The organism is Streptomyces sp. NPDC026672, from assembly GCF_040638185.1.
Lineage (GTDB): Bacteria > Actinomycetota > Actinomycetes > Streptomycetales > Streptomycetaceae > Streptomyces.
This window is the reverse complement of sequence record NZ_JBEZXS010000047.1, coordinates 1-57,671: the sequence shown is the minus strand read 5'-3', so window position 1 is coordinate 57,671 and position 57,671 is coordinate 1. Positions and strand designations below refer to the sequence as shown.

The following is a 57,671-nucleotide window of genomic DNA, read 5'->3' as shown; positions in this document are numbered from 1 at the left end:
CGGCCACTCCCAGGGCGAGATCGCCGCCGCCGTCGTCGCCGGGGCCCTGAGCCTCGACGACGGCGCCCGGGTCGTCGCCCTGCGCAGCCGCGCCATCACCGGCATCGCCGGCACCGGCGGCATGATGTCCGTGCCGCTGAGCGCCGACGAGACCCGCGCCCGCATGACCCCGTGGGCCGACCGCCTCGCCGTCGCCGCCGTCAACGGACCCGCCTCCGTCGTCGTCTCCGGCGAGGCCGGCGCCCTCGACGAACTGTTCACCGCCCTCACCGAGGACGGCGTACGCGCCCGCAAGGTCGCCGTCGACTACGGCTCCCACTCGCCGCAGGTCGAACCCATCAGGGAGACCGTCCTCGACGCCCTCGCCGGCATCGAACCCCGCGAGGCCGACATCCCGTTCCGCTCCTCCCTCACCGGGCAGTGGCAGGACACCGACGGCCTCGACCCCGAGTACTGGTACACCAACCTGCGCGAGACCGTCCGCTTCGAGGAGGCCGTACGCGGCCTGATCGCCGAGGGACACCGCACCTTCATCGAGGTCAGCCCGCACCCCGTGCTCGCCGTCGGACTGCGCGAGACGCTGGAGGACGCCGGGGTCGACGGCGCCGTCCTCGGCTCGCTGCGCCGCGACAAGGGCGGCCTCGACCAGTTCCTCGCCTCGGTCGCCGAGGCCCACGTCCAGGGCGTCGCCCTCGACTGGACCGCCCTGTTCGCCGGCACCGGCGCCCGCCCGGTCGACCTGCCCACCTACCCCTTCCAGCAGCAGCGGTACTGGCCCAACGTCCGCCAGGCCGACCCCGCCGGGACCCGGTCGGACGACCCGGTCGAGTCCCGGTTCTGGGAGACCGTCGAACAGGGCGACCCGGACGCCCTCGCCGCCGCCCTCGACCTGGCCGCCGACGCCCCGCTCAGCGACTTCCTGCCCGCCCTCGCCGACTGGCGCCGCGCCGGCCGCACCCGCTCCACCACCGAGTCCTGGCGCTACGGCGTCACCTGGTCCCCGCTCGCCGGGGACACCACCGGCACCCTCTCCGGGACCTGGCTGCTGGTCGCGCCCGCCGACGAGGGCGAGCACACCGGCCTCACCGCCGCCGCCCACCGCGCGCTGACCGCGGCCGGCGCCCGCGACACCCGCCAGGTCACCGTCCCCGACGGCGCCGTCGACCGCACCGCCCTCGCCGCACTGCTGACCGCCGCCGCCGACGGCGCCCCCGTGGCCGGCGTGCTCTCCCTGCTCGCCCTCGACGAACGCCCGCACCCCGACCACCCCGCCCTCACCCAGGGCCTCGCCGGCACCCTCGCGCTCGTCCAGGCCCTCGGCGACACCGGCACCGAGGCCCGGCTGTGGTGCGCCACGCGCGGCGCCGTCGCCGTCGGCGCCTCCGAGACCGTCACCGCGCCCGCCCAGGCGACGGTGTGGGGCCTCGGCCGGGTCGCCGCCCTGGAGCACTCCGAGCGCTGGGGCGGCCTGGTGGACCTGCCCGCCGAACTCGACGGCCGCGCCGCCACCCGGCTCGGCGCCGTGCTCGCCGCACCGGACGGGGAGGACCAGATCGCGGTCCGGGCCTCCGGCACCTTCGGACGCCGGCTGACCCACGCGGCCGCCCCGCTCGCCACCACCCGCACCTGGGAGCCCCGCGGCACCGTCCTGGTCACCGGCGGCACCGGCGCCCTCGGCGGACACATCGCCCGCTGGCTCGTCGGCCGCGGCGCCACCCACCTGGTGCTGGCCGGCCGCCGCGGCGCCGACGCCCCCGGCGCCACCGAACTGCGCGACGAACTCACCGCGCTCGGCGCCGACGTCACCCTCGCCGCCTGCGACGTCGCCGACCGCGACGCCCTCGCCGCACTGCTCGCCGAGATCCCGGACGCACACCCGCTGGACGCCGTCTTCCACGCCGCCGGCTCCCTCGACGACGGTGTCCTCGACTCCCTGACCGCCGACCGCATGGACCCCGTCCTGCGCGGCAAGGCCGTCGCCGCGCTCCACCTGCACGAACTCACCCGGGACCTGGACCTGTCGGCCTTCGTCCTGTTCTCCTCCACCGCCGGTGTCCTCGGCGGCGCGGGCCTCGGCAACTACGCGCCCGGCAACGCCTTCCTCGACGCCCTCGCCCAGCACCGCCGGGCCGAGGGGCTGCCCGCCACCGCCGTCTCGTGGGGCCTGTGGGCCGACGGCGGCATGGTCGGCGACGCGGCCGGCGACCGCATGCGCCGCTACGGCGTCCACCCCATGGACACCGCGTCCGCCTGCCAGGCCCTGGGCCGCGCCCTCGACGGCGACGACACCGCCGTCACCGTCACCGACCTGCGCTGGGACACCTACGCGCTCGCCTTCACCGGACCGCGCCCCAGCCGCCTCCTGGACGAACTGCCCGCCGCCCGCAAGGCGCTGGACGCCGCCCGCGCCCAGCAGCCCGACACCCCCGCCGACGACTCCTCCCTGCGCGCCCACCTGGCGACGCTGCCCGACTACGAGCGCGCCGACGCCGTCCTCGACGTCGTCCGCTCCTACGTCGCGAAGGTCCTCGGCTATCCGTCCGCCGAGGCGGTCGAACCCGGCCGGCCCTTCACCGACCTGGGCATCGACTCGCTCAGCGCCGTCGAACTGCGCAACGGCATGAACCGCGTCACCGGGATGCGCCTGCCCGCCACCCTGGTCTTCGACCACCCGACCTGCGACGCGCTCGCCGCCCACCTGCTCGGCGAACTCGCCGGACAGGAACCGGCCACCGCCGCGCCCGCGCCCGTGCCGGCCGTCGCACCGCGCGACGACGAGCCGATCGCGATCGTCGCCATGGGCTGCCGCTTCCCCGGCGACGTCCAGACCCCCGAGGAACTGTGGCGCATGCTGCTCGACGGGGACGAGGGACTCGTGCCCTTCCCGGAGGACCGCGGCTGGGACCTCGACGCGCTCTACGACCCCGAGCCCGGCAAGCCCGGCCGGGTCTCCACCCGCACCGGCGGCTTCCTCAACGACGCCAGCGCCTTCGACCCGGCGTTCTTCAACATCTCGCCGCGCGAGGCCGTCGCCATGGACCCGCAGCAGCGCCTCCTCCTTGAGATGTCGTGGGAGACGTTCGAGCGGGCGGGCATCGACCCGAAGACCCTGCGCGGCAGCCGCACCGGCGTCTTCGCCGGCACCAACGGCCAGGACTACACCGGCATGCTGGCCGCCTCCGGCGAGGACTTCGAGGGCTACATGCTGACCGGCAACGCCGCCAGCGTCGTCTCCGGCCGCCTCTCCTACACCTTCGGCCTTGAGGGCCCGGCGGTCACCGTCGACACGGCCTGCTCCGCCTCCCTGGTCGCCCTGCACCTCGCCGTACGGTCCCTGCGCTCGGGCGAGTGCGACCTCGCCCTCGCCGGCGGTGTCACCGTGATGGCCTCGCCCGGACTGTTCGTCGACTTCAGCCGGCAGCGCGGTCTGTCGGGCGACGGCCGCTGCAAGGCGTTCGCCGACTCGGCCGACGGCACCGGGTTCTCCGAGGGCGGCGGCATGCTCCTCGTGGAGCGGCTGTCCGACGCCCGCCGCAACGGACACCCCGTGCTCGCCCTCGTCAAGGGCTCGGCCGTCAACCAGGACGGCGCCTCCAACGGCCTCAGCGCCCCCAACGGGCCCGCGCAGCAGCGGGTCATCCGCGCCGCCCTCGCCGACGCGAACCTCACCACCCGCGACGTGGACGTGGTCGAGGCGCACGGCACCGGCACCATGCTCGGCGACCCGATCGAGGCACAGGCCGTCATCGCGACCTACGGCCAGGACCGCCCCGGGGACCGGCCGCTGTGGCTGGGCTCGGTGAAGTCCAACATCGGCCACACCCAGGCGGGCGCGGGCGTCGCCGGGATCATCAAGATGGTCCTCGCGCTGCGGGGCGGCGTCCTGCCGCGCACCCTCCACGTCGACGAGCCCTCCACGCACGTCGACTGGGACGCCGGCGAGGTCAGGCTGCTGACCGAGGCCGTGGAGTGGCCCGGGACCGACGGACCGCGCCGGGCCGGCGTCTCCTCCTTCGGCATCAGCGGCACCAACGCCCACGTCATCCTGGAGGACGCCCCCGAGCCGGAGCCGGAGCCCGAGCAGGAGCAGGAGCCGGGGACGGGGACGCCGGACGACATCCGACCGGCCGTGCCCGCTGGCCCGTTGCCCTGGGTGGTGACCGCCCGCAGCCGCACCGCGCTCGCGGCCCAGGCCGCCCAGCTCCTCACCCACATCGAGGACACCCCCGGCATCGACCCCGCCGACCTCGGCCTCACCCTCGCCGCGCACCGCTCGGTCTTCGAACACCGCGCGGTCGTCCTCGGCGAGGACCACAACACCCTCGTACGGGGCCTGCGCGCCCTGGCCGACGACGAGCCCGCGACGCACACCGTCACCGGCTCCGCCCGCGGCGAGGGCAAGCTCGCCTTCCTCTTCTCCGGCCAGGGCGCCCAACGCCTCGGCATGGGACGCGAGTTGTACGACACCTACCCGGTGTTCGCCGACGCCTTCGACGCGGTCTGCGACCGGGTGGACGGTGACCTGCGGGAGGTCGTCCTCGGCACGGACGCCGACCTGCTGAACGAGACCGGCTGGACCCAGCCCGCCCTGTTCGCGATCGAGGTCGCCCTGTTCCGGCTGCTGGAGTCGTGGGGCGTACGCCCGGACTTCCTCGTCGGACACTCCGTCGGCGAACTGGCCGCCGCCCACGTGGCCGGGGTGCTCTCCCTGGACGACGCCTGCCGCCTCGTATCGGCACGCGGTCGCCTGATGCAGCAACTGCCCACCGGCGGCGCGATGTTCGCCCTCGAAGCCACCGAGGACGAGGTACTGCCGCTGCTGACCGACGAGGTGTCGGTCGCGGCCGTCAACGGGCCGCGGTCGGTGGTGATCTCGGGCGCCGAGCAGGTCGCCGAGGCCATCGCCCAGGAGATCGCCGCCCTCGGCCGGCGCACCACCCGCCTGCGCGTCTCCCACGCCTTCCACTCCCCGCTGATGGAACCGATGCTCGCCGAGTTCCGCGCGGTCGCGCAGGGCGTCACCTACGCCCGGCCCCGCATGGCGGTCGTCTCCAACGTCACCGGACAGGTCGCCGCCCCCGGCGAGCTGGAGACGCCCGACTACTGGGTCCGCCACGTCCGCGAGGCCGTCCGCTTCGCCGACGGAGTGCGCACCCTGGAGGAGCGCGGCGTCCGCCGCTTCCTGGAGGTCGGCCCCGACGGCACCCTCACCGCGCTCGCCCAGTCCTGCGTCACCGGCGGCGACGAACTCCTCTTCGCCTCCTGCCTGCGCAAGGACCGCCCCGAACGCGAGGCGCTGCTCACCGGACTCGCCCAGGCGTTCACCAAGGGCGTCGACATCGCCTGGAGCCGCGTCTTCGACGGCACCGGCGCGCACACGGTCGAACTCCCGACGTACGCCTTCCAGCGGCAGCGGTTCTGGCCCGGCCCGCCGGTCCTGCTCGGCGACGTCGGCTCGGCCGGCCTCGGCACGGCGGAGCACCCGCTGCTGGGCGCGGCCGTCACCCTCGCCGGAGCCGACACCCGCCTGTTCACCGGGCGCCTGTCGCTGCGCGGCCAGAGCTGGCTCGCCGACCACGCGCTCACCAGCACCGCCCTCTTCCCGGCCACCGGCTTCCTGGACCTGGCCCTGCACGCCGCCGAGCACGTCGGCTGCGACCGGGTGGAGGAACTGACCATCCTCACCCCGCTCCCGCTGCCCGAACGCGGCGCCGTGCACGTCCAACTGCACGTCGAGGAGCCCGACCAGGCCGGCGCCCGCGCGCTGACCGTGCACTCCCGCGCCGAGGACGCCGACCCCGAGCAGCCGTGGACGCTGCACGCCTCCGGTCTCCTCACGGCCGGCGGCACGGCCGGACCCGAGACGCCGTACGACTTCGCCGCCTGGCCGCCGCAGGACGCCGACGAGATCCCGCTCGACGGCTTCTACGAGCGGTTCGCCGAGCGCGGCCACCTCTACGGCCCGCTGTTCCAGGGCCTGAAGTCGGTGTGGGTGCGCGGCGAGGAGGTCTTCGCCGAGGTCGCCCTGCCCGAGGGCGCCGAGCCGGGCGCGGGCGCGTTCGACCTGCACCCGGCGCTGCTGGACGCGGCCCTGCACGCGGTGATGTTCGTGCCGATGAAGGACGCGGGGCGGTTGCCGTTCTCCTGGAGCGGCGTCCACCTCGCCGCGGCCGGCGCGGACGCGCTGCGGGTACGGATGGTGCAGGACGGCCCCGAGTCGGTGGCCCTGTCCCTCGCCGACCCGACGGGCCGTGCGGTCGCCACCGTCGGCTCGCTGACCTTCCGCGAACTCACCGGGGACGTCGCCGGCTCCACCATCGGCGCTGCCCGGCAGGAGGGCCTGTACGAACTCGACTGGACACCGGCCACCACGCCCGTCACCGCTCCCGCTCCCGACCGGACGCTGGTGGTGGTCGGCGGCGCCGAGGCCGACACACTGGCGGAGGAGCTGGAGTACTCCGGCGCCCGGGCCCGGGTCTTCGCCGACCTGACCGCGCTCGCCGCCTCGGACACGGACGTCCCGGAGACGGTCCTGCTGGCCCTGCCCGCCTCCGACGAGGGCGACCTGGCCGAGGCCGCACGGGCCACCGCCCACGGCACCCTCGCCCTGGTCAAGCAGTGGCTCGACGAACCCCTCTTCGCCCACGCCCGCCTCGCCGTCGTCACCCGGGACGCCATCCGGATCGGCGCCCGGCCGGCCGACCCGGCGCGGGCCACTTCCTGGGGCCTCGTCCGCTCCGCGCGGTCGGAGAATCCGGGCCGGTTCGTCCTGGCCGACCTGGACACCGACCCGGCGTCGGCCGCGGCGCTGCCGGGCGCGCTGACCGCGGACGCCCTTGAACTGGCCGTGCGGGAAGGCACGGTGACGACTCCGCGGATCGTTCCGCTGGACGCGGGCAAGGCCCTTGCAGAGCCCGCGGGCGACGTCCCGTGGCGGCTCGGGGTGGAGGAGCGCGGCACGCTGGAGAGCCTGCGGCTCGCCGAGTGCCCCGACGTCACCGCACCCCTCGCCCCCCGCGAGGTCCGCATCTCGATGCGCGCGGCCGGCGTCAACTTCCGCGACGTCCTCACCGCGCTGGGCATGTACCCCGGCGACGCCACCGCCATCGGCCTCGAAGGCGCCGGCGTGATCACGGAGGTCGGTCCCGAGGTCACCGGACTCACCCCCGGCGACCGCGTGATGGGCATGTTCGCCGGAGCGTTCGGCCCGGTCGCCGTCGCCGACGAACGTTTGGTCGTCCGCGTCCCGCGCGGCTGGACCTTCGCCCAGGCCGCGACCGTGCCCATCGTCTACCTCACCGCCTACTACGGCCTGGTCGACCTCGGCGGACTCGACGCCGGACAGTCGGTGCTGGTCCACGCCGCCGCCGGTGGTGTCGGAACGGCCGCCGTCCACCTCGCCCGCCATCTGGGCGCGGAGGTGTTCGGTACGGCGAGTTCCGGGAAGTGGGACGCGCTGCGCTCCCTCGGCCTGGACGACACGCACATCGCCTCGTCCCGTGACCTCGGCTTCGAGAAGCTGTTCCTGGAGGCCACGGGCGGCCGGGGTGTGGACGTCGTACTGGACTCCCTGGCCCGGGAGTTCGTGGACGCGTCCCTCAGGCTGCTGCCGCGTGGCGGGCGGTTCCTGGAGATGGGCAAGACCGACGTCCGTGACCCGCGGCAGGTCGCCGAGGACCACCCGGGCGTCGGCTACCAGGCGTTCGACCTGGTCGAGGCGGGCCCGGACCGCATCGGCGAGATCCTGCGCGAACTGCTGGCCCTCTTCGAGGCCGGGGCGCTGCCGCCGCTGCCCATGACCGCCTTCGACGTGCGGCGGGCCCCGGACGCGTTCCGGTTCCTCAGCCAGGCCCGGCACATCGGCAAGGTCGTCCTGACCCTCCCGGTCGGCCTCGACCCGGACGGCACCGTCCTGATCACGGGCGGTACCGGTGGTCTGGGCCGGATCACGGCCCGCCATCTGGTCGCCCGGCACGGCATACGGCACCTGGTGCTGGCCGGCCGTAAGGGTCCGGACGCCCCGGGCGCCGCCGAACTCAGCGCCGAGCTGGCCGAGTCGGGCGCGGAGGTGAGCGTCGTCGCCTGTGACGTCGCCGACCGCGACTCCCTCGCCGCCCTGCTCGCGGACATCCCCGACGCCCATCCGCTCACCGCCGTCGTCCACACCGCCGGTGTCCTCGACGACGGTGTCATCTCCTCGATGACACCGGAACGGGTGAACCGCTCCCTGCGGGCCAAGTCCGATGCCGTGGTCACCCTGCACGAACTGACCCGCGACCTCGACCTCGCCCGGTTCGTGGTCTTCTCCTCCGTCGCCGGCACCTTCGGCGGCGCGGGACAGGCCAACTACTCGGCCGCGAACGCCTTCCTGGACGGCTTCGCCCACCACCGGCGCGACCTCGGCCTGCCGGCCACCACCCTCGCCTGGGGCACCTGGCTCCCGAACGCGGGCATGACCGGCGAACTCACCGACGCCGACCGTGAGCGGCACGCCCGGACCGGAATGGTGCCGCTGGACGCCGAGTTGGGCATGCGGCTGCTCGACGCAGGACCGGCCACCGACCGGGCCGTGCTGCTGCCGATGGGCCTGGACCACGCGGCCCTGCGCGAACACGCCGACGTCCTGCCGCCGTTGCTGCGCGGCATGGTCAAGGCACCGGCCCGCCGCCGCGCCGAGACCGCCGCCGCGAACACCGCCACCACCCAGTCCCTCGCCGAGCGGCTGGCCCCGCTGTCCGCACCCGACCGCGAGCAGCTGGTGCTCGACGCGGTCGCCGAGCAGGCGGCGGCCGTCCTCGGACACTCCTCGGCCGCGGGCGTCGAACCCGACCAGTCCTTCAAGGAACTCGGCTTCGACTCCCTCACCGCGGTCGAACTGCGCAACCGCCTCAACGCCGTCACCGCACTGCGCCTGCCGGCGACCCTCGTCTTCGACTACCCGACCCTCGACGCCCTCGTCCGCCATCTGCTGGCCGGCCTCGACCTGCCCGACGCACCCGGCGGCGCGCAGGCGCTGCTCGGCGAACTCGACCGGCTGGACGCGGCGCTCGGCGCCACCGACGTGGACGACGAGCAGGACCGCGACCGGGTCACCGACCGGCTGCGCGAACTGCTCGCCCGCTGGTCCGGCGCGCAGGTCGCGGTCGACCAGCGGACGGAACCGGACACCGCCGCGGACGGCGAACTGGAGGCGGCCGAGACCGCCGACGAACTCTTCGACCTCATCGACAGGGAGCTGGGCACGCTGTCCGGCCCGGGTCAAGGAAGTGACACACGTGGCTGATGACGGCAAGTACGTCGAATACCTCAAGCGGGTGACGGCAGAGCTGCGGCAGACCCGCCGTCAGCTCCAGGAGGTGGAGGACAAGCAGCGCGAACCCATCGCCATCGTCGCGATGAGCTGCCGCTTCCCCGGCTCGGTCGCCACTCCCGAGGACCTGTGGCGGCTCGTGGACGAGGGCGGCGACGCCATCGGCCCGCTGCCCATCGACCGCGGCTGGGACATCGAGGACCGCTTCGACCCCGACCCCGACAAGCCGGGCACCTTCTCCACCCGCGAGGGCGGCTACCTCGGCGACGCCGCCGCGTTCGACGCCGGCTTCTTCGGCATGAGCCCCCGCGAGGCCCTGGCCACCGACCCGCAGCAGCGGCTTCTCCTGGAGGCGTCCTGGGAGCTGCTGGAGCGGGCCGGCATCCCGCCCGCGAGCCTGCGCGCCAGCGCCACCGGCGTGTTCGTCGGCGCCGCCGGCTCCGGCTACGGCCAGGGCCCCGTCGAGGTGCCCGAGGACGTGCACGGGCTGATGCTCGCCGGCAACGCCACCTCCGTCGCCTCCGGCCGCATCTCCTACGTCCTCGGCCTGGAGGGCCCCACCGTCACCGTCGACACCGCCTGCTCCTCCTCCCTGGTCGCCCTCCACTGGGCCGTGCAGGCGCTGCGCTCCGGCGAGTGCGACCTCGCGATGGCCGGCGGTGTCGCCGTCATGGCCACCCCGGGACTGCTCTTCGAGTTCAGCAGGCAGCGCGGCCTCGCCCCCGACGGCCGCTGCAAGGCGTTCTCCGACGACGCCGACGGCACCGGCTGGTCCGAGGGCGTCGGTCTGCTCCTCGTCGAGCGCCTCTCCGACGCCCGCCGCAACGGCCACCCCGTCCTCGCCGTCGTCCGCGGCTCCGCCGTCAACTCCGACGGCGCCTCCAACGGCCTCACCGCGCCCAACGGCCCCTCCCAGCAGCGGGTCATCGAACAGGCGCTGGCGAGCGCCGGGCTGAGCGCCGCCGACATCGACGCCGTCGACGCCCACGGCACCGGCACCTCCCTCGGCGACCCCATCGAGGCACAGGCGCTGCTCGCCACCTACGGCAAGGCCAAGGACGCCGACAACCCGCTGCTGCTCGGCTCCCTCAAGTCCAACCTCGGCCACACCCAGGCCGCCGCCGGCGTCGCCAGCGTCATCAAGATGGTCCTGGCCCTGCGCCACGGCCGGCTGCCGCGCACCCTGCACGTCACCGAGCCCTCCACCCACGTCGACTGGTCCGCCGGGAACGTCCGTCTCCTCACCGAGCCCGCCGACTGGCCCGACACCGGCCGCCCCCGCCGCGCCGCCGTCTCCTCCTTCGGCATCAGCGGCACCAACGCCCACACCATCCTGGAGTCGGCGCCCGAGGAGACCCCGGACGAGGAGCCGGCCGAGACCCCGGCGCGGCCCGCCGCGGACGAGCGGCCCGGCACCGGCGCCCCCGCCCTCCCCGTCGTCCCCTGGATCGTGTCCGCCCGCACCGCCGCCGCGCTGCGCGGACAGGCCGGCCGGCTGCTCGACCACCTCACCGAGCTGCCCGGCATCGCCGACACCGACATGGCCCACGCCCTGCTCGGCACCCGCCAGCTGTTCGAGCACCGGGCGGTCGTGCTCGCCGAGGACCGGGACGCCGCCCTGCGCGCCCTGGCCGGGCTCGCCGACGAGGACACCGAGACGCCCGCGCACGCCGTCACCGGACGCACGCTGCGCGGAGCCACCGCCTTCCTGTTCTCCGGACAGGGCGCGCAGCGCGTCGGCATGGGCCGCGAACTGTACGCGGCGTTCCCCGTGTTCGCCGCCGCCTTCGACGAGGTGTGCGCACACCTCGACACCGCCCTCGGCCGGTCCCTGAAGGACCTCGTGTTCGAGGCGGCCGAGGGCCCCGACGCGCTCGACCGCACCGAGCTCACCCAGCCCGCCCTGTTCGCCGTGGAAGTGGCCCTCTACCGGCTGCTGGAGTCCTGGGGCGTGAAGCCCAGGTTCCTCGTCGGCCACTCCCTGGGCGAGCTCACCGCCGCGTACGTCGCGGGCGTCTGGTCGCTCGCCGACGCCTGCCGGCTGGTCGCCGCCCGCGGCCGCATCATGGGCGCCCTGCCCGCGGGCGGTGCCATGATCGCCGTGGAGGCGGCCGAGGACGAGGTCGTACCGCTGCTCGCCGCGCACGGCGACGCCGTCTGCGTCGCCGCCGTCAACGGCCCCCGCTCGGTCGTGCTGTCCGGTGACGAGGACGCCGTCGAGGAGGTCGCCGGGCTGCTGCGCGCCCAGGACCGCCGCACCCACCGGCTGCGGGTCACCCACGCCTTCCACAGCGCCCGCATGGACGCCGCCCTCGACGAGTTCCGCACCGTCGCCGAGAGCGTCGCCTACCAGGAGCCGCGGCTGACGGTCGTCTCCAACCTGACCGGACGGCCCGCCACCGCCGCCGAACTCCGCTCGCCCGACTACTGGGTGCGCCACCTGCGGCAGCCGGTCCGCTTCGCCGACGGGATCGCCTGGCTCGCCGCCAACGGCGTCAGCCGCTTCCTGGAGGTCGGCCCCGACACCACCCTCACCGCGCTCGCGCGGACCGGCCTGCCCGAGGACACCACCGAGCGGGTCTGCCTCGCCGCCCTGCGCAAGGACCGCCCCGAGACCACCGCGCTCCTCGCCGCCGTCGCCGGACTCTTCGCGCACGGCGCCCCCGTGGACTGGACGCGGCTGCTCGCCGCCCCGAGCGGCGCCCGCGTCGACCTGCCCACGTACGCCTTCCAGCGGGAGAACTACTGGCTGCGGATGAGCGCGGCGGCGGCCGGGGACCTCACGGCCGCAGGGCTCGGCACCGCCGGACACCCGCTGCTGAGCGCCGTCGTACGGGTCGCCGACGACGGACGCGTGCTGCTGACCGGCCTGCTCTCCGCCCGCTCCCAGCCCTGGCTCGTCGACCACGCCATCTCCGGTACGGCCCTGCTGCCCGGCACCGGCTTCCTGGACCTGGCCCTGCACGCCGCCGAGCACGTCGGCTGCGACCGGGTGGAGGAGCTGACCATCCTCACCCCGCTCGCGCTGCCCGAGCGCGGCGCGGTCCAGGTGCAACTGCACGTGGAGGAGCCCGACGCGTCCGGCGTCCGTGCGCTGAGCGTGCACTCCCGCGCCGAGGACGCCGACCCCGAGCAGCCGTGGACGCTGCACGCCTCCGGCCTGCTGTCGGCCGGTGGCACGGCCGGACCCGAGACGCCGTACGACTTCTCCGTCTGGCCGCCCCGGGACGCCGAGGAAGCCTCCCTGGACGGGTTCTACGAGCGGTTCGCGGAGCGTGGTTACCAGTACGGGCCGCTGTTCCAGGGCCTGAAGTCGGTGTGGGTGCGCGGCGAGGAGGTCTTCGCCGAGGTCGCCCTGCCCGAGGGCGCCGAGCCGGGCGCGGGCGCGTTCGACCTGCACCCGGCGCTGCTGGACGCGGCCCTGCACGCGGTGATGTTCGTGCCGATGAAGGACGCGGGGCGGTTGCCGTTCTCCTGGAGCGGCGTCCACCTCGCCGCGGCCGGCGCGGACGCGCTGCGGGTGCGGATGGTGCAGGACGGCCCCGAGTCGGTGGCGCTGTCCCTTGCCGACCCGACGGGCCGTGCGGTCGCCACCGTCGGCTCGCTGACCTTCCGCGAACTGGCCGGAGGCGTCACGGGTTCCGCCGCCCGGCAGGAGAACCTGTACGAACTGGACTGGGCGCGCACGACCACCACCGGCACGGCCGCCCCGGCCGGAACGCTGGTGGTGGTCGGCGGTACCGAGGCCGACACGCTGGCGGAGGAGCTGGAGCGCTCCGGCGCCCCGGCCCGGGTCTTCGCCGACTGGACCGCGCTCGCCGCCGCCGAGGTCCCGGACACGGTCCTGCTCGCGCTCCCCGTCACCGACGGCGACGACCTGGCCGAGGCCGCACGGGCCACCGCGCACCGCACCCTCGCCCTGGTCCAGGAGTGGCTGGACGAGCCCGCCTTCGCGCACGCCCGGCTGGTCGTCGTGACCCGGGACGCGGTGCGGGTCGGGGCCCGGCCGGCCGACCCGGCGCGGGCCACTTCCTGGGGTCTGGTGCGTTCGGCGCGGTCGGAGAATCCGGGCCGGTTCGTCCTGGCCGATCTGGACACCGATCCGGCGTCGGCCGCGGCGCTGCCGGGCGCGCTGACCGCGGACGTGCTTGAACTGGCCGTGCGGGAAGGCACGGTGACGACACCGCGGATCGTTCCGCTGGACGCGGGCAAGGCCCTTGCCGAGCCCGCCGGTGAGGTTCCGTGGCGGCTCGGGGTGGAGGAGCGCGGCACGCTGGAGAGCCTGCGGCTCGCCGAGTGCCCCGAGGTCACCGAGCCGCTCCTCCCGCACGAGGTCCGTCTCTCGGTGCGCGCGGCGGGTGTGAACTTCCGCGACGTCCTCACGGCGCTGGGCATGTACCCCGGCGACGGCAAGGCCATCGGCCTGGAGGGCGCGGGTGTGGTGACCGAGGTCGGCTCCGGGGTCACCGGACTCGCCCCCGGCGACCGCGTGATGGGCATGTTCGACGGGGCCTTCGGCCCGGTCGCCGTCGCCGACCAGCGGCTGATCGTCCGCATTCCGCGCGGCTGGTCCTTCGCCCAGGCCGCGACCGTGCCCGTCGTCTACCTGACCGCGTTCTACGCGCTCACCGACCTCGGTGGACTCCGCGCCGGGCAGTCCGTGCTCGTGCACGCGGCGGCCGGCGGTGTCGGTACCGCCGCCGCCCATCTCGCCCGCCATCTGGGCGCGGAGGTGTTCGGTACGGCGAGTCCGGGGAAGTGGGACGCGCTGCGGGGACTTGGCCTCGACGACACGCACATCGCCTCGTCCCGTGACCTCGGCTTCGAGAAGGCGTTCCTGGAGGCCACGGGCGGCCGGGGTGTGGACGTCGTACTGGACTCGCTGGCCCGGGAGTTCGTGGACGCCTCGCTGCGCCTGCTGCCGCGTGGCGGACGCTTCCTGGAGATGGGCAAGACCGACGTCCGTGACCCGCAGCAGGTTGCCCAGGACCACCCCGGTGTGGGCTACCAGGCGTTCGACCTCGCGGAGGCCGGACCCGACCGCATCGGCGAGATGCTGCGGGAACTCCTCGTGCTGTTCGAGGCGGGGGTGCTGCCCCCGCTCCCGGTGAAGCCCTTCGACGTGCGGCGGGCGCCGGACGCGTTCCGGTTCCTCAGTCAGGCCCGGCACATCGGCAAGGTCGTCCTGACCCTCCCGGTCGACCTCGACCCCGACGGCACCGTCCTGATCACCGGTGGTACCGGTGGTCTGGGCCGGATCACCGCCCGCCATCTGGTCGCCCGGCACGGCATACGCCACCTGGTGCTGGCTGGCCGTAAGGGTCCGGACGCCCCGGGCGCCGCCGAACTCACCGCGGAGCTGGCCGAGTCGGGCGCGGAGGTGAGCGTCGTCGCCTGTGACGTCGCCGACCGCGACTCCCTCGCCGCCCTGCTCGCGGACATCCCCGACGCCCATCCGCTCACCGCCGTCGTCCACACCGCCGGTGTCCTGGACGACGGTGTCGTCTCCGCCATGACGCCCGAGCGCATCGACCGCTCCCTGCGGCCCAAGTCGGACGCCGTGGTCACCCTGCACGAACTGACCCGCGACCTCGACCTCGCCCGGTTCGTCGTGTTCTCCTCGATCGCCGGCACACTGGGCGGCGCCGGACAGGCCAACTACTCGGCCGCGAACACCTTCCTGGACGCCTTCGCCCACCACCGGCGCGACCTCGGCCTGCCGGCCACCACCCTCGCCTGGGGCACCTGGCTCCCGAACGCGGGCATGACCGGCGAACTCACCGACGCCGACCGCGAGCGGCACGCTCGCACCGGAATGGTGCCGCTGGACGCCGAGTTGGGCATGCGGCTGCTCGACGCAGGACCGGCCACCGACCGGGCGGTCCTGCTGCCGATGGGCCTCGACCACGCGGCCCTGCGCGAACACGCCGACGTCCTGCCGCCGTTGCTGCGCGGCATGGTCAAGGCACCGGCCCGCCGCCGCGCCGGGACCGCCGCGAGCGCCGGCGGCCAGTCCCTCGCCGAACGGCTCGCCCCGCTGTCCGGCGCCGACCGGGAGCAACTGCTGCTCGACCTGGTCCGCCGGCACGCCGCCGCCGTCCTCGGCCACTCCTCGCCCTCCGCGATCGAACCCGACCAGTCCTTCAAGGAGATCGGCTTCGACTCCCTCACGGCCGTCGAACTCCGCAACCGCCTCAACGCCGAGACCGGGCTGCGGCTGACCGCCACCCTCGTCTTCGACCACCCCCGGCCCACCGCGCTCGCCCGCCACCTCGACACGGAGCTCGGCGGCGCCGCCGTCCAGGCCGACACCGCCCCGGTCGCCGTCACCGACGACGACCCCGTGGTCATCGTCGGCATGGCCTGCCAGTACCCGGGCGGCGTCTCCTCGCCGGAGGACCTGTGGCGGTTCGTCGCCGAGGGCGGCGACGCCATCTCCGCCCCGCCCACCGACCGCGGCTGGGACCTGGACCACCTGCCCGGCCTCCAGGCCGGATTCCTGTACGGCGCCGCCCACTTCGACGCCTCCCTGTTCGGCATCTCGCCCCGCGAGGCCCTGGCCATGGACCCGCAGCAGCGGCTCCTGCTCGAAACGTCCTGGGAGGTCTTCGAGCGGGCCGGCATCGACCCGCTGTCCGTGCGCGGCAGCCGCACCGGTGTGTTCGTCGGCGCGATGGGCTCCGCATACGGCTCCGGGCTCACCGACATCCCCGAGGGCCTGGAGGGCTACATCGGCATCGGCGTCTCGGCCAGCGTCATCTCCGGCCGCGTCGCCTACACCTTCGGGCTCGAAGGTCCGACCATGACCATCGACACCGCCTGCTCCTCCGCGCTCGTCGCCCTGCACCTGGCCGCCCAGGCCCTGCGCAGCGGCGAGTGCGGCATGGCGCTGGCCGGCGGTGTCACCGTCATGGCCACCCCCGGCACCTACACCGAGTTCACCGCGCAGAACGGCCTCGCCGCCGACGGCCGCTGCAAGGCGTTCTCCGACGACGCCGACGGCACCAGCTTCGCCGAGGGCGTCGGCGTGCTCCTCCTGGAGCGGCTCTCGGACGCCGAACGCAACGGCCACCCCGTGCTCGCCGTGGTCCGCGGCTCGGCCACCAACCAGGACGGCGCCTCCAACGGGCTCACCGCCCCCAACGGCCCCTCCCAGGAACGCGTCATCCGCCAGGCCCTCGCCTCCGGCGGCCTCGCCCCCGCCGACGTCGACGCCGTCGAGGCGCACGGCACCGGCACCGCCCTCGGCGACCCCATCGAGGCCCGCGCCCTCCTCGCCACCTACGGCCAGGACCGGCCCGCCGACCGGCCGCTGCTGCTCGGCTCCGCCAAGTCCAACTTCGGCCACACCCAGGCCGCCGCGGGCGCCGCGGGCGTCATCAAGATGGTCATGGCGATGCACCACGGCCACCTGCCGCGCACCCTCCACGTCGACGAGCCCTCCCAGCACATCGACTGGTCCAGCGGCGCCCTCGAACTGCTCACCGAGGCCCGCGCGTGGCCCGGCGACGGCGGTCGCCCGCGCCGGGCCGGCGTGTCCTCCTTCGGCATCAGCGGCAGCAACGCCCACGTCGTCCTGGAGGAACCGCCCGCGCCCCGGCCCGCGCCCGCCCGGCCCGAACCGGCCGACCGGCCGCGCGCGTTCGCCGTCTCCGGACACACCCCGCAGGCCCTGCGCGCCCAGGCCGGCCGACTGCGCACCCGGCTGCTCGCCGAACCCGCCACCGACCTGCGCGACCTCGCGCACTCCCTGTCCGCGACCCGCCACACCCTCGACCACCGGGCCGTCGCCGTCGCCGCCGACCACGCCCACCTGCTCGACGCGCTCGCCGCGATCGCCCAGGGCACCACCGCCCCGGACGTCGTCACCGCCGTCGCCGGCACCGGCAGCCGTACCGCGTTCCTGTTCAGCGGACAGGGCGCCCAGCGCCCCGGCATGGGCCGCGCCCTCTACGACACCCACCCGGTGTACGCCGAGACGTTCGACGCGGTCTGCGCCGCACTCGACCGGCACCTCGACGGGCCGCCGCTCGCCTCCGTCGTGTTCTCCGCCGAGGGCACGCCCGAGGCCGACCTCCTCGGCCGCACCGCCTACACCCAGGCCGCCCTGTTCGCCGTGGGCACCGCCGCCCACGCCCTCGTCCGCTCCTGGGGCGCCCGCCCCGACGCCCTCATCGGCCACTCCATCGGCGAACTGACCGCCGCCCACGCGGCCGGCATCCTCACCCTGGAGGACGCCTGCGCCCTGGTCGCCGCCCGCGGCCGGCTGATGCAGGCCCTGCCCGAGGGCGGCGCCATGATCGCCGTGGCCGCCACCGAGGACGAGGTACGGCCGCTGCTCGACGGCGTCACCGACCGCGTCGCGATCGCCGCCGTCAACGGCCCCGCCTCCGTCGTCCTGTCCGGCGACACCGACGAGACCGAGCGCATCGCCGCCGTGTTCACCGAGCGCGGCCGCAAGACCACCCGGCTGCGCGTCAGCCACGCCTTCCACTCCCCGCGCATGGACGCCATGCTCGCCGAGTTCGAGGCCGTCGCCGCGCGCGTCGACTACGCCGAGCCGACGGTGCCCGTCGTCTCCAACGTCACCGGACGCCTCGCCGAGGGCGACGACCTGCGCACCGCCGCCTACTGGACCCGCCATGTGCGCGACGCCGTACGGTTCGCCGACGGCGTGCGCGCCCTGGCCGAGTCCGGCGTCACCACGTACGTCGAACTCGGCCCCGACGCCACGCTCACCGCGCTCGTCCGCGACAGCGCCGGCGACCCCGACGTGGCCGCCGCCCCGCTGATGCGCCGCGACGGCGACGAACTCACCACCGCCCTGCTCGCCGCCGGTCTGCTGCACGCCCGCGGCGCCGGAGCCGACCCGGACCGGCTGCACGGCGACGACGCCCGCCGCACCGACCTGCCCACCTACGCCTTCCAGCGGGAACGCTACTGGCTCAGGAACAGCGTTCCCACCGCCGAGGAGAGCGCCGACGGCGACGACGCCCGGTTCTGGGAACTCGTCGAACAGGCCGGACCGCAGGGCCTCGCCGACCGGCTCGGCCTCGACGAGTCCGCCACGCTCGACTCCGTCCTGCCCGCCCTCGCCTCCTGGCGCCGCGAACGCCGGCAGGAGAGCGCGGCCGAACGCTGGGAGCACCGGGTCGTGTGGCGGCCCGCCGCCCCGGACGAGTCCGCCGCCCTCACCGGCACCTGGCTGCTGCCCGTGCCCGCCGGCCTCGCCGAAGGACCCTGGGCCGCATCCGTGGCCGCCGCGCTCGACACGCACGGCGCCCACGCGCTCCTCGTCCCCGTCGACTGCGCCACCACCGACCGCACCGACCTCGCCGCACGGCTCACCGCCGCCCTCGACGGTGCCGCGCCCACCGGTGTGCTCTCCCTGCTCGCCGCCGACACCCGGCCGCTGCCCGGCAGCCCGGCCACCCCCGCCGGCCTCGCCGCCACCGCCGCCCTCGTCCAGGCCCTCTCCGACGGCCCCGACCTGGCCGGTTCCGCCCCGGCACCCCTGTGGTGCCTGACCGCCGGAGCCGTCGGCGTCCACGCCGAGGAGGCACCCGAGGCCGTCGAACAGGCCGCCGTGTGGGGCCTCGGCCGCACCGCCGCCCTGGAGTACCCGCACCACTGGGGCGGACTCGTCGACCTGCCCGCCGGCACCGCGGACCCGGTCGCCGGGGACGTCGCCCGCCGGCTGACCGCGGTCCTCGCCGGCCGCGACGGGGAGGACCAGGTCGCCGTACGCGGCTCCGGGACCTTCCTGCGCCGCCTCGAACGCGTCCCCGCCGCCCCCGTCACCGCCCCCGCCTGGCACGGCACCGTCCTGCTGACCGGCGCCACCGGCGCCCTCGGCGTACGCACCGCCGCCTGGCTCGCCCGGCAGGGCGCCGCCCGCGTCCTCGCCGTCAGCCGCTCCGGCGCCGACGCCGAGGGAGCGGCCCGCCTCAAGGCCGCGCTCGACGGCACCGGCACCGAACTCACCGTCGCCGCCTGCGACGTCGCCGACCGCGACGCGCTCGCCGCACTGCTCGCCGAGCACCCCGTCGACGCCGTCGTGCACACCGCGGGCGTCCTCGACGACCGGCTCCTCGACACCCTCACCCCCGAGAGCCTGGAGACCGTGCTGCGGCCCAAGCTGGCCGCCGCCCGACACCTGGACGAGCTGACCCGCGACCGCGAGCTGTCCGCCTTCGTGCTGTACTCCTCCGTGTCCGGCACCCTCGGCACCATCGGCCAGGCCAACTACGCCGCCGCCAACGCCTGCTTGGACGCCCTCGCCCAGCGGCGCCGGGCCGCCGGCCTTGCCGCGACCTCCCTCGCCTGGGGACCGTGGGCCGGCGGCGGCATGGCCGCGCAGAACACCGCGGGCGAGGAGCGCATGCGGCGCAGCGGCATGACCCCGCTGGACCCGGAGCGCGCCCCGCTGGCCATCGGCCGGGCCCTCGCCCGCACGGACGCGGCCGTCGCCGTCGCCGACGTCGACTGGGCCCGCTTCGCGCCCGGCTTCGCCTCCGCCCGCCGCAGCCCCCTGCTGGCCGACCTGCCCGAGGTCCGCGCCCTCGCCGCCGACCGGCCCGCCGGAGCCGGCGAGGACGACGCCGCCGCGGCGCTGCGCACCCGGCTCGCCGGACAGTCCGGGCCCGAGCAGGAGCGCACGCTCCTCGACCTGGTCCGCACCCAGGTCGCCGCCGTCCTCGGCCACGCCTCCACCGACAAGGTCGGCGCCACCCGGGCCTTCAACGCCCTCGGCTTCGACTCCCTGACGGCCGTCGAACTGCGCAACCGGCTCGGCACCGTCACCGGCCTGGCGCTGCCCGCCACCCTGCTGTTCGACCAGCCCAACGCCACGGCCCTCGCCGGTTATCTGCGCGGCAGGCTCACCGACGGCACGGGCGCCGACCAGGTGCTGTCCGAACTCGACCGGCTGGAGGCCGCGTTGACGGACCTGCCGGACGACGACACGCGGCGCGACCGCATCGGCGCCCGGCTGCGCTCCCTGCTGGCCCGCTGGGACGGCCCCGACCGCGGCGCGGCCGGCGGCACGGCCACCGCGACGGACGACGTCAGCGACCGGATCAACTCCGCGGCGGCGGACGAGATCTTCGACTTCATCAAGAACGATCTTGGAATCTCCTGAGCCCGCCACGACGGCGACGGCGAACGGAAACGGGACCGGGGAACGGGTGAGAACGCATGAGCGATGAGGAGAAGCTCCTCGGCTACCTGAGGAAGGTCACGGCCGACCTCCACCAGACGCGCCAGCGGCTGAGCGAGGCCGAGGCGCGCAACCGGGAGCCCGTCGCGATCGTCGCCATGGGCTGCCGCTTCCCGGGCGGGGTGGAGAACCCCGACGACCTGTGGCGGCTGCTCGGCTCGGGCCGCGACGCCATGAGCGAGTGGCCCGCCGACCGCGGCTGGGACGTCGACTCGCTCTACGACCCCGAGCCCGGCACCCCCGGCCGCAGCTACACGCGCACCGGCGGCTTCGTCGACCGCGTCGCGGACTTCGACGCCGGCTTCTTCGGCGTCTCGCCCCGCGAGGCCGTCGGCACCGACCCGCAGCAGCGCCTCCTGCTGGAGATCTGCTGGGAGGCGCTGGAGCGCGCCGGCATCGACCCGTCGGCGCTGCGCGGCAGCCGCACCGGTGTGTTCGCCGGCACCAACCTGCTCGACTACCCCACCCTGCTCAGCCACTCCGACAACGCGGGCGACGACGGCGTCGGCAACTCCGCGAGCGTCCTGTCCGGCCGCATCTCCTACACCCTCGGCCTCGAAGGCCCCGCCGTCTCCCTCGACACCGCCTGCTCGTCCTCCCTGGTGACCCTGCACCTGGCCGTGCAGGCACTGCGCGCCGGCGAGTGCGACCTCGCCCTCGCCGGCGGCGTCACCGTCATGTCGACGCCCACCGTGTTCCTGGAGTTCAGCCGCCAGCGCGGCCTGGCCGCCGACGGCCGCTGCAAGGCGTTCGCCGACGCCGCCGACGGCACCGCCTGGGGCGAGGGCGCCGGCGTCCTCGTCGTCGAACGCCTCGCCGACGCCCGCCGCAACGGCCACCCCGTGCTCGCCGTGGTCCGCGGCTCCGCCGTCAACCAGGACGGCGCCTCCAACGGGCTCACCGCCCCCAACGGCCCCTCCCAGGAACGCGTCATCTGGCAGGCGCTCACCTCCGCCGGGCTCGCCCCCGCCGACGTCGACGCCGTCGAGGCGCACGGCACCGGCACCGCCCTCGGCGACCCCATCGAGGCCCAGGCCCTCCTCGCCACCTACGGCCAGGACCGGCCCGCCGACCGGCCGCTGCTGCTCGGCTCCGTGAAGTCCAACCTCGGCCACACCCAGGCCGCCGCCGGCGTCGCCGGGATCATCAAGATGGTCCTCGCGCTGCGCGAACGGCACCTGCCCGCCACCCTGCACGTCGACCGGCCCTCCAGCCACGTCGACTGGAGCGCAGGGAACATCGAACTCCTCACCGCCGGACGGGACTGGCCCGCCGCCGACCGTCCGCTGCGCTGCGGCGTCTCCTCCTTCGGCGTCAGCGGCACCAACGCCCACGTCATCCTCGAACAGCCCCCGCAGGAACCGGAAGCGGCACCCGAGGCCACCGGCCCCCGGCCCGAGGGCCCCCACGCCTTCCCCGTCTCCGGCCGCAACCGCACCGCGCTGCGTGCCCAGGCCCGACGGCTGCGCGACCACCTCACCGCGGGCACCGCCCCCGCCCCGCACCCCGCCGACCTCGCCCGCGCCCTCGCCGGCACCCGCTCCGCCCTGGAGCACCGGGCCGTCGTCGTCGCCCACGACACCGCCGAACTCCTCGCCGGCCTCGGCGCCCTCGCCGACGACACCCCCCTGCCCGTCGTCGTCAAGGGGGTCGCCGACACCGAGGGCGGCGCCGTCCTCCTCTTCCCCGGGCACGGCGCCCAGTGGGAGGGCATGGCCACCGAACTCCTCGACACCGACGAGGAGTTCCGCACCCACTTCGACGACGTCGCCACCGCCGTCGAGGAGTTCACCGACTGGCGGATCACCGACGTCCTGCGCCGCACCGACGGCGCCCCGCCGCTGGACCGCCTCGACATCGTCCAGCCCGTCCTGTTCACGGTGTGCGTCGCGCTCGCCCGCCTGTGGCGCTCCCGCGGCGTCGAGCCCGTCGCCGTCGCCGGACAGAGCCAGGGCGAGATCGCCGCCGCCCACGTCGCCGGCGCCCTCACCCTCCAGGACGCCGCCCGCGTCGTCGTCACCCGCGCCCGCGCCCTGCTCCCCCTCGCCGGCCGCGGCGGCATGCTCGCCGTACCGCTGCCGCTCGCCGACGTGGAACGCCGGATCGCCGCCTGGCCCGGCCGGCTCTCTATCGGCTCGCTCAGCGGACCCCGCGCGGTCGTCGTCTCCGGCGAGGAGGGCGCCCTCGCCGAACTCACGGCACAGCTCACCGACGAGGGCGTGCGCGCCCGCCGCGTCGCCATCGAGTACGCCTCCCACTCCGCGCAGATCGACGAGGTGCGCGACGAACTGCTCGCCGGGTTCGCGCCCGTCGTGCCCCGCCCGGCCGAGGTGCCGTTCTACTCCACCGTCACCGGCGACCGCGTCGAGGACACCACCACCCTTGACGCCGCCTACTGGTACGACAACGTCCGGTGCACCGTCCGCCTGGAGGACACCGTCCGCGCCCTGGCCGCCGCCGGCCACCGCGTCTTCGTCGAGGCCGGCCCGCACCCCGTGGTGTGCGCCAGCGCGAGCGACGTCCTGGAGGCCGCCGGCATCGCCGACACCGCCGTCGTCGGCACCCTGCGCCGCGGCGACGGCAGCCGCGCCCGCTTCCTGCTCTCCCTCGCCGAACTCCATGTGCGCGGCTGCCGCGTCGACCTCACCCCCGGCACCCCCGCAGGCCACGTCGAGCTGCCCACGTACGCCTTCCAACGCCGCCGGTACTGGCCCGAGTTCACCCGCGCCGCCGCCGCGCGCAACACACCCGCCACCACCGCCGACGGCCCCTTCTGGGACGCCGTCGAACAGGGCGACCTCGACACCCTCACCGCCGCCCTCGGCCTCGACGGGGACACCGTCTCCCCGCTGGTGCCCGCCCTCGCCCGCTACCGCAGGCGCAGCGCCGAGGGAGCCGTCGCCGACTCCTGGCGCTACCGCATCGCCTGGCACCCCGTCGAGGACACCCCCGCCCCCGCCCTCACCGGCACCTGGCTCCTCGTCGCCCCCCGCGGCCACGAGGAAGGACCCGAGGCCGCCGCCGCGCGCGCCGCCCTCGAACGCGCCGGAGCCACCCCCGTCACCCTCACCGTGGACCGCGCCGCCGACCGGGACACCCTCGCCGCCGCGCTCGCCGACACCGTGCCCGGCGCGGCCGGCGTCCTCTCGCTGCTCGCCCTCGACGAGGAGCCGCTGCCCGCACTGCCCGCCGTGCCCGGCGGATTCGCCACCACCGTCGCCCTCGTCCAGGCCCTCGACACCCTCACCGCCCGCGTCCCCGTCTGGTTCGCCACCCGCGGCGCCGTGGGCACCCGGCCGGGAGACGGCGTCGACGCCCCCGCCCAGTCCCTCGTCTGGGGATTCGGCCGGGTCGTCGCCCTCGAACAGGCCGACTGCTGGGGCGGGTTGGTCGACCTGCCCGACACCCTCGACGAGCGGGCCGCCGACCGGCTCGCCGGCGTCCTCGCCGGCCACGACCACGAGGACCAGGTCGCCGTCCGCGCCGGCGGCGTCCTCGCCCGTCGCCTCCTGCACGCCCCCGCCCCGCTCTCCACCACCCGGACCTGGGAGCCCCACGGCACCGTCCTCGTCACCGGCGGCACCGGCGCCCTCGGCCGGCACGTCGCCCGCTGGCTCGCCCGCTCCGGCGCCCGCGACCTCCTCCTCGTCAGCCGCTCCGGCCCCGACGCGCCAGGCGCCCGCGAGCTCACCGACGAACTCGCCGCGCTCGGCGCCCGCGCCGAGACCGCCCGCTGCGACATCGCCGACCCCGACGACCTCGCCCGCCTGCTCGCCACGATCCCCGCCGAGCGGCCCCTGAGCGCCGTCTTCCACACCGCCGCCGTCCTCGACGACGGCGTCATCGGCTCCCTCACCCCCGAACGCCTCGCCGACGTGCTGCGCGTCAAGGTCGGCGGCGCCCTCAACCTCGACGCCGCCACCGCCGGACTCGACCTGTCCGCGTTCGTGCTGTTCTCCTCGTCCTCCGGCGTCTTCGGCAGCCCGGGACACGGCAACTACGCCCCCGGCAACGCCTTCCTCGACGCACTCGCCGAGGACCGCCGCGCCCGCGGCCTGCCCGCCACCGCCGTCGCCTGGAGCGGCTGGGCCGACGGCGGCATGGCCTCCGGCGGCGTCGGCGAACGCCTCGAACGCCACGGCGTACGGCTCATGGACCCCGAGACCGCCGTCACCGCACTCCAGCAGGCCCTCGACCACGACGACACCACGCTCGTCGTCACCGACATCGACTGGGACGCCTTCGGCACCGAACTCGTCAAGGGCCGCCCCCGCCGCATCTACGCCGCCGTACCCGAACTGCGGCAGCGGCAGGCGCCCCCGTCAGGCGCGGCCGACGAGCGGACCGACGGCACCGGCCTCGCCGACCGACTCGCCCCGCTCGGCGAGGGCGACCGCAGGAACGCCCTGCTCGCCCTCGTCCGCGCCCACATCGCCCACGCCCTCAACCACCCCAGCCCCGACGACGTCGAACCCAGCCGGGCCTTCCGCGAACTCGGCTTCGACTCCCTCACCGCGGTCGAACTGCGCAACACCCTGAACGAGGCCACCGGACTGCGCCTGCCGACCACCCTCGTCTACGACTACCCGACGCCCGCCGCCCTCGCCGACCACCTCAGCGCCGAGTTCGCCCCCGCGGGCACCCCGGCCGCCGCCGCGCCCGAGGCCCCCGCCGCCCCGCGCCCCGACACCGACGACGACGTCATCGCGATCGTCGGCATGTCCTGCCGCTTCCCCGGCGACGTCGGCACCCCCGAGGAGTTCTGGCGGCTGCTCGCCGACGGCACCGACGCCATCACCCCCTTCCCCGACGACCGCGACTGGGACCTCGAAGCGCTCTACGCCTCCGAACCCGGCCGGAGCGGCCGGGTCTCCACCCGCGCGGGCGGCTTCCTCACCGGATTCGCCGACTTCGACCCGGGCTTCTTCAACATCTCGCCGCGCGAGGCCGCCGCCATGGACCCGCAGCAGCGGCACCTCCTGGAACTGTCCTGGGAGAGCGTCGAGCGGGCGGGCATCGACCCGCGCACCCTGCGCGGCAGCCGCACCGGCGTCTTCGCCGGCACCAACTACCAGGACCACACCGACCGTCCGCTGCTGCTCGACGAGGACTCCGGCGCCCACCTCGGCACCGGCAACTCCGCGAGCGTCCTGTCCGGCCGCGTCTCCTACAGCCTCGGCCTCGAGGGCCCGGCGGTCACCGTCGACACGGCCTGCTCCTCCTCGCTCGTCGCCCTGCACCTCGCCGTACGGTCCCTGCGCTCGGGCGAGTGCGACCTCGCCCTCGCCGGCGGTGTCACCGTCATGTCGACGCCCGGACTGTTCCTCGACTTCACCCGGCAGCGCGGACTGTCGTCGGACGGCCGCTGCAAGTCCTTCGCGGACGCCGCCGACGGCACCGGGTTCTCCGAGGGCGGCGGCGTGCTCCTCGTGGAGCGGCTGTCTGACGCCCGCCGCAACGGCCACCGCGTCCTCGCGCTGGTCCGCGGCTCCGCCGTCAACCAGGACGGCGCCTCCAACGGGCTCACCGCCCCCAACGGGCCCTCCCAGCAGCGGGTCATCCGCGCCGCCCTCGCCGACGCCGGCCTCGGCACCGGCGACATCGACGTCCTGGAGGCGCACGGCACCGGCACCATGCTCGGCGACCCGATCGAGGCACAGGCCGTCATCGCGACGTACGGGCAGAACAGGCCCGGGGACCGGCCGCTGTGGCTGGGCTCGGTGAAGTCCAACATCGGCCACACCCAGGCGGGCGCGGGCGTCGCCGGGATCATCAAGATGGTCCTCGCGCTGCGCGAACGGCACCTGCCCGCCACCCTGCACGTCGACCGGCCCTCCACCCACGTCGACTGGGAGGCCGGCGACGTCCGGCTGCTGACCGAGCCCGTGACCTGGCCCGACACCGGCCGCCCCGGCCGCGCGGCCGTCTCCTCCTTCGGCATCAGCGGCACCAACGCCCACGTCATCCTCGAAGCCCCCGCCGAGGAGCCCGAGGCCCGGACCACCACCGACGCCGGCCCCACCGCCACCACCGGCGGAACCCACGCCGTCACCCCCTGGATCCTCACCGCCCGCACCGCGCCCGCCCTGCGCGACCAGGCCGCACGGCTGCTCACGCACCTCGCCGAGCGGCCCGGCGACGACCCGCGCGACATCGCCCTGTCCCTCGCCACGACCCGGACCGCCTTCGAGCACCGCGCCGTCGTGCTCGGCGCCGACCGCGCCGAACTCACCGGTGCCCTCACCGCGTTGGCCGACGGGCGCACCGAACCCCGCACCCCGGCCGCGGTCACCCGCGGCGGCGGCCGCACCGCGTTCCTCTTCACCGGCCAGGGCGCCCAACGCCTCGGCATGGGACGCGAGTTGTACGACACCTACCCGGTGTTCGCCGACGCCTTCGACGCCGTGTGCGACCAGCTGCCCGGCCTGCGCGACGTCGTCCTCGGCGACGACGCCGACGCCCTGAACCGCACCGAGCACGCCCAACCCGCCCTGTTCGCCTTCGAAGTCGCCCTCCACCGCCTCCTGGAGTCGTGGGGCGTCGTCCCCGACCAGGTCACCGGACACTCCGTCGGCGAGATCGCCGCCGCGCACGTCGCCGGCGTCCTCTCCCTGGAGGACGCGAGCGCCCTCGTCGCCGCCCGCGGCCGGCTCATGCAGCAACTGCCCCCCGGCGGCGCGATGGCCGCCCTCCAGGCGTCCGAGTCCGAGGTGCTGCCGCTGCTCGCCGGACACGAGGACGACCTCGGCATCGCCGCCCTCAACGGCCCCGAGGCCACGGTCGTCTCCGGCACCGAGGACGCCGTCGCCGCCGTCGTCGACCACGTCACCGCGCTGGGGCGCAAGACCTCCCGGCTGCGCGTCAGCCACGCCTTCCACTCCCCGCTCATGGACCCCGTCCTCGACGACTTCCGCGCCGTCGCCACCCGCCTCACCTACGCCGAACCGGCCCTGACCTACGTCTCCGGCACCACCGGAAAGCCCGTCGCCGCCGGGGAGTTGACCGACCCCGAGTACTGGGTGCGGCACGTGCGCGAGGCCGTGCGCTTCCACGACGCCGTACGACACCTGCGCGACGACCTCGGCGCCACCCGCTTCCTGGAGGTCGGCCCCGACGCCACCCTCACCGCCCTCGCCACGACCGCCCTCGCCGACCCCGACCGCGCCGAGGCCCAGGTCGTCGCGACCGTCCGCAAGGACGTCCCCGAGGTCCGCGGCGTCCTCACCGCGCTGGGCCGGCTGTTCACCACCGGCACCGAACCCGACTGGCCCGCGCTGCTCCCCGGCGCCCGCACCGTCCCGCTGCCCACCTACGCCTTCCAGCACGAGCGCCACTGGCTGCCCAACGCCCCCTGGACCGGCGACCTGGAGGGCGCCGGCCTGGAGAGCGCGGGCCACCCCTTCCTCGGCGCCACCGTCAGCCCCGCCGGCTCCGACACCGTCCTGTTCACCGGCCGCCTGTCGCTGCGCACCCACCCCTGGCTCGCCGACCACACCGTGCTCGGCCGGGTCATCCTGCCCGCGACCGGCTACCTCGACCTCGCCGTCCACGCCGGCGACCGCACCGGCTGCCCCCACCTCGCCGAACTCACCCTGTACAGCCCGCTGGTGATCCCCCGCGAGGGCGCCGTGCAGCTCCAGGTCACCGTCGACGCGCCCGACGAACGGGGCCGTCGCGGCTTCGGCGTCCACACCCGCCCCGCCGACGCCGACCCGGACACCCCGTGGGAGCCGCACGCCCGCGGCACCCTCACCCCCGAGGCACCCGCGGCCGCCACCGCTTCCACCGCCGCCGACCTGGCCGTATGGCCCCCGCAGGGCGCCGAGACCGTCGCCGAGGGCGGCCACTACGAGCGGTTCACCGAGGCCGGGTTCGCCTACGGGCCCAGCTTCCAGGGCCTCGGCCCGGTGTGGCGGCGCGGCGACGAGGTGTTCGCCGAGGTCGCCCTGCCCGAGGAGTACCGCGCCGACGCCGCCCGCTTCGGCCTCCACCCCGCGCTGCTCGACGCGGCCGTACAGGCCCTCCTCGTCGACATGCCCGGCGGCGCCCCGACCACGGACGGGCCGATGCTGCCCTTCGTGTGGAGCGGGCTCACCCTGCACGCCGAGGGCGCCACCGACCTCCGGGTACGGCTAGCCCCCGCCGGACACGACCTCGGGTTCTCGGTGCTCGTCGCCGACACCGAGGGCCGGCCCGTCGCCACCGCCGACTCCATCACCCTGCGCGCCGTGCCCACCGACCGGCTGCCCGAACCCGGCGCGCGGACCCCCGAACTGCTCCGCCTGGCCTGGACCCCGGCCCGCCCCGAACCCGCCGCCCCGCGCCCCGGAACGGTCCGCTGGATCATCCTCGGCGAGGGCGACGACCGGGTGGCCGCGGCCCTCGACACGGCGGGCGTCCACCTGGAGACGTACGCCGACCTGGAGGCGCTCGGCAAGGCCGTGGACACCGGGATGACCCTGCCCGACGTCGTGCTCGTCGCCCCCGAGGCCGCCCGCACCGACGACGTCCCGGCCGCCGTGCGCTCCGCGCTCGCCCCGGCCCACGACCTCGTCCTCGGCTGGCTCGCCGACGACCGCTTCGCCGCGGCCCGCCTGGTGTTCGCGACGCGCGGCGCCGTCGCCGCGGACGACACGTCCGACGCCCCGAACCTCCCCGGAGCGGCCCTGTGGGGCATGCTCCGCTCCACCCAGTCCGAACACCCGGGCCGCTTCCAGCTCATCGACCTGACGGCCGATGACGGCGGTGCCGACGACCAGGCGTTCCTGGCCGCCGTGGCCGCCGCCCACCCGCAGAGCCTCGTACGCGAGGGACAGGTCCTGCTCCCGGACCTCGCCCCGACCACCCCCGGCGACGCGACCGCCCCCGACCTCGCACCCGCCCCCGACCTCGCCTCCGGCACCGTCCTCGTCACCGGGGCCACCGGGGCGCTCGGGGGTGCGGTCGCCCGGCACCTGGTCGCGGAGCACGGCGTACGCAATCTCCTGCTGGTCGCCCGGCGCGGGGCCGACGCCCCCGGCGCCGCCGAACTCCGTGACGAACTCACCGCGGCCGGGGCCGACGTCACCCTCGCCGCCTGCGACACCGGCGACCGGGCCGGGCTCGGGGCGCTCCTCGCCGCCGTGCCCGCCGACCGCCCGCTGACCGGCGTGATCCACGCGGCCGGCGTCGTCGACGACAAGCCCGTCACCGCCCTGGACGCCGAACGCTTCGACCGGGTGCTGCGCCCGAAGGCCGACGGCGCCTGGCTGCTGCACGAACTCACCGCGGACACCGCCCTGTCGGCGTTCGTGCTGTTCTCCTCCGCCGCCGGCACCTTCGGCTCCCCGGGCCAGGCCAACTACGCCGCCGCCAACGCCTTCCTCGACGCGCTCGCCGCCCACCGCCACACGCGCGGCCTGCCCGCCTCCTCCCTCGCCTGGGGACTGTGGGAGAGCGACAGCGCCCTGACGTCCGGTCTCTCCGACACCGACCGCCGGCGCATGGCCCGCGGCGGCATGCGCCCGCTGGCCGTACGGGACGGACTCCTCCTGCTCGACCAGGCACTGCGCACCACGCAGCCCGCCCTGGTCGCCATGGACACCACCGCCGGCACGGCCCCCCTCAGGGCCCTGCTGCGCCCGGCCGACCGCTCCGCCGACCGCCCGGCGGGCCGCCGCAGCGCGGCAGGAGCCCGGTCCTCCGCGACCTCGGCCTCGGCCGCCCGGCTCACCGGACTCGAGCCGGCCGCCCGCCGCGCCGCCCTGCTCGACCTGGTGCGCGAACTGGCCGCGGCCGTCCTCGGCCACCCCTCCGCCGACGCGGTGGAGGCCGACCAGCTCTTCACCGAGCAGGGCATCGACTCCCTGACCGCCGTCGAACTGCGCAACCACCTCGCCACCGCCACCGCCCTGACCCTGCCGCCGACCCTGCTGTTCGACCACGCCACCCCCGAACTCCTCGCCGCCCACCTGGACGAACGGCTCGCCCAGGCGCCCACGACCGCGCCCGCACCCGCCGCGGCGGACGCCGACGCGCCCGCCGTACGGCCCGGGGACACCCTGAGCGGACTGTTCAAGCAGGCGTGCCAGAGCGACCGCGTCGACGAGGGCTTCGCCCTGCTGAAGGCCGCCGCCGACCTCCGGCCCACCTTCACCGACCCGGCCGAACTGTCCCGCGCGCCCGAGCCGGTGCGGCTGTCCAAGGGCACCTCCGCCGCACCGCTGGTCTGCTTCAGTTCCTACGTGGCACTGGCCGGCGTCCACCAGTACGCCCGGTTCGCCTCCGCGTTCCGCGGCGAGCGCGACGTCTGGGCGCTGCCCACCCAGGGCTTCGGCGCAGGGGAGGTCCTGCCGGCCACCTTCGACGCGGTGTCGGCGCTGCACGCGGACGTGGTCACCCGTACCGTCGGGGACGGCCCGGCCGTCCTGCTCGGCTCCTCCTCCGGCGGCATCCTCGCCCTCGCCGCCGCCCGCCACCTCCAGGAGCGGGGCACGCCCGCGGCCGCGGTGGTGCTCCTCGACACCTACATGCCGCGTGCCGACTCGCCGTTCCTGCGCTTCTCCCAGCACATGCTGGGCGGCATGTTCGACCGCGAGTCGATGTTCGCCCACATGGACACCAACCGGCTGACCGCCATGAGCTGGTACGTCGCCATGGTCGGCGAGTGGGAACCCGGCCCCCTCGACTGCCCCGTCCTCCTGGTGCGGTCCAGCGAGCCCCCGGTCTCCGCCGAGACGACCGGACCCCTGGAACTCCACGAGTGGCAGGCGTCCTGGGAACGGGCCCACACCGTGATCGACGTCCAGGGAAACCACTTCACGATGGTGGAGGACCACGCCCGCAACACCGCGGCGGTCACCGCCGACTGGCTGGCCCGCCTGGACTGACCGCTCCCGCCGGCCGTTCCCGCCCGTGGAACGGCCGGCGGCGGCCGGGCCCCCGGCCCTCTCCGCACCGCCCGCGCACAGAACAGGAAACACACCGTGTCCACACCTCCGCCCGCCGGCCCCGCGGACCGGCCGAGGCTCACCGGCGAGATCCACTCCGATCGCCCGCTGATCGTCGCGGCGGTCGCGGAGGAGGCGGCCCGGGTCGACAGCCGCTTCCCGGTGCTCGTCACCGGCATGGGCAAGGTCAACGCGGCGGCGGCCCTCTCCCTGACCCTGGCCGCGGGCGGGCGGCCGCGCGAGATCATCAACCTGGGTACGGCCGGCGCGCTGCGCGAGATGCCGGGCGGTGTCCACGAGATCGCGTACGTGATCCAGCACGACCTCGACCGGGGCCTGCTCCAGTCGATCAGCGGCTACTCGTACGGCCATCCGCTTCGCGTGGGCCCGGACGCCGGGCCGGTCCTGGCCACCGGGGACACGTTCGTCTCGGACTCCGCCGTGCGCGAGCGGCTCGCCCGCGAGGCCGACCTCGTCGACATGGAGGGCTACGCCGTCGCGACCGTCGCCGAACGGCTCGGCATCCCCGTACGCCTCGTGAAGTTCGTGAGCGACCAGGCCGACGAGAGCGCCCGCACCACCTGGCCGGAGGCCGTGGCCCACGCGGCCGGGGTCCTCGCCGGCTGGCTCGACGAGCACGCCGACCGGCCGGCCGCGGTCGTCCCGGTCATCGTCGATTCCCCCCTTCGTCCGCTGTCGGGCACCTGGGCCTCGTAGCCCCGGGGTGTCCGCGGCCGCCGTCCCCAAGGAAAGAGTAGGAACCACCGTGTCCCGTCGCCTGTTCACCTCGGAGTCCGTGACCGAAGGTCACCCCGACAAGATCGCTGACCAGATCAGCGACACGATTCTCGATGCGCTGCTGCGCGAGGACCGCTCCTCGCGCGTCGCCGTGGAGACGCTCATCACGACCGGCCTGGTGCACGTGGCCGGCGAGGTCACCACCAAGGCGTACGCGCCGATCGCGCAGCTGGTGCGGGACAAGATCCTGGAGATCGGCTACGACTCCTCCCTCAAGGGCTTCGACGGCGCCTCCTGCGGTGTGTCGGTGTCGATCGGCGCGCAGTCGCCGGACATCGCGCAGGGTGTGGACACGGCGTACGAGTCGCGGGTCGAGGGCGCCTCCCAGGGGGACGGGGGAGACGAGCTGGACAAGCAGGGTGCCGGCGACCAGGGCCTGATGTTCGGTTACGCGACCGACGAGACGCCGACGCTGATGCCGCTGCCGATCTTCCTGGCCCACCGGCTCTCCAAGCGGCTCTCCGACGTCCGCAAGAACGGCACGGTCCCCTACCTGCGCCCGGACGGGAAGACGCAGGTCACCATCGAGTACGACGGTGACAAGGCCGTCCGGCTCGACACCGTGGTCGTCTCCTCGCAGCACGCCTCCGACGTCGACCTGGAGTCGCTCCTCGCCCCCGACATCCGCAAGTTCGTGGTCGAGCCGGAACTCGCCGCGCTGCTGGACGAGGGCATCAAGCTGGAGACCGAGGGCTACCGGCTGCTGGTGAACCCGACGGGCCGGTTCGAGATCGGTGGCCCGATGGGTGACGCGGGGCTGACCGGGCGGAAGATTATCATCGACACCTACGGTGGCATGGCGCGGCACGGTGGTGGCGCGTTCTCGGGCAAGGACCCGTCGAAGGTGGACCGTTCGGCCGCGTACGCGATGCGGTGGGTGGCGAAGAACGTCGTGGCCGCCGGTCTCGCGTCGCGGTGCGAGGTGCAGGTCGCGTACGCCATCGGCAAGGCCGAGCCCGTCGGCCTGTTCGTGGAGACCTTCGGCACGCACAAGGTCGAGCCGGAGAGGATCGAGAAGGCCATCGACGCGGTCTTCGACCTCCGGCCGGCCGCGATCATCCGCGACCTGGACCTCCTCCGCCCGATCTACGCCCAGACCGCCGCCTACGGCCACTTCGGCCGCGAACTGGCGGAGTTCACCTGGGAATGGACGGACCGAGTCGACGAACTGAGGACAGCCGCGGGCCTCTGATCCGACCGGTGCCTTGCCGGCCGAACCGTGCGAAGCCCCGGGGCAGCGGCCCCGGGGCTTCGCCATGGGCCCGGGGCCCCGGCGCGGCCGGGCCGCTCGACCCCCGCTTCCTGCCGGAGGTCGGCGAGCGCAACGTCCCGGGTCTCCGACCCCTCGCCGTGGCACGCCGCGGACGTCAGTGCTCCCCGCCCCCGCGGGGACGTTCCCGGTCAGGCGTACGCGTGCAGTCGCTTCGACCATTCCGGGGTGAGGATGGCGTCCGCGGCCTCGCGGGGGACGCTGAAGTGGATGTCCCGGCTGTCGTCCCCGGCGGACGTCGGGTTGACCAGGAGGGTCCAGGGGACCGGGTTCGACGGGGACTCGAACCAGAAGGGCGTCCCGGAGCCGAAGTCCAGCTCGTAGACGGGCAGCCGGCTGACGTTGTTGAGCGCGACCGTGCCCTCGAAGGAGTCCCGCGCCATTCGGCTCATCACCCGGTTCAGCCGCCCCGCCCGCGCCTGCGTGCCGAGGAACGCCGCCTCGTCGCGTACCCACTCCGGGGTGACGTTGGCGACGGCCGCCCGCACGGCGAGACCGGCCTCGGCCAGCGATGCCCCGCGCAGCTCGCCCGCGGACAGCGCCGCGGTGGTGTTGGTGACCGCGTTGCCGCCGTAGCCGTCCGGCAGGGCGGAGGCGGCCAGGACGGAGCGCATGCTGATGACCAGGGCGAGGCGCTCGGTGCGGTCGGCGGGCCGGTCGCGCAGTTCGGCGAGCACCTTCCACAGGTGGGCGCCCAGCACGTCCCCGGTGGACAGCCACTGGTCCCCGGTGAGCCCGGAGCGGGCGTGCTCTTTGAGGGCGCCGACCTCGTCGGCGGTGAACCGCAGGGAGATGGTGCGCACCTGCGGGGCCTTCGCGTTGACGCGCAGGATGAAGCCGAGCTTCTGTCGGCCGGTGACCAGCTCGTACTGCTTGCTCTGCGCACCGGCCTCGGGCGGAGCGCCCTCCGAGAGGCTGTCGAGCAGCGTGCGCGCGAACGGCGCGGGCCGGTAGTCCTGGCCGAGGTGGACGCTGGACCAGTGCTTCATGAAGCCGAGGTAGGCGGAGCCGTCGACCAGGGCGTGGTTGAAGGTGGTGCCGAGGACGGAGCCCCCGCCCTCCATGTGGGTGACCCGCACGCTCAGCAGCGGGGTGTCGTTCGCGATGAGCCGGAACTGGCGCAGCTTGTGGGTGTACGAGGGCAGGTCGCCCTTGGCGGAGACACCGGGCCCGTAGTCGGGCATGGGCCGGTCGCTGTAGGTCTCGGTGAACGGCACCCCGCCGTCCGTGCAGAGCACCGCGAGCCCCCCGTCGTCCTCGCGCGCCAGCCGCCCCGTGATCAGCGGATAGTGCCGCAGCGTCGCCACCAGGGACTCCCGCAGCGCCGCCACGTCGAGCTTCTGCCGGTAGTAGAAGGTGCGCGGGCTGTTGAACGCGCCGGCGACGAGGTCGTAGACGCTCAGACGCATCCGCTCGCCGGTCGCCTCGCCCGCCTTCAGGAAGACGGTCTCGTCAGTGGTACGGGGGGAAGGGCGCCGAGGGCTCATGACGCCATCGTCACGCACCCGGGGTGAGGAAACACCTAGAGTTCCCCGGAGTTCCGGCGGAGCCGGTTTTGGTGGATCCCTAGACTTGCCCGGCAGCCCTAGGCGGGCGGACCGCGGGTGTGTTGGTCTGGGCCCCCGACCGGCACGTCCCCGCCGGCAGCCACAGGGAGGCCCCCAGCCGATGGGCATCGACAAAAAAGAGATCCTCGACCTGGTACGCGAGTACCACCGCACCAAGACGGCCTCGGAGTTCGTCCCCGGTGCCACGCCTGTCATGGTCTCGGGTGCCGTCCTCGACGAGGAGGACCGTGTCGCGCTGGTCGAGGCGGCCCTGGACATGCGGATCGCGGCCGGACCCAGCTCGCGCAAGCTGGAGCGGAACCTGGCCAAGTACTTCGGTCTGCGCAAGGCCCACCTGACGAACTCCGGCTCCTCGGCGAACCTGCTGGCCGTCGCCTCATTGACGTCGCCGCAGCTGGAGGACGCCCGGCTGGTCCCCGGCGACGAGGTGATCACGGCGGCGGCGGGCTTCCCGACGACCGTCAACCCGATCATCCAGAACGGCCTGGTGCCGGTCTTCACCGACGTCGAGCTGAGCACGTACAACCCGACGCCGGAGCGCATCGAGCAGGCCATCGGCCCGCGCACCCGCGCCATCATGGTGGCGCACGCGCTGGGCAACCCGTACGCGGTCGAGGAGATCGCGCAGATCGCCGACCACCACGGGCTGTTCCTTATTGAGGACAACTGCGACGCGTTCGGCAGCACCTACAACGGGAAGCTCACCGGCACCTTCGGCGACCTGGCCACCGAGAGCTTCTACCCGGCCCACCACATCACGATGGGCGAGGGCGGTGTGGTCCTCACCGACAACATGGTGCTGGCGCGCATCGTCGAGTCCATGCGCGACTGGGGCCGCGACTGCTGGTGCGAGCCCGGTGAGGACAACCGCTGCTTCAAGCGGTTCGACCAGCAGATGGGGACGCTGCCGGCGGGCTACGACCACAAGTACATTTTCTCGCACGTGGGCTACAACCTGAAGTCGACCGACATCCAGGCCGCGCTGGGCCTCCAGCAGCTCACGCACATCGACGAGTTCGGCAAGGCCCGCCGCAAGAACTGGGCGCAGCTGCGCGCCGGCCTGGACGGGCTGCCGCACCTGATCCTGCCGGAGGCGACGCCGGGCAGCGACCCGAGCTGGTTCGGCTTCGCGATCACCGTCAACCCAGACGCCCCCTTCGAGCCGCGGGCGCTGATCGACCACCTGGAGACCAGCAAGGTGGCCACCCGGCGCTTCTTCGCCGGCAACCTCACCCGCCACCCCGCCTACGCGGACCGGGAGATCAGGGTGAGCGGCCCGCTGACCAACAGCGACATCAGCACGGAGAACACCTTCTGGATCGGTGTCTTCCCCGGGCTGACGGAGGAGATGCTCGACCACAGCATCACGACGATCAGCGAGTTCGTCACTCTGCCCCACTGATCGACGCCCCACCGGCCACAGCAGACCGGCGGCCGATGCGCGAGCACCGGCCGCCGGTCCGCCGTGGCCGGGTGCAGGCTCGCACGGGCCGCGGCTCGCGCCGTACGGGCCGCGCCGCGCCGCGTGTTACGCCGTCGACCCGCTCGTCTCGGGCCGACGGCTTTGCGCCGCCCAGTTCTCCACGAGGTCCGCGGCCCGCACGGCGCCGCCCGCCTCACGGACGGCCTTGCGCATCCGCTCCAGGCCGGCGGGCGTCCGCGGGTCCGCCAGCAGGTCCGTGACCGTCCGCGACAGCGTCTCCGCGTCCAGTCCCGGGCGCGGCACCGAGCGGCCGACACCGAGCTCCTCCAACCGGCGGGCGCTCAGGCCGAGTTCATGGGCGCGTGGGATGGCCACCACCGGAGTGCCGAAGTAGAGCGCCTCCATGAGACTGCCCATGCCGGCGTGGCAGACCAGCACGTCGGCGTGCGGCAGCACCGCCGGGTGGGGCAGCCACTCGTGGACCTCGACGTGCGCCGGCAGCGGCTCCAGCGCCGAGCGGTCGGCACCGCGCCCCAGGGTCATCACCACCTGCCAGCCGTCCGCGTCGAACGCCTGCGCGCAGGTGCGGAAGAACTCGCGGTCGCCGGACTCGGTGCCCAGGGAGACCAGCGCGGTGCGGCGGCCGTCGGCGGGCGGTGACCACAGACCGGCCCCGGCCTCGGCGACCGTCGGGCCGACGAACGCGAAGCGCTCGTCGAAAGAATCGCCCTCGATCTGGAAGTCGCGGGGCAGGAACACCAGGTTGTGCTCGTCCCACTCGGTGCCGTAACGGCCCATCTGCTCCAGGCCGATGCCGTGCTCGCCGAGGAACTCGACGAACACCCGCGCGCCCTCCGCCATCACCGGGTACTCGCGGTCCCACATCTGGGCGCGCAGCGAGAAGCTCTCGTTGGCCGCGTGGCTCGGACAGACCTGGACCGGCAGGGCATCCCACAGATGGGCGGCGACCCGTCCGACGGCCACGCTCTCGAAGTCGTACAGGACGACGTCGGGCCGGTCCCCGTCCAGTGCCGCGCGGGCGGCGGGGAACACCGTCCTGACGGTGTCCACCAGCAACTCGTAGCCGTCCTGGGCGAGTTGCTCGGGGCTCGGGTCGGCGGCACGGTAGAAGTCACCGCGCGCCGAGGCGTAGGGGACCACGGCGGCGCCGGCCTGCTCCACCAGGGGCGCGAACCGTTCGTCGACGACGTAGGTCACCCGGTGCCCGCGCGCGATCAACTCGCGGGCCACACCGAGGCTCGGGGCGACGTGACCGAAGTCCGCGAAGGTCAGGATGGCGCAGTGGAGCGGGTGCGGGTCGTCGGTGCGGTGCTGCATCGGCTGTTCCTTCGTGTGCGAAAGGCGGCCCTGGGCGCTCGGCCCGCGTCCGCCGGACAGGCGGGCCGGCCCGGGACGGGCCGTGTCAGGTGCCGGCGCGCAGCGCCGCGTAGTGCGCGAGGCAGTCCTCGTATGTGGGCAGCCGGCCGGCGTCGCGGGCGGCGGCGACCGAGACGGCCGAGGAGTCCTTGGTCGACATCAGCGGCGCCTCGGACAGCCCCCAGGGCAGGTCGAGTTCACGGTCGAAGGGGTCGATGTCGATCTGGGTGCCCGGCACGAACTCAGTCGAGCACAGATAGGAGACGCACGTGTCGTCGGTGAGCGCGAGGAAGCCGTGCACGAGCCCCTCGGCGACGAACAGCGTGTCGCCCGACTCGGCGTCGATGTGGTTCACCTCGTGCACCCCGAAGGTGGGCGAGCCCAGCCGCAGGTCCACGACGATGTCGAGAACCGCGCCGCGCACGACACCGACGACCTTCGCCTGGCCGGGCGGCAGCAGGGTGCCGTGCAGTCCGCGCAGCGTGCTCTTGCGCGAGACCGAGAAGTTCACCTGCACCACGGGCACCGGACGGCCGATCTCCTCGGCCAGCCGGTCGTGGCGGAACGACTCGTAGAAGTTTCCGCGCAGATCGCCGATCTTGTGCGGCGTGATGTGGAACGCGTCGGGCACAGCCATCTCTCGAACCTTCATGGTGGCAGCACCCTATGGCGGTGCGGTCGAGGACCGTTGAAGAGCGGCACAGGGCCCGGTCGAGTCGAATCGTTCTGGAGAGGTTCTCGACCGCCGGGTGACACAGTGTCCGCAACGAGCCATCGGCAGGAGGAGAGCGGCATGGCGGTCGGTACGCAGGCACTGCCCGAAAGGCCGGACGGTACCTCCGGCAGGGTGGTCGTCCTCGGCGCGACCGGATTCGTCGGCCGGCACGCGGCGGCGGCCCTGGAAGCCGCCGGGCACGAGGTCCTGGCCGTGGCCCGGCGGCCGGCCAAGGCGCCCGAGTCGTGGCGCTTCTGCTCGATGGACCTGGTTGAACACGGACCGGACGCACTGACCGAACTGATCGACGCCGAACGCCCGCTCGCCGTCGTCAACGCGGCCGGCGTCGCCTGGTCGTCCTCGCCCGGCGTGATGCGCCAGGGCAACGAACTCCTCGTGGAACGCCTGCTCGCCGCGCTGGACGCCGCCACCTGGCGGCCGCGCCTGGTCCACGTCGGATCGGTCCACGAGTACGCCCCCCAGCCCGCCGGAGTGCCACTGTCCGAGGACACCCCGACCCGGCCCACGGCGGAGTACGGGCAGTCGAAGCTGGTCGGCTCGCTCGCGGTGCTGCGCGCCGCCGAGGAGGGCCGCACGGACGCGGTCGTGCTGCGGCTGTCGAACATGATCGGTGCCGGGACGCCGCCCGGCAGCCTGCTGGGCCAGGTGGCACGGCAGCTGCTGGCCGGAGCGCCGGACGAGCCCGTCACCGTACAGCTCTCCCCACTGCGCAGCAGCCGCGACTTCGTCGACGCGCGGGACGCCTCGGAGGCCATGGTCGCCGCCGCCCGCACCCCCGGCGCCTCCGGCCGGGTGCTGAACATCGGCAGCGGCACCTCGCTGCACGTGCGCACCCTGGTCGACCTGCTGATCGCGGCGAGCGAACGCACCGCCCGGCTGGTCGAGGACACCGGGACGACCCTGCGCCCGGCGACCGACGAGGACTGGATGTGCGTGGACATCACCGCGGCGCGCGAAGTGCTCGGCTGGTCGCCCCGCCGCAGCCCCGAGGACACCGTGCGCGACCTGTGGCGGGCGGCGGAGAACGCCGACTGAACCGGCCGGAGCGGACCGGACCGGTCGGACAGGGGGGCCGGGACGGGTCAGCCGGGCAGCAGGCTGAGATCGGCGGTGGTGACCCGGTCCATCAGCACGTGCTGACGGATCTGCTGGAGACCCGGCGAGGGGTCGAGACCCAGTTCGTCCCGCAGCAGGCGGCTCAGCCGCTGGTAGACCTGGAGGGCCTCGCTGCGCCGGCCGCAGCGCTGCAGGGCGATGATGAGACCGCCCTGGAACCACTCGTGCAGCGGATGCGTACTGGCCAGCTCCTTGAGTTCCGCGACGAGTTCGCGGTGCAGACCGAGACTGAGCCCGGCCGTGATGCGCATCTCCAGGGTGTGCATGTGGAGCTCCTCCAGGCGCAGTGCGTACGCCTGGAGACTGGGACCCTGTGCGACGTCCGCGAAGGGCTCGCCCACCCACCACTCCAGGGCCGCGGTCAGCTGTTTGGCCGCCGTCGCCGCGTCGCCGTCGTCGAGCGCGGTGCGGCCCTGGGTGGTGAGGTCCTCGAACTCCTCGGCGTCGTAGTCGCCGGGGCCCACGTGCAGCATGTAGCCGGTGGCACGGGTGATCAGCGCTCCCGTGCCGGCGGCCGTCTCCTCGTCGCTCTGCAGCAGCTTGCGCAGCTGGTAGACGTACGTCTGGACGGTCGCCGTGGCACTGCGCGGCGGGTGGTGGTCCCACAGTTCCGCGGCGATCGCCGCCACGGACACCAGACTGTTGCGCCGGGCCAGCAGCAGGGCGAGCATCTGGCGGACCTTGGGCGCGGTCGGTGTGACGGGCCTGCCGTCGCGGGTGACCTCCAGGAGGCCGAGGGTGCGGAACGTCAGCATGCGGTGGTTCCTGTCGTCATTCGGTGGTTCCCGTCGCCGCCACCGCGGACCCGTCCTGCGCCGCCGGGCGCTCCCACCAGTCGCGGTGGTCGCGGTACCAGGCGACGGTCTCGGCGAGGCCCTCGGTGAAGTCCTTCTGCGGCTTGTAGCCCAGCTCGGTGTGGGCCTTGGTCCAGTCGACCGAGTAGCGGCGGTCGTGGCCCTTGCGGTCGGTGACGTACTCGACCCGGTCCCAGTCCGCGCCGCACGCCTCCAGGAGCAGACCGGTCAGCTCGCGGTTGGTCAGCTCGGTGCCGCCGCCGATGTTGTAGATCTCACCGGCGCGACCGCTGGTGCGCACGAGCTCGATGCCGCGGACGTGGTCGTCGATGTGCAGCCAGTCGCGCACGTTGAGCCCGTCGCCGTACAGCGGGACCTTCTCGCCGCGCAGCAGCCGGGTGACGAACAGGGGGACGATCTTCTCCGGGTACTGGTGGTGCCCGTAGTTGTTGGAGCAGCGGGTGACCCGGACGTCCATGCCGTGCGAGCGGTGGTAGACCAGCGCGAGCAGGTCGCTCGCCGCCTTGGACGCGGCGTAGGGCGAGTTGGGGTCGATCGCCTTCTGCTCGTCGGAGGAACCGGCGGCGATGGAGCCGTAGACCTCGTCGGTGGACACGTGCACGAAGGTGCGTACACCGTGCAGGCGCGCGGCGTCGAGCAGCACCTGCGTGCCCAGCACGTTGGTGCGGACGAACTCGGCCGAGCTGGACAGCGAACGGTCCACGTGGGACTCGGCGGCGAAGTGGACGACCTGGTCGTGCTCGGCCATGAGCGGGCCGACCACCTCGGGGTCGCAGATGTCGCCGACGACGAGCCGGAAACGCGGCGAGTCGCGGACCTCGTCGAGGCTCACCGGGTTGGCCGCGTAGGTGAAGGCGTCGAGGACGGTCACCGAGACGTCTTCGGGGCCGAACGGCCCGAGGAGGGTGCGGACGTAGTGGGAGCCGATGAAGCCGGCACCGCCGGTCACCAGGATGCGCGTCTGACTCATCGGGGTTGCGGCGCCCGCTCCCCGATGGGAGTGGTGGGGACGCCGTCCTCCTTCCTCATGTGTACGGATCCGGCCGGTCGGCCGGGGTGGAGCGGGACGGACGGGGGTCAGCGCTCGGCGACGAGGCGTTCCAGCCGCGCGACCAGGGCGTGCGGGCTGGGCATGGCACGGGACTCGGCGCGCAGCCGGCGGGCGGCCGCGGCGAACGAGGGCTCCTCCAGGAGCCTGCGGGTGTGGACCAGGACCTGGCCGGCGTCGACGTCGCTGTGGTGGACGAAGATCCCGGCGCCCGCCTTCTCCAGGGCCCGGCCGCGCAGCTCCTGGTCGGCGACGTTGGTCGCCAGGGCCAGCTGCGGCACCCCGTTGACGAGGGCGGTGGCGAAACTGCCCCAGCCGCCGTGGTGGATCACCGCGGAGCAGCTGGGCAGCAGGGTGTTGAGGGCGACACCGCTGACGGCGCGCACATTGGGCGGCAACTGCCCCAGCTGCTCGGCCTGTTCGGGCATCAGCGCGGCGACGACATCCACGTCCAGGGCACCGAGCCCGGTGAGGATGTCGTCCAGGGGCACGTAGTCGCCGCCGTACGCCTCGGTGTTGGTGCGGCCGAGGGTCACGCACACCCGCGGCTGCTTGGGCTCCTCGCGCAGCCAGTCCCACTGCACGGCGGTGCCGTTGTAGGGGACGTACCGCATGGACAGCTGGTGCAGCGAACTGGAGGGACGCAGGCTCGGCGGCAGGCTGTCGATGGTGACCTGCCCGTTCAGGAGCTCCTCGTCGCAGGTGATGCCGTACGGCGCGGCGCTCTCGTCGATCCACTCGGCCAGCGGATCCCGGCGCTCGGCCGCGGGCACGTTCCGGGACAGCTCGACGAAGGTGCGGCGGGCCTGCCCGTACACGTCGGCGGACCACAGCAGGCGCGCGTGGGCGGCCCCGCAGGCACGGGCCGCGACGGCCCCGGCGTAGGCGAGGGGGTCACGGACGACGAGGTCCGGCCGCCAGCCACGGGCCAGCGCGACCATGTCCTCCATGACCGGTCCGTTGTAGCGGGCGAAACCCCAGGGCACGCTGATCTCGTAGCGTTCGAGCAGCTCCCGCCAGCCGACCTGGCCGCGGCCGAGGTGGCTCCAGTTCGCCACGTCGGCGTCCTGGGACTCGCGGGAACCGGCCATGTCCGCGTGCAGTGTGTGGTCGTTGCCGACGGGCGCGGCGATCAGACCGGCCGCGGTCACCGACGACGTCAGCGCCGGTGAGTTGGCCATCAGCACGTCGTGCCCGGCCGCGGTCAGGGCCCAGGCCAGCGGGACCATCGTGTAGAGGTGGGACTTCTCCGACAGGCCGGCGAACAGAACGCGCACGGCATCCTCTCCGTTCGTGGAAGGTCTGCGGCCGCGCCGCTGGGCTGCTGGGCTCGCTGAGGGATCCGGGCCCGGGCGGCCGGGACGACACCGTCGCCCCGGCGGACACCGGACGCCCGCTCAGTTCTCCCGGAGGCTGATGGCACCCAGGGGGCAGGACTCGTACGCCTCACGGACGGCCTTGTCGTGCTCGCTCCCGGGCCGCTCCAGCAGGAGCAGTGCGCGGCCGTCGGTCTCGTCCTGGTCGAAGACCTCGGGCGCGATCATCACGCAGCCCCCGGTCCCCATGCACTTGTCCTGGTCGATCACGATGTCCATGCCGGACCTTCCGCATCCTGGGTCCTCTGGGTGTCCCGCGGTCGGGGCGGGGCGTCCCGTCGGCCGGGACGTGCCCCATCTTGGGCCGCGTACCGACCGGTTGCCGCCGCTCACCGGCACTCTCTGGGGTTTCCTCCAGACTGTGGGGCACCGGGGCACCGCCGACGGGCGGAGGTACTCGGTGAATCCCTAGACTACGCGGCCGTTCCTGGCCCGCCCCGGGTCCCCTGTGCTGGAGTGACGGGGCAGCCGGGCCCCCGTCGGGGAACCCGGCCGACACGCGTTTCGCGCGCGCCGGACTTCCGGCGCGGGACGTCCCGGCGGGCCCAGGCCCCAGGACAGTCCGCGGCCGGCGGACACCGTGCGGCGGCTCGCGCACCGGACCGCGGCAGATCGCGGCGGACCCTACGAGAGGGGAACACTGGTGGCGGAGGAAGACATCCCGGACGTACCCGGCGGAACATCCGGGACGGCGGAGTCGGCGGTCCGCGACGCACCAGAGCCGGGCCCCGGCACGGCCCCGCCCACGGTGGAGCCGGACGGCGGCGCGACCCTGCTCGCCTGGACCGCGCGGATGCGCGAGGACCACCCCGCCTGGCGCGACCCGTCGGGCAACACCCACGTCTTCCGGCACGAGGACGTCCAGCGGGTCCTCTCCGACCCGGCGCTGTTCTCCTCCGACACCGTCGGCCGGCTCTCCGGCGGTGAGAAGAAGGCGCCGCGCGGCACCCTGCTCCTCCTCGACCCGCCGCTGCACGGCAAGATGCGCCGGCTGGTCAGCCGCGCCTTCACCCCGGGACTGATCGCCGGCCTGGAGCCCTCGGTCACCGAGCTGACGGACGACCTCCTCGACGCCGTCGACACCGACCGCTTCGACCTGGTCGACGCCCTCGCCAACCCGCTGCCCGTGACGGTCATCGCACGGATGCTCGGCGTCCCCGAGGACGACCGGCACCGCTTCCAGGGCTGGGCGGACCAACTGCTGTCCACCGACCCCGAGGACCCCGAGAGCGTACGGCGCATGGAGGAGACCGCCGTCACCATCACCATGTACCTCCAGACGTTCATCGAGGCCCGCCGCGCCGAACCGCGCGACGACCTGCTGGGCACCCTGGTCCACGCGGAGCTGGAGGGCGAGCGCCTCGACGACGAGGACATCGCGAGCTTCGCCACCCTCCTGCTGCTCGCCGGGCACATCACGACCGCCGTCCTCGTGGGCAACGCGCTGCTCTGCCTCGACCAGGACCCCGAGCTGTACGACCGGGTCCGCGCCGACCGCTCGCTCGTGCCCGCCCTGATCGAGGAGACCCTGCGGCTGCGCCCGCCGTTCACCCGCATCGAGCGGGTCACCACGGCCGACACCGAGATCGCCGGGATCCCCGTCCCCGCCAACAGCCTCGTCCACCTGTGGCTGCTGTCGGCCAACCGCGACGAACGCGTCTTCGAGGACGCCGCCGCCTTCCGCCCCGGCCGCTCCAACACCCGCCAGGCGGCCTTCGGCCACGGCATCCACTACTGCATCGGAGCGCCGCTGGCCCGGCTGGAGGGCCGCATCGCCCTGAACGCGCTGCTCGACCGGTACGCGCGTATCGAGGTCGACCCGGACGCCCGGCTGAGCTACCACGGCACCAACGTCTTTGGCGCGCGGCACCTCCCGCTGCTCGTCAAAAGGGCCTGACCCCGCCAGTCCCCGCCCTCACCCCACGGCACAACCGGCACATCAACGGAGTGACCATGAAGACCAGGCCCGACGCGCCCGTGATCCCGACGGACCGGGGCAAGTGCCCCTTCGACCCGCCCGCGGCGTACACCCGCCTGCGCGAGGAGACCCCGGTCAGCCCCCTCACCTTCCAGGTGGCCCCCGGCGACCCCAACGGCTGGCTGATCACGCGGCACGACCTGGTACGGCAGATCCTCGCCGACACCCGCTTCAGCCACCGCAACGAGCTGCTCGCCCACGTGGTGGCCCCGCCGTTCCCGATCGACGAGTTCAAGCCCGAGCCCGCGGCGCCCGGCTCGTTCGCCAAGATGGACGCGCCCGACCACTCGAAGTACCGGCGGCTGCTGGCCGGCCACTTCACCGTCCGCCGCATCCAGCAGTTCGAGCCCGAGCTGACCCGCATCATCGACCAGACCCTCGACGAGATGGCCGACCAGGGCGGCTCGGCAGACCTGCTGAAGTCGTTCGCCGAGGTCGTCAGCCTGCGCACCGTGCAGTCGCTGATGGGCGTCTCCGCCGAGCTGATGTCCGTCATCTCCGGGTCGTTCGCCGCGATGATGCGGCTGACGTACACGCTGGAGGAGTTCATCCACATCATCGAGTCCATGGACGGCGCGCTGCGGCCCATGGTCCGGGAGCGGATGAAGGACCCGGGCGACGACTTCTTCGGACAGCTCGCCGCCACCGGGGAGCTCACCGAGGAGGAGATGGTCAACCTCGCGGTGCTCACCCTGGGCGGCTCGCTCGACACGACGCCCAACATGCTGGCCCTCGGCACCTTCGCCCTGCTGGAGCACCCGGAGCAACTGGCCCTGCTGCGGGAGCGGCCCGAGCTGTACGAGACGGGCGCGGTCGACGAACTGCTGCGGTACCTGACCATCTCGCACCTGGGATCGAGCCGGTGCGCGCTGGAGGACGTCGAGATCGACGGCGTCACCGTGAAGGCGGGCCAGACCGTCGTCCTCGCACTGCACGCCGCCAACCGCGACCCCGAGGCCTTCGAGGACCCGGACGCGCTCGACGTCACCCGCATCCCGCGCAAGCACCTCGCGCTCGGCTTCGGCGCCCACCAGTGCCTCGGCCAGCACCTGGCCCGCGCCACCCTCAGGATCGGCCTGCGCAGCCTCTTCGAGCGCTTCCCGAACCTGCGCCTCGCCACGGCGGCGGAGGACGTCCCGCTGCGCGACCGCGCCGTCCACTACGGGGTCGACAGCCTCCTCGTCGCCTGGGACTGACGGCCTGGGACCGACCGCCCCTCACCGACGGCCCCGGACCTGACGGCCCGGGGCTGCGACCACCCCGGGACCGACCGACCCGATGGAAAAGGACGAACTGACGTGACGACGGATGCTGTTGGCGCCACGGGGACCGGGGCGCCCGCCGGGGGCGGCGTGAGCGGGGGCGCGGGAGACGGGAGGGGCGGGGGAGTCGGCAAGAACAGGAAGGCCGCCGACATGGCGCCGTTCCGGAACACCGTCGAGAGCGTCGAGCAGCGCGTCCACGTCGTGCGCGCCGGGGTCGCGGACGCGGGCCGTATCCGGCTCACCGGGTACGACCTGCTCACCGGCCCCTGGTACACACCGCTGACGTTCTTCTACCGGGAGACCCTGGACGCCGCGGAACTGCGCGCCTCCCTGGCCCGCACGCTGCGCCACTACCCCCCGCTCGCCGGCCGGCTCACCCGGGACCGGGACGGCGGCCTGAGCGTGCTGTGCAACGACGCCGGCGTCCGCTTCATCGAGGCCGTGTCCCCCGAGCCCATGCGGGAGTACGGACCCGCCCTGCGCACGGAGCCGGTGATCGGCAAACTCCTGCGCGAGGTCAGCGCGTTCCGCGTGGTGGACCGCGACACCCCGCTGCTGAAGGTCCGCCTGACCCAGATGCGCGACGGCGGCTCCATCCTCGGCGTGATGATCAACCACTGTCTGGCGGACGGCGGCAACACCCTCGCCTTCCTGCGGAGCTGGTCGCACGAGCACCGCGGCCTGCCGTTCCCGGAACCGTCCCACGATCGCCCCGCCCTGGACGCCCTGGCGCTCGCCTCGACGGACCCCGCGGTCACGGCCTCCCGCGCCTTCATGAGCGTGTCCCAGCTGCGCCTGCTGACCACGAACATCAGGGTCGGTATGACCAAGCTCGCCACCGTGGCCACCCGCTTCGGCGCCGCCGAGATCGCCGCGCTGAAGGAGGCCGCGCAGGAGGGCCTGTCCGGCGATGGCGCCTGGGTGTCCAGCAACGACGCCCTGACCGCGCACCTGTGGCAGGTCTACGGCGAACTGCGCGCCCGTCCCGACGACGCCGCCGAGTGGCTCGGGATGATCGTCGGCGCCCAGTCCCGGTTGAGCGCCGACCTGCCCGCCGAGTACTGGGGCAACTGCGTCAGCAACAGCTGGACCGGGACCACGGCCGGCGAACTGTGCTCCCGGCCGCTCGGCCGGGTCGCCCAGGACGTCCGGGCGTGCCTGGACGCCAACACCGCCGACAAGCTCCGCGACGAGCTGGCGTTCCTCGACGCGCACCGCAAAGCGGGGGTGTCACGGCACGTCATGTCGGTGCGCGCGCCGGACGTCGTCGACACGGCGCTGACCGTCAACAACTGGTCGCAGTTCCCGATCTACGACATCGACCTGGGCGCGGGCAAGCCGTTCTGGTACGAGTTCCCGGATCTGCCGGTGCCGACGGTGCACATCGCCCCGACCCCCACCGGGGACGGGGGCCGCGACGTCTACCTCTGCCTCACCCTCGACCAGGCCGACCGCATCCGCACCCCGCAGTGGATGCACCGCCTGCACACCTACGCGGCGGCCGCGGCGAACTGACCCCACGGGACGGACCTGTGACAAGACGGGGTCCCCGGACGCCGACAAAACCCTCGGCACGCGGCCCCCGGCACGACGACCGGACACCTGACGGCCGCCCGGGCCCGGAGCACACCGCCGCGTCCACGATCCATACGGGGGTGCCGACGCGACCTTGAGCCGGTGGCCTGCCCGATCCCGCGCCTCGTTCGAAGCGCCGGTTGTTCACCGCGGAGTACAAGCTCCGGATCGTCGCGGAGTACGACGCCGCCCCGGATGGGGAGAAGGGCGTCCGCCGGCTGACCCTATTCGGACGGAGTGAGCTGATCCTCCAGAAAGCCGTCCGGGACGCTCGCGAGTTGCACACGCGACCGAACTCCCAGCTTCTGGTAGATCCGGCGCAGGTGAAAATCAACGGTGTGGGGAGAAATGTAGAGCCGACTCGCCGTCTGGTGATTGCTCAGTCCTTGCCGAACCAGACGCGCGACGGCCCGTTCGGACTTGGTCAGGCAGGACCAGGAGGTATCCGCGGCAGGGCGGGCGGCCGAACCGCCGGTGGCCCGGACGGGGAATTCCCTCAACCGCCGGACGACACGCCTCTCGTCACGGACGGAGCCGATCTCCTGATATATTCCGGCCGCTTCACGGAGACGGCCTTCCGACTCCCTGTACCGGCGCTCCGGGCCGGTCATGAGCAGCACGCCCAGGTCCTCGACGGCCGATGCGCGGGCCCATGGGTCCCGGTAGTGACCGATGACGTGGCCGAGGCGCATGGCGTTCTTGTCCAGCAGGCTGCGCGCATGCAACGTGCCGGGCTGCGGTTCGGTACCGGCTGCCCGGACGACCGACTCCGCGGCCGGTCGGTCACCGGCTTTCAGCAGGACTCTGACCAGCCATGCCGCGGAGCCTGGCTCCACCGAGAGCATGGTTCCGTCCATCAGGGTCCCGGGTTGCTCCGCCATGAACCGCTCGACGGCGCGTCGCGACCCTGTCGACGCCGCCGCGAGCTGGAGCACCAGCCAGTGGTAGTGGGCCAGTTCATCGGGCGAGGAGGAGTCGAGGCTTCCGTCGCCGACGGTCTCGATATGCCGTGCCGCAGACACCAGATCGCCTCGGCGTAAGGCGGCGACAGCCAGAACGGAAGACGCGAATTTTCCCTTACTCATGGCGATGAGCAGATCCCCTTACAGACTTAATGCTTGTGGTGACGTCACTGGACGGAGTAAGGAAATCACCCTGACGTCGACGAAATATCGACGAAAGCTACACGAGGCTCGCTCGCCCAGGGCGAAGGCCGCACCACCCCCCACGCGTCGTCGGGCACGGTGCTGAAGGTGCCGTGGCTGCCGCGCTGTTCCTCGGTCAGGAACACGACCGGTATGGTGGGGCTCCGCGTGCGCGCCCGTGCGTATCGACAGCGGTCACCTTATGGCCGGGGGCGCGTCGCAGGAGGCAGTGGGGCGTCCGCTACGCCTGGCCTGAAGTACGCACCGCACAAAGGTGCGCGGCGTTCGACGTTCTCGCGCGCCGCAGGCCCGGATGGGCATGGGTCGGTGACTCGTGCGGTTGGCACGGCGCAGGAATCCGGGACCGCAGGAAGCCATGGCCCGACACGCCACAGCCACCACGCATGCACCGCTGCCCTACGACCACTCAGGAGCCCAGATGGGGTCGCAGTACCACCGGATAGCCGCCCTCGGCAGCTCGTTCGCCGCCGGCCCCGGCATCGAACCGGTCGCGGACCGCGCGGCTGGACGCTCGGCCCGCAACTACCCGCACCTGCTTGCGGACCGGCTCGGCGCCCGGCTGACCGACCTGACCGTGTCCGGCGCCACGACCTCCACCCTCCTCGACACCCCGCAACGCCGCGGAGGCACCCGCTTCCCCCCGCAAGTGCACGGCATCCCCGCCGACACCGACCTGGTCACCGTCACCGTCGGCGGCAACGACCTGAACTACATCGGCAGGCTGTTCACCCACGCCGTGGCCGCACGTCTGGCCACCCGCGCCTGGACGCGCCCGCTGCGCGCCGTGCTCCCCGGGCCCCAGGTCCCCACCCCCTCCGCCGCGGACGTCGAACACGTGGCGACCGGCCTCGCCGACGTCGTCGCCGCGGTGCGCGAACGCGCCCCCGGGGTCCGCGTCCTCCTGGTCGACTACCTCACCGTCCTCGGCCCTGACACCCTCCCCGGCCCCGAGGCACCGTTCGCCCCCGACGTCCTCGACGGGCTGCGCCGGCTCGGCGACCGCGTCGAGGACGTGTTCGCCGAAGCCGCCGCACGCTCGGGCGCCGAACTCGTACGCATCGGCGAACGCAGCCGCGCCCATGCCCTCGGCTCGGCGCAGCCGTGGGTGACCGGGCTGCCCGGCCGGCTACGCGACCTGCGCACCGTCGTACCGTTCCACCCCAACGCCGACGGCATGCGCGCCACCGCCGAGGCCGTCGCCGATCACCTCACCACCAGTCCCACCGGGCCCGACGACCACCAGCCTGCACGCTGATCCAGCCGCACGGGCCGAACACGCGGACACCGACCGGGCGGGCCGTCGTCGTCACCGGCGGGGTCACCGGACCGTCCGCGCACAGCAACGCGTCGACGAGGTCGAGCAGTTCGTCCCCGCGCGCGGTCGGGCGGTCGAAAAAGTCCTCCCGGAAGCGTGACGCTTGCACGAACACCTCCCCAGGACCGGCGTCGGACAGCAGACTCACCTTCACGGCCTTCGTCCCGGCTGAGCGGCGTACGGCCACCCTGACGATTCTCAGGTACCGCCGGCTCCCCCTCCTCCCCATAGTTCGAGTTGTCCTCCAGACCCCGGTCTCGTCACGGAAGTTCCTTCCACCGACAGGAAGAGACGACTCTCATGCGCCTGTTGCGTTCCACCCTCGCCACGGCCGCGGTACTGTGCACGGCCGCCACCGGTGTCGTCCTCGCCCAGCCCCCGCAGTCCGCCGCGGCTGCGGCCTCCGACTGCGAGGGAGGCAAGCGCGGCTTCCGCGACCACCCGGACAACGCCTCGGGCGATTCCCAGAAGCCGCGGGAGTTCTGGGTCGGCAACGTCCACTTCACGCTCGAGAAGGGCGTCTACGGCGGCACACAGATCGGCTTCGGCAAGATCAGCGGTCAGACCCGACCCGGCGACAAGGTCTGGATGGACTGGCGGGCAGACGGCTGGGACAACGCCGATTCCGTGTCCCCCTGGCTCCAGTGCGGCCCCTTCACCGTCCGGGCCGCGGGACAGAGCCTGACCACGCCCTTCCGGCGGACCAGCACCGACCCCGAGTACCAGTTCCGGGTCTGTGGCTCGCTGGTCACGGACCCCCCGGCCAAGTGCTCCGCCTGGTGGTAGACCACGCCGGCCCAGCCCTGCCCGAGATGCGTTCGGACCCGAGGGCGCCCGCTCGGAGCGCCTGATGGGGCTGTGCGAGTTGACGGTGCGTCCGCCGTGGCAGTCCCGGGGCATCGGCACCCCTCTGCACACAGCGCTGCTCCAGGTAGTGAATCCGGCGTGGTCGTTCCCGCCTGCGCTGCTGTAAAAGCCTGCAGGTCCGGTCCGGCCGCGGAGTGCCAGGTCAGCTTGGCGCTTCCTCTTGTCGCCGGTCGTCGCCGGCTGTGGCGGGGATGGCGTTGTCGATGAGGACGGCGGCGATGGCGGCGGCGGTGGGGAAGGCGTCGGCGTTGAGGACCCGGGTGCGGGCCGCGGCGCCGTCGATGAGCAGCGCGAGCTGCTCGCCGAGCTGCTCGGGGTCGGCGGCGCCGGCTTCGCGGGCGGTGTCGGCGAGCCGCGCGGCGACGGCCTTCTTGTAGTCGCGTGCGTACTGGGATGCCGGGTGCTGGGGGTCGTGGAGTTCGACAGCGGCGCCGATGTAGGGGCACAGGGGAGTGGTGGGGGGGACGTCGAAGGCGGCGAGGAGCCGTTCGCGGGGCGTGAGGTCGGTGCGGTCGAACACGCCGGACAGAACGGAGGGGTCGAACCGGCGCAGGTACTCGGCGACGAGTTCGTCCTTGCTGCTGAAGTGCTGGTAGGCCGTGCGCTTGGACACCTCGGCCGCCGCGCACAGCTGGTCCATGCCGGTGCGGTTGATGCCCTGTTCCCGGAACAGCCGCTGGGACGCGCCGAGGATGCGCTCGCGGGCGCCCCGGCCGCGGCGGCGGCCCGTGGGCCCCTTCTCCAACTCCGTCATGGGTCCATGGTACCGCAGCCGGGTAACGACCGGTGTACATAGTTTGCGTTCCCGGCCGGTCGCCCAGTAGCGTAAGCACACAGGGCGGTGTACTTAACGATGCCGCCCCAGGTACACACGGCATCACCGACCCGAGGGAACGACTATGGGAAAGCTCGACGGCAAGGTCGCGGTCATCACCGGCGGCACCACCGGAATGGCGCTGGCAGGCGCGAGGCTCTTCGTCGACGAGGGAGCGCACGTCTTCATCACCGGCCGCCGCCAGGACGCCCTGGACGAGGCCGTGAAGCTGATCGGCCGCAACGTCACCGGGGTCCAGGGCGACGCCGCCGACCTGGACGACCTGGACCGCCTGTACGACACCGTCAAGCGGGAGAAGGGCAGCCTCGACGTGCTGTGGGCCAGCGCCGGCGGAGGCGAGCCCGCCCCGCTCGGCGAGATCACCGAGGCCCAGTTCGACACCTGGTTCGGGCTCAACGCCCGCGGCACCCTGTTCACCGTCCAGAAGGCCCTCCCGCTCTTCAACGACGGCGGCTCCATCCTCATGACCGGCTCCAACGCCTCCCTCGGCGCCTTCCCCGGCTGGAGCGTCTACGCCGGCAGCAAGGCCGTCCAGCAGGCCTGGGCCCGCATCTGGCTCAACGAGCTCAAGGACCGCCGCATCCGCGTCAACGTCCTGACTCCCGGCCAGGTCGCCACCGCCAAGCAGGAAGAGCTCTTCGACGAGGCCACCAAGCGCCAGTTCGAGTCCCTCATCCCCCGCGGTCAGATGGGCCGCCCCGACGAGATCGCCACCGCCGCCCTCTTCCTCGCCTCCGACGACTCCAGCTACGTCAACGGCATGGAACTCGTCGCCGACGGCGGCACCACCGCCATCTGAACCGAACAGCCACAACCAGGGCAGGACTCCTCATGAGCAACATCAGCATCATCGGCACCGGGAACATGGCCCGCACCATCGGAGCGCGGGCGATAGCGGGCGGCAACACCGTCGAGGTCATGGGCCGCGATCAGTCCAAGGCCGCCGACCTGGCCAAGGCCCTCGGCGGCGGCGCCACGACAGGGGAATGGGGCACCGCCCCGGCCGGGGACATCGTCATCGTGGCCCTGCTGTACGACGGTGTCGTGCCGGCCGTCGCCCAGTACGGAGACGCTCTCGCGGGCAAGGTCATCATCGACATCAGCAACCCCTTCAACGCCGCGTTCGACGGGCTGGCCCACCGTGAGGAGACCTCGATCGCGCAGGAAGTCGCCAAGGCGGCCCCGGCCGGCGCCGGCGTGGTGAAGGCGTTCAACACCGTCTTCCGCCATGTCCTGGAGAAGGGACGGCCCGACGTCTTCGTCGCCGGCGACAGCGCGTCGGCCAAGGCACGTGTGGGGGCGTTCATCGAGAGCCTCGGGCTGCGCCCGCTGGACGTCGGCGGCCTGAAAATGGCGCACTGGCTCGAAGGAGCGGGAGTGGTCACGGTGGGCCTCGCCAACCACGGAGTGGGAAACCTGGACTTCTCCCTCAGCATCACCGAGCTTCCCGTCCGAGCGAACGGTTGACGGAACACCGAGCACACTCGTCGTCGGCCGCGTCCGAGTAGCTGAGCGGCCGTGGCCCGCCCGGCAGGCCGGAAGTTGGAACGAACAGCGGCCGAACCGGTTGGTGCGGTGCCGCGCGGTGCGGCGCTCGGCACGCTGGGCCGACACCAGTCACTCTGCTCGGGCTCGCCCTCGGGGAACGGCGTGGCGGCCCGGGCCGGCGCCCGATGTCGTGAGCGGAGGCAGGTTCCGGGCGGGGCCGGGCATCGGCATGTGTTCTGGGGCCGGTCCGGTGTCCGTCCGGGGTGGTCACCGGACCGGCCGGTCCGGGATGGGGGAGTGGGCCTTGTGGTGAGTTGATCGGGGGTGCCGCCCGGGCCGGGGCTCGGTCCGGGCCGGTCCGGGCGGCGTGGAGAGTTCGGCTTTCCCGGTCGGCTACTTGTCGTCGAGTTGGCGGCTGATGAAGTCGAACAGTTCGTCGTCGGTGGCGTCGTCCAGTTGGTCGGCCACAGACACCGCGGTGCCCGTGCCGGCCGCGCCGAGGCCGCCCAGGTCCAGTCCGCCCGGACCGGCGTCGAGGTCCTCGATCTCGGTGAGGAACGCCCGTAGCCGTGTCTTGAGCAGGGTCCTGACGTCCAACCCCGGGTCGGTGCCCAGGAGTTTCGCCATCGTGCCCTCCACCTCGGCGAGCAGGGCCGTCGCGTTGGCCTGTCCGCCGCCGAAGAGTTCGCCGTTGAGGTGGCGGGCGAGGTCGGCGGGTGTGGGGTGGTCGAAGACGAGCGTGGTCGGCAGGCGCAGCCCGGTGTCCTGGCCGAGCTGGTTGCGCAACTCGACCGCGGTCAGCGAGTCGAAGCCCATGTCCCGGAACGCCTTGCCGGGTTCGACGCCCAACGCCCCGTCGAAGCCGAGGGCCGCGGCGGCGACCGCGCGTACGTGGTCCTGGAGCAACTGGACCCGTGCCTCGGCGGGCGCGGCGGTCAGCTTCACCACGAGGGGACGCTCGGCGGCCGACTCCCCTTCCTCCGGGGCCTGTTCGGCGGCCTTCGCCTCCGGCAGGGCGGCGAGCAGCGGGCTGGGACGGCGGCTCGTGAACGTGGGCAGGAACCTGTCCCAGTCCACGTCGGCCACCACCACCGTACTGTCACCGACGGCCAAGGCACGGCCGAGCCCGGCAAGCGCCAAGTCAGGGTCCATGACCCGGAGTCCGCGCCGCGTCAGCTCCACGGCGGCCGTGTCGGTCACCATGCCACCACCGCCCCAGGGTCCCCAGGCGATGGCGGTGGCGGGGAGGTGGTGGGTGCGGCGGCGTTCGGTGAGGGCGTCGAGGTGGGCGTTGGCGGCGGCGTAGGCGGCTTGTCCGCCGCTGCCCCAGACGCCGGCGATGGAGGAGAAGACGACGAAGGCGGTGAGGTCGAGGCCGAGGTTGCGGGTGACGGTGTCGAGGTGGTCGGCTCCGGTGGCCTTGGCGGCCAGGACCGCGTGGACGCGTTGGGGGGTCATGCGGTCGATGACGTCGTCGTCGAGGATGCCGGCGGCGTGGAAGACGGCGTCGACCGGGTACCGGGTCAGCAGGTCGGTGACGGCGTCGCGGTCGGCCGTGTCGCAGGCCTCGACGACCACCTCGGCACCCGCCTCCCGCAACTCCTGCGCGAGTTCACCGGCACCCGGCGCCTCAGGACCCCGCCGGTTCACCAGGACCAGGTGCGTGGCACCCCGCTCGACCAGCCACCGGGCCAGACGAGCACCGACACCACCGGTGCCGCCCGTGACCAGTACCCGCTCCGGTGCCTGCCAGCCCTCGGCCGGCGTTCCCCAGGACGACGGGCCGTCGGACACCGGCGCATGGGAGAGCCGACGGGCGGACACGGACGTACCGCGCACCACCACCTGGTCCTCGGACCCGTCACGTACGACCGCGGCCAGACTCGCCAGGGTGTCGTGGTCCAGGCCGCCGGACTCCGGCAGGTCGATCAGGCCGCCCCAGCGGTCCGGGTGCTCCAGCGCGGCGACCCGCCCGAAGCCCCACAGCGCCGCACACGCGGGATCGACGTCGCTCTCCGCGCCGTCCGCCGCTGTCGTGGTGGCGTTGTGGGTGAGCAGCCAGAGGGGAGCGGCGAGTTCGGCGGTGTCGGTCACGGCCTGGACGACCGTGAGCGCGTTCGCCACGTCGTCCGGGACGAACAGGATGCCGGCGAACGGGGCGTCCGCCGCTGCCTCGGCGAGGGCGCGGGCGAGGTCGGTGCGGTCGGCGGTGGTGTCGTAGGTGAGGCGCTCGATACCGGGCAGGAACTCCTCGATGCCGGGCAGGGCGGCGTCCCCGCCGGCGGGCTGCAGCAGGAGCCGACGGCCCGTCTCCGCCGCGGCGGGAGCCTGCGGAGCGACGGGCTGCCAGGTGACGCGGTAGCGCCAGGCGTCGACCAGGGTGCGTTCGGTGGCACCCTTGCGCCAGGCGGACAGGGCGGGGACGACGGTGTCGAGTTCGCTTTCGTCGACGCCGAGGACGGCGGCGAGGTCGTGGGCGTCGCCGCGTTCGACGGCGGCCCAGAACTCGTCGTCCAACGGGTTCGCGACGCTCCCCGTGCCGGCGGCGGTGCGGTGCGCGGCGGGCCCGGGCCAGAAGCGCTCACGCTGGAAGGCATAGGTAGGCAGGTCGACGCGGTGGACACCGGTGCTGGTGCTGGTGAGGTAGGCGGACCAGTCGACGGTGACGCCGTGCACGAACGCCCGGGAGAGCGCGGCGGTGACCGTGTCCGCCTCCGGGCGGTCCTTGCGCAGGACGGGCGCGAAGAGCATCCCGTCGGTGTCGGGGACGCTGGACTCGGCGAGGGCGGTGAGGGTGCCGTCGGGGCCGAGTTCGACGTAGCGGGTGACGCCCTGCTCGGAGAGGGTGCGGATGCCGTCGGCGAAGCGTACGGCTTCACGGACGTGCCGCACCCAGTACTCGGGGGACTCCAGCTCGCCGGGTTCGGCGAGTCGTCCGCTCACGTTGGAGACGACGGGGATGAGGGGCTCGGCGTAGGTCACGCTCTGCGCGATCTCGCGGAACGCGGCGAGCATCGGCTCCATCAGTGGTGAGTGGAAGGCGTGGGAGACGCGCAGGCGGGTGGTACGGCGGCCGAGCGCGGTGATCGCGTCGGTGACGGCCTGGACGGCGGTCTCCGTACCGGACACGACCACCGCGCGGGGGCCGTTGACGGCCGCAACAGCCACCTCGGCCGAAAGCAGTGGCAGGACTTCGTCCTCGGTGGCCTCCAGCGCGAACATCGCGCCACCGGAGGGCAGTTCCTGCATCAGACGACCACGCGCGGACACCAGACGGGCCGCGTCTTCGAGGGACAGGACTCCTGATACGTGGGCGGCGGCCAGTTCACCGACGGAGTGCCCGACCAGGAAGTCCGGGCGTACGCCCCAGGACTCCATCAGCCGGAACAGCGCGACCTCGATCGCGAACAGGGCCGGCTGCGTCCACCCGGTCTCGTTCAGCAGGTCGGCATCGTCACCGAAGACGACACCCTTCAGGTCACCGTCGAGGTGCGCGCACACCGCGTCGAAGGCTTCGGCGAAGGCCGGGAAGGCGTCGTACAGCTCCCGCCCCATCCGCAGCCGTTGCGCACCCTGACCCGAGAAGAGGAAGGCGAGCTTGCCCTCGCCGGCGGGGACGGAGGCGTCCTCGTCGCGGACGATAGCGGTGAGGCTGGCGACTATCGATTCGCGATCCGCGCCACACGCAACGGCCCGGTTCCCGAACGTGGAGCGGCTATCGATAAGCGACACCGCGACATCGAGAGGATCAAGTTCGGGACGGGCTTCGACCCACGCGAGCAGACGCTGCGCCTGGTCCCGCAACGCTATCGATCCCTGACCTGATACGACCCAGGGAATCACCGGCAGCGACAGGCCGCCAACTCGCCTATCGATAGCAGCGCCCGGTGTCCCCTCGATACCCGAGTCCAGAATCTGCTCTGCGTCGGCTTCGGCGTCGCTATCGATGGCCGTGTCGGGGTGCTGCTCGATGACTGCGCCGGTGACGGTGTCGATGACGGTGTCGGGTGCCTGTTCCAGGACGACATGTGCGTTGGTGCCGCTCAGCCCGAACGAGGAGACACCCGCCCGACGCGGACGACCCACCCCCGGCCACGCCACCGACTCGGACAGGAGCCGGACCTGGCCCGCCTCCCAGTCCACATGCGATGACGGCTCATCCACATGCAACGTCGCCGGAAGAACACCCTCACGCAGAG

At 73.8% G+C, this 57,671-nt stretch carries 25 protein-coding genes and 1 pseudogene (1 of these 26 running past the window's edge); 14 read left to right on the top strand and 12 right to left on the bottom strand.

From position 1 onward, the window contains the following. The 5 genes from AB0F77_RS36205 to metK all read left to right on the top strand — a co-directional run. Nucleotides 1–9,283, top strand: partial view of a type I polyketide synthase gene (locus AB0F77_RS36205; RefSeq protein WP_361956737.1) — the 3' portion only. Its footprint begins 8,975 nt before the window's first position; 9,283 of the gene's 18,258 nt are visible here — the last part of the coding sequence; the start codon falls outside the window, past its left edge; its stop codon occupies nucleotides 9,281–9,283. Beyond that, nucleotides 9,276–20,450, top strand: a complete 11,175-nt coding sequence (locus tag AB0F77_RS36200) for a type I polyketide synthase (protein WP_361956735.1) — start codon at nucleotides 9,276–9,278, stop codon at nucleotides 20,448–20,450. The genes AB0F77_RS36205 and AB0F77_RS36200 overlap by 8 nt, the downstream gene beginning before the upstream one ends. 56 nt (nucleotides 20,451–20,506) lie before the next feature. Continuing rightward, a complete protein-coding gene (locus AB0F77_RS36195) occupies nucleotides 20,507–31,396 on the top strand; it encodes a type I polyketide synthase (RefSeq protein ID WP_361956732.1) in 10,890 nt (3,629 codons plus the stop codon). Between the two features lie 96 nt (nucleotides 31,397–31,492). Beyond that, the gene (locus AB0F77_RS36190) at nucleotides 31,493–32,173 is read left to right on the top strand and encodes a nucleosidase (RefSeq protein WP_361956729.1); all 681 of its coding nucleotides are present in this window, start codon (nucleotides 31,493–31,495) and stop codon (nucleotides 32,171–32,173) included. Between the two features lie 49 nt (nucleotides 32,174–32,222). Then, nucleotides 32,223–33,446: a methionine adenosyltransferase gene (gene metK, locus AB0F77_RS36185; RefSeq protein ID WP_361956726.1), complete on the top strand. Its 1,224-nt coding sequence runs from the start codon at nucleotides 32,223–32,225 to the stop codon at nucleotides 33,444–33,446. 209 nt (nucleotides 33,447–33,655) lie between these two features. Here the strand turns inward: metK and AB0F77_RS36180 are convergent, their stop codons facing one another. Further along, nucleotides 33,656–35,011: an acyltransferase gene (locus AB0F77_RS36180; RefSeq protein WP_361956723.1), complete on the bottom strand. Its 1,356-nt coding sequence runs from the start codon at nucleotides 35,009–35,011 to the stop codon at nucleotides 33,656–33,658. Nucleotides 35,012–35,192: 181 nt separating this feature from the next. Between AB0F77_RS36180 and rfbH the strand changes: the two genes are divergently transcribed. Beyond that, the gene (rfbH, locus tag AB0F77_RS36175) at nucleotides 35,193–36,494 is read left to right on the top strand and encodes a lipopolysaccharide biosynthesis protein RfbH (RefSeq protein WP_361956721.1); all 1,302 of its coding nucleotides are present in this window, start codon (nucleotides 35,193–35,195) and stop codon (nucleotides 36,492–36,494) included. A 126-nt stretch (nucleotides 36,495–36,620) separates the two neighbouring features. Here rfbH and AB0F77_RS36170 read toward each other — a convergent pair whose 3' ends face one another. After that, nucleotides 36,621–37,853 carry a macrolide family glycosyltransferase gene (locus tag AB0F77_RS36170; RefSeq protein ID WP_361956718.1) on the bottom strand — a complete coding sequence of 411 codons (1,233 nt, stop codon included), beginning with the start codon at nucleotides 37,851–37,853 and terminating at the stop codon, nucleotides 36,621–36,623. Nucleotides 37,854–37,938: 85 nt separating this feature from the next. Continuing rightward, the gene (locus AB0F77_RS36165; protein ID WP_361956716.1) at nucleotides 37,939–38,529 is read right to left on the bottom strand and encodes a dTDP-4-dehydrorhamnose 3,5-epimerase family protein; all 591 of its coding nucleotides are present in this window, start codon (nucleotides 38,527–38,529) and stop codon (nucleotides 37,939–37,941) included. A gap of 156 nt (nucleotides 38,530–38,685) precedes the next feature. On the opposite strand from AB0F77_RS36165, the gene AB0F77_RS36160 reads away from it, so the two are divergent. Further along, nucleotides 38,686–39,663, top strand: a complete 978-nt coding sequence (locus AB0F77_RS36160; RefSeq protein ID WP_361956713.1) for an NAD-dependent epimerase/dehydratase family protein — start codon at nucleotides 38,686–38,688, stop codon at nucleotides 39,661–39,663. Nucleotides 39,664–39,710: 47 nt separating this feature from the next. Here the strand turns inward: AB0F77_RS36160 and AB0F77_RS36155 are convergent, their stop codons facing one another. The 4 genes from AB0F77_RS36155 to AB0F77_RS36140 all read right to left on the bottom strand — a co-directional run bounded on the left by AB0F77_RS36155 (nucleotide 39,711) and on the right by AB0F77_RS36140 (nucleotide 43,202). Next, a complete protein-coding gene (locus tag AB0F77_RS36155; protein WP_361956710.1) occupies nucleotides 39,711–40,499 on the bottom strand; it encodes an AfsR/SARP family transcriptional regulator in 789 nt (262 codons plus the stop codon). A gap of 16 nt (nucleotides 40,500–40,515) precedes the next feature. Further along, on the bottom strand, nucleotides 40,516–41,529 hold the full coding sequence (gene rfbB, locus AB0F77_RS36150; protein WP_361956708.1) for a dTDP-glucose 4,6-dehydratase: 1,014 nt from the start codon (nucleotides 41,527–41,529) through the stop codon (nucleotides 40,516–40,518). Between the two features lie 107 nt (nucleotides 41,530–41,636). Continuing rightward, nucleotides 41,637–42,884, bottom strand: coding sequence for an activator-dependent family glycosyltransferase (locus AB0F77_RS36145; protein WP_361956705.1), 1,248 nt, complete (start codon nucleotides 42,882–42,884; stop codon nucleotides 41,637–41,639). Between the two features lie 120 nt (nucleotides 42,885–43,004). Beyond that, a complete protein-coding gene (locus AB0F77_RS36140) occupies nucleotides 43,005–43,202 on the bottom strand; it encodes a ferredoxin (protein ID WP_361956702.1) in 198 nt (65 codons plus the stop codon). 424 nt (nucleotides 43,203–43,626) lie between these two features. On the opposite strand from AB0F77_RS36140, the gene AB0F77_RS36135 reads away from it, so the two are divergent. The 3 genes from AB0F77_RS36135 (at nucleotide 43,627) to AB0F77_RS36125 (ending at nucleotide 47,741) form a co-directional block, all read left to right on the top strand. Then, nucleotides 43,627–44,880, top strand: coding sequence for a cytochrome P450 (locus tag AB0F77_RS36135; protein WP_361956699.1), 1,254 nt, complete (start codon nucleotides 43,627–43,629; stop codon nucleotides 44,878–44,880). A gap of 56 nt (nucleotides 44,881–44,936) precedes the next feature. Further along, complete coding sequence (locus AB0F77_RS36130) at nucleotides 44,937–46,157, top strand: cytochrome P450 (protein WP_361956696.1); 1,221 nt, start codon at nucleotides 44,937–44,939, stop codon at nucleotides 46,155–46,157. A 219-nt stretch (nucleotides 46,158–46,376) separates the two neighbouring features. Further along, entirely contained in the window at nucleotides 46,377–47,741 is a 1,365-nt protein-coding gene (locus AB0F77_RS36125; RefSeq protein ID WP_361956693.1) for an acyltransferase, read from the top strand. 284 nt (nucleotides 47,742–48,025) lie between these two features. Here AB0F77_RS36125 and AB0F77_RS36120 read toward each other — a convergent pair whose 3' ends face one another. Continuing rightward, nucleotides 48,026–48,886: a helix-turn-helix transcriptional regulator gene (locus tag AB0F77_RS36120; protein ID WP_361956690.1), complete on the bottom strand. Its 861-nt coding sequence runs from the start codon at nucleotides 48,884–48,886 to the stop codon at nucleotides 48,026–48,028. Nucleotides 48,887–48,951: 65 nt separating this feature from the next. After that, nucleotides 48,952–49,092, bottom strand: a complete 141-nt coding sequence (locus AB0F77_RS36115) for a hypothetical protein (protein ID WP_361956687.1) — start codon at nucleotides 49,090–49,092, stop codon at nucleotides 48,952–48,954. A gap of 293 nt (nucleotides 49,093–49,385) precedes the next feature. Here AB0F77_RS36115 and AB0F77_RS36110 point away from each other — a divergent pair, with 293 nt between their 5' ends. Further along, nucleotides 49,386–50,222 (top strand): SGNH/GDSL hydrolase family protein, encoded by an 837-nt coding sequence (locus AB0F77_RS36110; RefSeq protein ID WP_361956684.1) that lies wholly within the window; start codon nucleotides 49,386–49,388, stop codon nucleotides 50,220–50,222. 52 nt (nucleotides 50,223–50,274) lie between these two features. On the opposite strand, the pseudogene AB0F77_RS36105 reads toward AB0F77_RS36110, so the two are convergent. Continuing rightward, nucleotides 50,275–50,430: pseudogene (locus AB0F77_RS36105) on the bottom strand (transposase); the annotation flags it as partial. Between the two features lie 152 nt (nucleotides 50,431–50,582). On the opposite strand from AB0F77_RS36105, the gene AB0F77_RS36100 reads away from it, so the two are divergent. Next, on the top strand, nucleotides 50,583–51,068 hold the full coding sequence (locus tag AB0F77_RS36100; protein ID WP_361956682.1) for a hypothetical protein: 486 nt from the start codon (nucleotides 50,583–50,585) through the stop codon (nucleotides 51,066–51,068). A gap of 223 nt (nucleotides 51,069–51,291) precedes the next feature. On the opposite strand, the gene AB0F77_RS36095 is transcribed toward AB0F77_RS36100, so the two are convergent. After that, nucleotides 51,292–51,903, bottom strand: coding sequence for a helix-turn-helix domain-containing protein (locus AB0F77_RS36095; protein ID WP_361956679.1), 612 nt, complete (start codon nucleotides 51,901–51,903; stop codon nucleotides 51,292–51,294). A 145-nt stretch (nucleotides 51,904–52,048) separates the two neighbouring features. Between AB0F77_RS36095 and AB0F77_RS36090 the strand changes: the two genes are divergently transcribed. Next, nucleotides 52,049–52,783 carry an SDR family oxidoreductase gene (locus AB0F77_RS36090; protein WP_361956676.1) on the top strand — a complete coding sequence of 245 codons (735 nt, stop codon included), beginning with the start codon at nucleotides 52,049–52,051 and terminating at the stop codon, nucleotides 52,781–52,783. Nucleotides 52,784–52,815: 32 nt separating this feature from the next. After that, the gene (locus tag AB0F77_RS36085) at nucleotides 52,816–53,451 is read left to right on the top strand and encodes an NAD(P)-binding domain-containing protein (RefSeq protein ID WP_361956673.1); all 636 of its coding nucleotides are present in this window, start codon (nucleotides 52,816–52,818) and stop codon (nucleotides 53,449–53,451) included. A 414-nt stretch (nucleotides 53,452–53,865) separates the two neighbouring features. Here the strand turns inward: AB0F77_RS36085 and AB0F77_RS36080 are convergent, their stop codons facing one another. Next, nucleotides 53,866–57,615 carry an SDR family NAD(P)-dependent oxidoreductase gene (locus AB0F77_RS36080; protein WP_361956670.1) on the bottom strand — a complete coding sequence of 1,250 codons (3,750 nt, stop codon included), beginning with the start codon at nucleotides 57,613–57,615 and terminating at the stop codon, nucleotides 53,866–53,868. Nucleotides 57,616–57,671 lie beyond the last annotated feature (56 nt).

Excerpts from the sequence above, each read along its gene's own strand:
- AB0F77_RS36195 (WP_361956732.1), top strand. The coding sequence starts at position 20,507 with ATGAGCGATGAGGAGAAGCTCCTCGGCTACCTGAGGAAGGTCACGGCC.
- AB0F77_RS36180 (WP_361956723.1), bottom strand. The coding sequence starts at position 35,011 with ATGAGCCCTCGGCGCCCTTCCCCCCGTACCACTGACGAGACCGTCTTC.
- rfbH (WP_361956721.1), top strand. The coding sequence starts at position 35,193 with ATGGGCATCGACAAAAAAGAGATCCTCGACCTGGTACGCGAGTACCAC.
- AB0F77_RS36170 (WP_361956718.1), bottom strand. The coding sequence starts at position 37,853 with ATGCAGCACCGCACCGACGACCCGCACCCGCTCCACTGCGCCATCCTG.
- AB0F77_RS36165 (WP_361956716.1), bottom strand. The coding sequence starts at position 38,529 with ATGGCTGTGCCCGACGCGTTCCACATCACGCCGCACAAGATCGGCGAT.
- AB0F77_RS36160 (WP_361956713.1), top strand. The coding sequence starts at position 38,686 with ATGGCGGTCGGTACGCAGGCACTGCCCGAAAGGCCGGACGGTACCTCC.
- AB0F77_RS36155 (WP_361956710.1), bottom strand. The coding sequence starts at position 40,499 with ATGCTGACGTTCCGCACCCTCGGCCTCCTGGAGGTCACCCGCGACGGC.
- rfbB (WP_361956708.1), bottom strand. The coding sequence starts at position 41,529 with ATGAGTCAGACGCGCATCCTGGTGACCGGCGGTGCCGGCTTCATCGGC.
- AB0F77_RS36140 (WP_361956702.1), bottom strand. The coding sequence starts at position 43,202 with ATGGACATCGTGATCGACCAGGACAAGTGCATGGGGACCGGGGGCTGC.
- AB0F77_RS36130 (WP_361956696.1), top strand. The coding sequence starts at position 44,937 with ATGAAGACCAGGCCCGACGCGCCCGTGATCCCGACGGACCGGGGCAAG.
- AB0F77_RS36125 (WP_361956693.1), top strand. The coding sequence starts at position 46,377 with ATGGCGCCGTTCCGGAACACCGTCGAGAGCGTCGAGCAGCGCGTCCAC.
- AB0F77_RS36120 (WP_361956690.1), bottom strand. The coding sequence starts at position 48,886 with ATGAGTAAGGGAAAATTCGCGTCTTCCGTTCTGGCTGTCGCCGCCTTA.
- AB0F77_RS36110 (WP_361956684.1), top strand. The coding sequence starts at position 49,386 with ATGGGGTCGCAGTACCACCGGATAGCCGCCCTCGGCAGCTCGTTCGCC.
- AB0F77_RS36100 (WP_361956682.1), top strand. The coding sequence starts at position 50,583 with ATGCGCCTGTTGCGTTCCACCCTCGCCACGGCCGCGGTACTGTGCACG.
- AB0F77_RS36095 (WP_361956679.1), bottom strand. The coding sequence starts at position 51,903 with ATGACGGAGTTGGAGAAGGGGCCCACGGGCCGCCGCCGCGGCCGGGGC.
- AB0F77_RS36090 (WP_361956676.1), top strand. The coding sequence starts at position 52,049 with ATGGGAAAGCTCGACGGCAAGGTCGCGGTCATCACCGGCGGCACCACC.
- AB0F77_RS36085 (WP_361956673.1), top strand. The coding sequence starts at position 52,816 with ATGAGCAACATCAGCATCATCGGCACCGGGAACATGGCCCGCACCATC.